Genomic DNA, 57,671 nt, shown 5'->3' on the forward strand with positions numbered 1-57,671 from the left:
GCGGCGTCACCGTCCCCGACTACGACCGGAGCACAGTGACTCCGGGCATCGTGCACTTCGGCGTCGGCGGCTTCCACCGGGCCCATATGGCCATGGTCCTTGATGACCTCATGAGCGCGGGACGAGCCGCGGACTGGGGGATCGTGGGAGCCGGCGTCCTGCCTCACGATGTGCGCATGCGAGACGCACTGGCCGGACAGGATCACCTCTACTCGCTGACACTCAGACACCCGGACGGCACCCGCGAACGACGGGTGATCGGATCGATCATCGACTACCGCTACGGACCCGACGATCCGCAGGGACTCATCGACCTCCTCGGCGAGGCGAGGATCCGCATCGTCTCGCTCACCGTCACCGAGGGCGGATACAACGTCAACCCGGTGACCGGGGAGTTCATCTCCGAGGATCCGATGATCGTCGCCGATGTGGCCGCATTGGCTGAGGGGGTGCTGCCGAGCACCGTCTTCGGATATGTGATCGAGGCTCTGCGCCGCCGCCGAGATGCTGGTGTGCCCCCATTCACCGTGCAGTCGTGTGACAACATCTCGGAGAACGGGAATGTGGCGAAGAAGATGTTCTGTGCCTTCGCCCGGCTCGTCGACCCTGAGCTCGCCGACTGGATCGACGAGCATGTGGCCTTCCCGAACGCGATGGTCGATCGCATCACCCCGGCCACCACCGATGACGACCGGGCCGACCTGCGTGGTGAAGTCGGGATCGAGGACGCCTGGCCCGTGGTCGCCGAACCCTTCTTCCAATGGGTGATCGAGGAGCGGTTCACCTCCGGCAGGCCCCCGTACGAACTGGCCGGTGTCCAGGTCGTCGACGATGTCAGGCCCTACGAGCATATGAAGCTGCGTCTGCTCAACTCCGGGCATCAGGGGCTGGCCTACTTCGGTCTCCTCGCGGGCTACACCTATGCACACGAGGCGATGGAGAACCCGGATATCGCCGTCTACCTGCGCAGATACATGGATGAGGAGGGCACACCGAGCCTTGAACCGCTGCCGGGCATCGACCTCGACGGATACAAGGACTCTCTCATCGAACGCTTCAGCAATCCCGAGATACGCGACACCTTGGCTCGCCTCGGCGCCGAATCCTCCGACCGCATTCCGAAATGGCTGGTCCCCGTCATCGGTGACAATCTTGCCTCAGGTGCACCGGTCGAGGTCTCGGCCGCGATCTGCGCTTCGTGGGCTCGCTACGCCGAGGGCAGCGATGAACAGGGGGCGGCGTTCACCATCGTCGATCGCTATGCCGATGAGCTGCAGCAGGTCGCCTCGTCCCAGGCGGCAGACATCCTGGCCTTCGTCCGGCAGGAGCAGTTCTTCGGTACTTTGGCTGACGAGTCCCGCTTCACCGAGCACTACCTGGCGGCTCTGGACTCCCTGCACGAACGAGGCGCGAAGGAGACCGTCAGGCGACTCGCCGCCCACGAGAGGCTCTGAGGCGGCACCGAAGTCCGAAACAGCGCCGACGTCCGAAGCAGCGGTGGCACGCCCTGTGCGCGTTCAACCGTAGGTTCATCTTCGACGATTAGCATGGTGCTATGCGCTCCAGACTTGGCATCATCGCTGCAACCGCCGTGCTCGCCCTGACCGGTTGCTCCGGGGGAACGTCCGACCCACAACCGGAGAAGACCGGGGAAGCCGGAGCCCAGCAATCGGCCCAGAAGGCCGAACCTGAAAAGGCCGCCGAGCCCGCAGACATCGGCCCCGCTGACTTCGCCGACGAGGCGAAGGAGATCGTCGAATCGTTCTCCGACGATGAGCTGGCCGGGTCCCTCATCATCGGCACCTGGTCGGGCACCGACACCCAGACCGGGGTCAATCTGCTGAAGAACAACGACCTCGGCGGGGTCATCGTCATGGCCGACAATCTGCCCGAGAATCCGACTCCCGACCAGGTCAAGGGTGTCACCGAAGCAGTCAACGGCGCACGTTCGAAGGGACAGCCCGTGTCGATCGGCGTCGATCAGGAGGGCGGTCCGGTCTCGCGGCTCGGCACCGGCGCGCTGCCGTTCCCACCGCTGATGGCGCTCTCAGCCACCGAGGATCCCGAACTGACGCAGACCGCGACCAAGGTGCAGGGCCAGAACCTCACCGACCTGGGCTTCACCATCGATTTCGCCCCCGACGCCGATGTCACAACCGGTGAGAAGGACGTGGCCATCAACGTACGTTCGGCCGGTGACGATCACAAGGCCGCCGCCGAGGTGGTCGCCCAAGCCGCGACCGGATACCACCTCGGCGGTGTCGCCAGCTCCGCGAAGCACTTCCCCGGCCACGGTCGACTTCACGTCGACTCCCACGAAAGCCTGCCGGTGTCGAAGAAGAGCATCAAGGAACTCGAGGACACGGACCTGCTGCCGTTCAAGTCCGCCGTCAAGGCCGGCATCCCGATGGTGATGATGGGACACATCGGCCTGCCGGATGCGAAGACGACGCCGGCAACGCTGAATGAGAAGGCGTACAAGTCACTGCGGGACACGCTCGACTTCGACGGAGTCATTATCACCGACGCCCTCAACATGAAGGCCGTGGACCAGAACCAGAGCGGGAAGGAGACTGTCAAGGCACTGTCCGCCGGCGCGGATCTCGCGCTGATGCCACCGGATTCTGCCGCCGCACAGAAGGCGGTGGTCAAGGCCATGGAGGACGGTGACCTGAAGAAGTCCGATCTGCAGAAGAAGGCAGAGCGCGTGGTGGCGATGCAGCTGGCCACCGCCGAGACCCAGAAGACGGTGACCGGCGATTCCGGTGGGGACGACTCCGGGCCAACCGGTTCCGAGAATCCGCAGAAGGTCCTCACCGATGTGGCCGAGAAATCACTGACGGTCCTCAAGGGGGAGTGCGCATTCGAGGGCACCGACTCGATCTCCATCGTCGGCGGCAGCGAGAAGGAGAAGACCGAATTGACCAAGGCGGCCAAGGACGCGGGTCTCACAGTCGGCTCCGGTGGGACGAGCGTGAGCCTGAGCCCGGAGTCCTCCGCCGAGGTGGCAGTCGGCACCGCTGCACCGTGGACGATGCGCAATACCTCGGCACAGTCGGTCATCACGGCCTATGACAGCAATCCCAATGCGCTGAAGGCCGTGGCGAAATGGCTCAAGGGCGATCTCAGAGCCTCAGGCAAGCTGCCCGTCGACTACGACGGAAGCGATAAGGCCCCGGACTGCAGCTGAGGCAGCGCCCCCGACCGCAGCAGCGCCCCGGACAGCAGCAGCGCGGCAGGGCACGAAAAACCCCTCGTCCGGCTGGGACCATCAAGGCGGACGAGGGGTTTCTTCGTATAACCGGATCAGAGAACGCGAATGAAGGTGACGTCACCCATCCAGCTGTAGCTGCGCTTCGAGGTGCCTGACCCTGGTGAGCCGGCATCGTACATCTGTCCATCACCGGCGTAGATGCCGACGTGACCTGGGTGCCAGATGAGGTCACCGGGCTTGGCCTCCGACTGGGAGACGACCTGGCCTGCGGCCTTCTGTCCACCCGAGTTGCGAGGCAGATCGACACCGACCTTGCCGTAGACCCACTTGGTGTAACCGGAGCAGTCCCAGCCGCTCTGCGAGGTTCCGCCGTAGACATAGGGCGTGCCGGTTCCCTTCTCTGCCCAGCTCATGACCTGCTCCGCCTTGGAGCCGTCCATTGAGCCTGCATCGGAACCGGAGTCCTTGCTCTCGCCCTTGTCCTCGTCGCCGGAGTCCGAAGAACCGGTGTTGGCGGAGTCGTCCTCTGCGGGTTCTGGAGCCGGAGCAGCCTCGTCGGCTGGTTCGTCTTCGGCGGTCTCGACGGGTTCTGGCTTCGGCTTCGGCTTCGGTTTGGGAGCGGCCTCAGCAGTGATGTTCTCGACGTCGATGCCGATGGAGGCGCCCTGCTTCTTGTCCTTGTCCTGAGAAGACGAGCCTTCGCCCGCAGCGACGGTCGCCGACTGGTTCTTGAACTCGACCTGTGTCTGAGCTTCTGACTCCGCGGAGACTGAGGCCTTGTCGTCGGCCCCTTGCCCTGCTGCCGGAAGAACGGCTGCGGTGAGCAGGCCACCGCTGGCAGCGACAACGGCTGCACGGCGTCCGAAGACGGCGGAGTTGGCGTTCAGGATATCGGTCAGTTCGGTCAAGGGGGTCTTGACCTTGGCTTCTGCGGCTCGGCGGCCATGCTGCTTATTTGCCACGTTTTCCTCTCGTCACCTATTGGAAGAATCCCAACCGCCACTTTCGGTCCTTAGTGATTTCACATCGAGCGTGGCGTGCGGTTCTCGCTGTGAAGTCGGCACTCTCGCGACCGACCTTCACAACTGTAACCAATCAGTGACCTAATGTCACGTTTTCGTTACATTGGACGAGAAGTTTTCATGGAAGTGTGTAACAGTGCAGGTCAGAAGCCTTCTTAGCGTTGAAGTTTCTGTAACAGTCGCGCGTTTGCCTGGCGTTGCCCGGTGGTGATATGACCTATCTCTCGTCATCTTCCTCGCCTGTATGTAACAAATCGGCCTATGTAACAGACCGAAAATGACATTTCTGCGACGAAGGATGCCCACTCGAGAACGAGGGCAGAAGTTCGACTCAAGGGCAGGAGCTCGACTATGCGGGTGAGGCCGGTGGGTCCTCAGGCTCCAGTTGCGACCGGGCGGGCAGGATCGGATGACCAACCCGACCAGCTGGCTGGATAGAGGCTCGTCTCGACACCGAGGGTCGCCAGCGCCAAGGCATTGTGGCAGGCGCTGACGCCTGAACCGCAGTAGACGCCGACGGGCTGGTCGAGAGCGCCGAGGGCCGAGAAGCGCGATCGCAGGGACTCCTCGTCGAGGAACTTTCCGTCTGCGATGTTGTCGCTGGCGGGCGCGCTCGTGGCACCGGGAATGTGGCCGGCCTGTGAGTCGAGCGGCTCGGTCTCTCCGCGGAAACGTTCGCCGGCGCGGGCATCGAGCAGGACCCCTGTCCATGCTGCTGCCGCGTCGGCGTCGATGACGGGCATCGAATCAGGGGAGATCGTCACGGTGCTCGGCTGTACGGGGTCACCGGCTCCGGTGGCCAATTCGCCTCCGGCGGCAGCGAAGGCCTGCAGGCCGCCGTCGAGGACACGTGCCTTCATTCCCGCCCACTGCAGCAGCCACCAGGCGCGCGCGGCGCCCTGGCCCGAGTTGTCGTCATAGACGACGACGTCGGTGAGCTGGTCGATGCCCCAGGCCCGGACCTGGTCCTGGAATGCCTCGGCAGTCGGCAGCGGGTGTCGTCCCGCTGTGGGGTCAGTCTCGGAGTGTGCGGCGAGTTCGGTGTCCATGTCGACGTAGATGGCTCCAGGAATGTGCCCGGCGGTGAAGTCGTCACGGCCATCGGGCTTCTGCAGTGTCCAGCGGACGTCGAGCAGCCTCGGCGTGGATCCGTCATCGGAGAGGCGAGCGAGGAGTTCGTCGGCGGTGATGAGAACGTCGGAGCGGTTCATCGGGGATTCTCCTAGTGAGGTGAAGGGAGTTCAGCAGGGTTGGGGCGGATCAGCAGGGTTGAGTCAGGAGGACGACATGACGATCGCCCAGGCGGGTGAAGACCAGCGTCGCCTTGTCTCCGGCCGGCAACTTGAGCTGACGCCTGACCTGGTCAGGAACAATATCAGCTCCGCGCTTCTTGATCACGACCGACCCGATGCCGCGGCTGATGAGGGACTTGCGCAGGCTCGGGATCTTCGCCGGCAGCACATCGGTGACCTCATAGGCGGTGACCCCGGCCGAGGCCGGTCCGCTGGGTTCGACGTCGGTGGTCAGATAGGCGATCTTCGGGTGGACGCGGCGAGCCTGCAAGGGTCCGCACAGGGCGGTGACGAGTCCGGCGCGCACGATCGCGCCGTCAGGTTCGAGGAGGTACTGACCGGGCTCGCCGACGCCGTCCTCATCGTCGGTGGGAAGATCATCTTCGTGGACGAGGAGTGTGCGTTCGCCCATGACGAGGGCACTGCGCCCGGGACGCTGCCTGGCCTCGCCGAAGTAGAGGCAGACCTCGACGACTTCGCCGAGGTGGGAGACCCATTGCGCCTCGGCCTCGTCGGGGATGAGGCTGTGGTCGAGTGCCGGTCCGAGTTTGATGCCTGCGGCCTTCGCCGCGAGCGCCTTGTCGATGACCCAGGACAGAGAAGGAGAGAAGTCTTCGGGATCGAAGATGCGAGCGGTGGAGCCGCTCGTGGTCCCCTTCCCGACCGTGCGGCGGGCCGGGTCGAACCACAGGGCGTCGAATGCAGAGGTATCGATATCTTCGGCGCGGGCGTGCTCGATGCTGGCATTGGCCAGGTGGCGGAGGTTGAAGCTGGCGATGGCGGCAGTGACCTCGTCCGCGTCGACGGCGGTGACCTGGGCGCCCATCCCGGCGAAGGCGAAGGAGTCGGCGCCGATCCCACAGCCCAGATCCGCGATCGTGGGTGCGGAGTCTGCCGCCTCGGCATCGGTGTCCTGGCCGCCAGCGGTGTTCGTGTTGCCACCGGTGTCCTTGCCCTCGCCGAGGAGGCGGCGAGCGTGGTGGGCGGCCACCGGCAGCCGTGTGGCTTGGGCCAGACCGTCACGAGTGAACAGCATGTCCTCGGCGAACGGGCCGAGTTTCTTCACGGCGTCCTTGCGCAGCTGGGCCTGCGTGAGCAGGGCGGCGGTCACCTCGGCGGAATAGCCCTCCTTGCGCAGCGCCGATGATCGGGCGAGCTCATCGGCAGGCAGGTCCTCGATCCGGTCGAGCCGGTCGAGGACGGAGACGTCGAGGAGTTCGGTGAGTGTCTGCGGATCCATACTCTTCACCCTATCGTCCTGGCATCGGTCATCTGACTGCGCTGGCCAGTCGAGAGCCTGCGCTGCTCGGCCATCTGCCTCCGATGTTGCAGGAGTATAAGGAAACGGCGACAGAGGCGTTCGGTGATTGTGCCTGCTCATGAGTGCTGTAAGTTGTTGGCTGTGACGTTATTGACCGCACGCGACATTCGCGAAATCGCCGCCGACATCGGTCTGCGCCCGACTAAGCAGAAGGGGCAGAACTTCGTCATCGACCCCAATACCGTGCGCTCGATCGTCATGTCCGCGAAGCTTCAGGACCACAGCAGCGTCGTCGAGATCGGTCCCGGCCTGGGGTCGCTGACGCTGGGTCTGCTGGAAGCCGGCCACCATGTCACCGCTGTTGAGATCGACGATGTCCTGGCCGCCCGCCTGCCTGCCACGGTTGAGAAGTACGGGAAGAGAGCAGAGAAGCACGGTCAGAGCACAGCCGCTGCCGACGAGACCGCGAACTTCGAACTCGTCAATGCCGATGCTCTCAGAGTCACCGAGTTGCCCACGTCACCCGATGCTCTGGTCGCGAACCTGCCCTATAACGTTGCGGTCCCGGTGCTGCTGCACTTCCTCGAGATCTTCCCGAGCCTGGAGTCCGTGCTCGTCATGGTCCAACTCGAAGTCGCAGAACGACTCGCTGCCGGTCCCGGATCACGGACCTACGGTGTGCCCAGCGTCAAGGCCCAGTGGTACGGCGAGGTCACTCTGGCCGGACGCATCGGCAAGAATGTGTTCTGGCCGGCACCGAACATCGATTCCGGTCTCGTCCACATCGACGTGACCCGCACTCACCGCGACCCGGAGCAGCGTCGTCGCCTCTTCAGTGTCGTCGACGCAGCCTTCGCCCAGCGCCGCAAGACCCTGCGCGCCGCCCTGGCGACCTGGGCCGGCAGCCCCCAGCGAGCAGAGGAGCTGCTGCGCGCTGCAGGCATCGACCCCAAGACGCGCGGCGAAGCCCTCGGCGTCGCAGACTTCGAACGACTCGCCGCAGCGGGTGCCGCACAGGATGAGACTTCCACAACGGGAAGCGCACAATCATGAGCGCACAGCTGCACTCGTGCCCGAAGACCCTGACACCCGTGAAGGTGCAGGCACCGGGCAAGATCAACGTCCACCTCGGCGTGGGTGGGGTCGGCGATGACGGATACCACGAACTCGCGACGGTGTTCCAGGCCCTCAACCTCAATGAGACCGTGACCCTCGTCCCCGGCGGCAGCTCCTCGATCGTCGTCGGCGGTCGCTATGGTGACGCCGAGGTGCCCCAGGGCGAGTCGAACTTCGCCCGCAAGGCCATCAACCTCCTCATCGCAGCCCTCGAAGACGAACGCGACGTCGACGTCCTGCGCGAGCTCGACATCGTCATCGACAAACAGGTCCCCGTCGCCGGCGGCATGGGCGGGGGATCGGCCGACGCGGCCGCAGCACTGTGCGGTGCCGCCCACCTCGTCGGGGGAGTCGACGAGTCGATCCTCCACGACTGCGCGGTCGGAGTCGGCGCCGATGTCGCCTTCCTCCTCCATGGGGGAACGGCCATCGGCCACGGACGCGGGGAGAAACTCACCCCCGTCCTCACCCGCGGATCATTCCACTGGGTCATGGCCACCTCGGCGGGGCAGCTGTCGACACCGGCGATGTACTCACGATTCGACGAACTCACCCCGAATCCCGAACCAGCGGTCGTGCCCGCCGAGGTGCTCACGGCGCTCGCCGCCGGCGACCCGGACACCCTGGCCACAGCGGCCGCCAACGACCTCACCGATGCCGCGATATCGGCCATGCCCGAACTCGCCGAGGTGATGGAGGCCGGGCGTGCAGCCGGTGCCCTCCTGCCCCTGCTCAGCGGCTCAGGCCCGACGATCGGCTTCCTCGCCCGCGACGCCCATCACGCCCTTGACCTCGCGGTCCTGCTCCAGGCCACGCGCGGAGTCAAGGAAGCGCTGCGGACCACGGGACCTGCCCCCGGCGCCCACATCATCGAGCACTGATGGCCGAAGCGAAGGACAGCGGCAACCTCCACGAACGTCTTCTCAATTCGATCGGCACTGACATCGTCACCGGTGACCTGGAAGCGGGAACGGTCGTCCGGGCCGAGGAGCTGCGTGTGAGGTACGAAGTCTCGCTCTCGGTGGTGCGCGAAGTGGTGCGTGTTCTGGAGTCCCTGGGGATGGTCAAGCCGATCCGCCGCTTGGGGCTGGTGATTCTGTCCATGCGGGAATGGACCATACTCGACCCTCTGGTGGTGCGGTGGCGAATGGCCGCCACCCCGGCCCTCCAACTGCGTTCCCTGACCGAGCTGAGAGTCGCCATCGAACCTCAGGCAGCACACTTGGCCGCGGTCCATGCCTCAGCCGATGCGGCCGAGGAGATCATGGGATTGGCCGCCAGAATGCGCACCAGCGGACGCAAGGGCGATGTGGAGGCGGTGCTGGAAGTCGATATCGCCTATCATCGGGCAGTCCTGAGAGCCGGCGGCAACGAACTCTTCGCTTCCTTCGACTCGGTCGTCGCCGAGATCCTGCGCGGTCGAACGCATGCCGGGCTGATGCCGAAGTTCCCCCATCCAGAGGCGCTGCAATGGCACTTCGACGTCGCCGATGCCATCGGCAACGGGGACCCCGATCGAGCTCATGCTGCGATGACGAAGATGATGGATCGAGCCTTCGCCGAGATGGAAGATGCGTGGGCGGGCCAGCCGCGCCTCAAGACGGACTGACGAGTCTCCGGACAGGCGAGGCTGAACGACCCTCAGGACAGGCTGACGACCCTCCAGACAGGCTGGTCAGAACGCGCTGACGACACCGTAGAGGGCGAGGCTGAGGGCGAAGCCGACCAGACCGAGGATGGTCTGAGCCACGGTCCAGGTCTTCAGAGTGGTCTTCGTGTCCATGCCGAAGAACCGGGAGACCAGCCAGAAGCCCGAATCGTTGACGTGGCTGGCGACCACGGAGCCTGCGGCCAGAGACAGCACGATGGCGACGACCTGCAGACTCGAGAAGTCCGGGTTGCCGACGACGACCGGCTGCATGAGTGCCGCCGCAGTTGTGAGCGCGACCGTGGCTGAACCTTGGGCGATGCGCACGATCGCGGCGATGACGAATCCGGCCACGATGACCGGCAGACCCAGTGCCGCCAGGGAGTCGGCGATGGAATCTCCGATCCCGCTGGCTCGCAGCACACCGCCGAACATGCCGCCGGCTCCGGTGATGAGGATGATCGAGCAGACTGGGCCCAGCGCCGAGTCGACGATGTTCTCGACCATGCTGCTGCCCTTCTTCTTCCGCCACCCCAGCAGCCACATGGCCGCCAATACCGTGATGAGCAGGGCGATCGGAGTCTCACCGAGCATGCGCAGCGAAGTGACCAGAGTGGACTCGGCATCGACCCAGCCGGCCTCACCGGCGAAGTTGAGGCCGGTGTTGAGGAAGATGAGCACAAGCGGAAGGGCAAGCAGGACGAGAACCGTAGAGAGTTTGGGCAAGGACCTGAAGTCGGCGAACTCCTCGGCTGGATCGTGGGCCAGGAGCGAGGGAACCGAGACCTCGATTCGCTTGCCGATGAAGAGCCCGAACAGATACCCGCACAGATACCAGGCGGGGATGGCGATGATCAGACCGCAGATGAGGACGAGTCCGACGTTCGCGCCCAGAAGCCCGGACGCGGCCACGGGTCCGGGATGCGGAGGGACGAAGATGTGCATGGCCGAGAACGCGATCGCCGATGGCATGGCGTAGAGAAGCAGAGATCCGCCGAGGCGTTTGGCCACCGTGAAGATGATCGGCAGCATGACGACGAGACCGGCATCGAAGAAGATCGGGAAGCCGAACAGCAGCGAGGTCAGGCCCAAGGCCAACGGCGCACGCTTCTCTCCGAAAGCCTTGATGAGCGCATCCGTGAGCACCTGTGCCCCGCCCGAGAGTTCAAGCATCCTCCCGAGCATGGCCCCGAGCCCTACGAGGAGTGCGACGCTGGCCAGGGTGGACCCGAAGCCGTCGTACATGACGGGGACCAGATCCCCGGGGGCGATTCCCGCGGCCAGGGCGGTGACCACACTGACCACGACGAGCGCGATGAAGGCATGAAGCCTGAAGCGGATGATGAGGACGAGCAGTACGGCGATGGCCGCTGCGGCGATGCCGAGCAGCGCCGGGGCCGACAGCGTCCAGTTGAGTTCGATCTCAGTCACAATTTCCTCTTCCTTGAGGTTGGGTCGTGGTCAGGTGGCATCGGACAGTTCTCAGGTGGCATGGGGGAGACGCTCGGTGATGTATCGACTCACCTCGGCGGGGGAGAGATCGATGGGTGCGAGGAAATGTGCTTCCTCGACGGTGAGCGGTTCCAGCGTCTCCAGCTGGGAGTCGACAAGCGTCGGTGACATGAATTCGTGTGAACGGCGCGCGAGATGCTCGACGATGATCTCGCGGTCCCCGGTGAGATGGACGAAGAAGGTTGCTGGTGCCTGTGTCCTCAGATAGTCCCGATAGCTGCGTCGCAGCGCGGAACAGGCGACGATGGGAGGTGGATTCGAGGTCAGCTCACTGGCCACGGACTTCAGCCACGGCCACCGGTCCTCATCGTCGAGGGGGACTCCAGCACGCATCTTGGACTTGTTGTCCTGGCTGTGGAGATCGTCGGCGTCGACGAACGCGGCTCCGAGCTCGGCAGCCAAGCGTCGACCGATCAGTGTCTTCCCCGTGCCGGACACCCCCATGATGACAAGCGGGGGAAGATCCATCTCAGTTGGCCTCTCGTAAAAATATGATGACATTGCTAAACTGCACTCATTAAATCAGATTTATAGAAATCTAAATGAGACGGGTGAAACTGTCAACCGCTGCGAGAACCTGTCAGCTGCGAGAATTCGCCGTCACTGGACATTTCGCCGTCACTGACAGCCATGACTAGCAGCCACGAGGAAGAGGATTGGGTATGAGCGCGGAAGTGGGCGTGATCGGCACCGGAGTGATGGGCTCGAACCTCGCACGAAACCTCGCACGGAATCTGACCGGCCGGACCGGAGCGCGAGTCGCCATCTACGACCGCGATGTCGACCGAGCTCGAGCACTGGCGGCCGACCATCACGAAGCGGACTTCCTCGTCGCCTCATCGCCGGCGGATCTGGCCAGCAAGCTGTCGGGTCCACGCGTGGCAATCCTCATGGTCAATGCCGGCCCGGCCACGGACTCGGCGATCAGCGACCTGCTCCAGGTGTTCGAACCCGGAGACATCATCGTCGACGGCGGAAACTCGCTGTTCACCGACACCATCGCCCGTGGCGAGAACGCGGCCAAGGCCGGCATCGAGTTCGTCGGGGTCGGCATCTCCGGGGGAGAGGTCGGTGCGCTTGAGGGGCCATCGATGATGGTCGGCGGCACCGAATCCGCGTGGGCACGACTGCGGCCCATTCTCGAACCCATCGCCGCTCGTGCCGAACCTATCGCGGCTCGTGCCGAATCCGGCGACGGGCGAAGCGCACAGGCGGACCCGGAATCGTGCATCGCCCATGTGGGCACCGATGGGGCCGGCCACTTCGTCAAGATGATCCACAATGGGATCGAGTACGCCGACATGCAGCTCATTGCTGAGGCCTTCGCACTGCTGAGGAGCAGGCTCGGTCTCACCCCTCCTGAGATCGCAGAGGTCTTGAGAGAATGGAACCGAGGAGATCTCGAGTCCTATCTCATCGAAATCACCGCCGAGGTCCTCGACCACACCGATGCGGCCACAGGCGAGCCGTTCGTCGACATCATCGCCGATTCCGCCGGAGCCAAGGGGACCGGCGGCTGGACGGTGAAGACCGGACTCGACCTTGGCGTGCCTGTCGCCACCATTGCCGAGGCGGTCTCGGCCAGGTCACTGTCCGCGGCCTCCGTACTGCGATCATCCGGGACGACGTTGGACGGTCCTTCGACGCTCACCTCGGCGTTCGAGGAAGCCCGCGAATCGGCGCTCGACGCTGGCTCCGCCTCGGCGCCGGTCGACCGTGACACGGTCATCGAGACCGTGCGGCAAGCGCTGTTCACGGGAAAGATCCTCGCCTATGTGCAGGGCTTCCACGAGATCGCCGCGGGAGCGCGGGAGCACGGCTGGAACACGGAACTCGGAGAAGTGGCCCGGATCTGGAGGGCGGGCTGCATCATCCGCGCCAGATTCCTCGAACGGATCACGGAAGCCTTCGACGCCGATCCGAATCTGAGCTCACTGTTGGCCGCTCCGTACTTCCGGGATTCACTCAACGCCGGGCAGCAGGCTCTGCGGGATACGGTCGCCGATGCCGCCTCCTCGGGCGTGCCGATCCCGGCCCTGGCCTCGGCGCTGTCGTACTTCGACGGCATCCGCACCTCCCGGGCCTCAGCCGCGCTGGTGCAGGGGCAGCGGGACTTCTTCGGATCTCACACCTACGCGCGCACAGATCGGCCGGGAACCTTCCATACGCTGTGGTCGGGTGATCGCAGCGAGGTGCAGCTGTGATCACCGAGGTCCGTGCCGTTGGAACGTCTCTTCTGCGGCGACGTCTCTTCAGTTGAGCGGCAGTGGCCCAAACTCGTCGAACATGGCAATGTTGGTGACATGACTCTGCCACATGAAGATATCGATCCAGACGGCCTGCTCGAATACTCGGTGGTCTTCACCGACCGATCACTCAACCACATGTCGGGTCGGTTCGTGTCCGTCATGCAGGACATCAACCGCATCCTGCGCGAGGTCTACGACGCGCACAGCGTCGCCATCGTCCCCGGTGGTGGCAGCTATGCCATGGAATCAGTGGCCAGGCAGATCGCGACGGGCAAGAAGTGCCTTGTGGTCCGCAACGGACTGTTCTCCTTCCGCTGGTCGCAGATCCTCGACGCCGGATCCATCGCCAGCGAGACGACAGTGCTCAAGGCGTCCCCTCTCAGTGACGAGCACCAGTCGGCCTGGGCTCCTGCCCCCATCGCCGAGGTGGTCGCCGCCATCGAACGCGAGCGCCCGGCCGTCGTGTTCGCTCCGCACATCGAAACCGCCTCCGGCATGCTTCTGCCGGACGACTACGTGCGCCAGGTCAGCGACGCGGTTCACGGCGTGGGTGGTGTCTTCGTCCTCGACTGCATCGCCTCGGGTGCAGTCTGGGCCTCACAGGAGAAGCTGGGCGTCGACGTTCTCATCAGTGCGCCGCAGAAGGGCTGGAGCGGTTCGCCCTGCGCCGGCTACGTCATGCTCAGCGAAGCCGGCCGCGCCGCCGTCGACGAGTCCACCTCGACGAGCTTCGCCATGGACCTGAAGAAGTGGCTGTTCATCGCCGACGAATACGAAGCAGGCCGGGCGCCGTACCACGCGACCATGCCCACCGATTCGCTCGCGCACAATGCCGCTATCATGCTCGAGACGAAGGAACGCGGCTTCGACAAGCTCGCCGCCGCACAGTTCGAACTCGGCGACCGGGTCCGCAAGGTCTTCGCCGATCGCGGACTGCCTTCGGTTGCGGCACCGGAATTCGCTTCGCCCAGCGTGGTCGTCGTCCACACGGACAACCCGCAGCTGGCCACCGGCGCTCAGTTCAAGGAAGCCGGAGTCCAGATCGCTGCCGGCGTGCCCCTGCAGTGCGACGAGCTCGAGGACTTCTCCACCTTCCGGATCGGTCTCTTCGGCCTCGACAAACTCGGCGACATCGACGGATCGATCTCCCGCCTCGAAGCCGCCCTCGACTCGATCGGCGTGACGCCCCAGGGCTGACGCCTCAAGCTGAATCCTCAGGGACGGTGCCGCAGATCAGGTGCCCCCACACCAGGAGCGCTGAAACATCTCGTTGCAACGGGGTGTTTCAGCGCTCCTGGTGTGTCTTGAGGCGCGAATCGCTCCAGGTGTGCAGCGGGTCCACCAACGCGCAGGTCTCGCGAATACACTGTGACAATGACTCAGAGAGAGCAGCGTCAGCGACTAGGGGCGAATGACTTCGACCTCGAAGACGAATTGGTCGATGAGGCAACAGCGACCGTGATCACAGGGGCGAAGCGCCTGAACCGGAAGTGGCCGGAGCTCGTCGTCACCGGGTTCTTCGGCGGTGTCGACGTGGGCCTGGGCATCCTGGCGATGATTCTGGTCAAGCAGGCGACGGGGTCAGACGTGCTGGCCGGTCTTGCCTTCGGCATTGGTCTGCTGGCGCTGAAGCTTGCCCACTCAGAGCTGTTCACCGAAGAGTTTCTGCTGCCCATCAATGCCGTGATCGCGGGTCAGGCCAATGTTCTTCAGGTAGTCCGCCTGTGGGCGGTGACCTTGGTGACCAACCTCGTCGGGGGTCTCGCCTTTGCCGGGCTGATGGTTCTGGCGCTTCCTGACTACCACTCGACGATGATCGACACGGCCATGAAGTACATCGACCAACCATCCTTGGTGGTGATGATCGCGCTGTCGCTCTTGGCCGGTGCCACCGTCACCTTGTCCACCCGGATGTCACAGGGCACCTCGAACGACGTCGTCCTCGCCATCGTCAGCATGGCATCGGGTCTGCTGCTCATCGGCCTCGGCATGCTCCACGGTGCCCTCAACGCGATCGTCATCTTCGCGGCCATGGTGGCCGGGGCGGATATCTCGATGCTGGATCTGCTGAAATGGTTTGGAATCGTCATCCCGTTCAACATGCTCGGCGGGCTGCTGCTCATCACCCTGCCGCGGGTGGTTCGGACCTATCGTGTGCTTCGAGCATTGCGCAAGGGCACGGTTTCCCTCGAAGATCTCGAGACGCAGTCCAGCTAGGCGATGGCCGATGCAGACTCCTTCGTGCAGACGGTGCTGCTGATTGCCTGCCTCAGGCGGTGGAGCCGAGCGCGACGACGTTCTTCGCGAGGCGTTCGTTGTCTCCGTACATGAAATGGTTCTTCATGTTCTCCGAGAACCGGCTGGCATCGGTGGTCAGTCCGACCGCTTCGGCGACCTCACGGATGTGCATCGGAGTCGCGCCGCAGCACACGCCGATGTAGTTGACGCCCAGGTCATAGACGTCCTTCGCGAAGGCGCCGATCTCGTAGCGATTCGTCTGCAGCGGGTCGAGAGCTGTGGGGAAGGTGCGACCGTGCGGGGAAGCCACCTCGGCGCGGGGATCGGAGAGGTTGAAGAACGTGGGCTCATCCTCGGTCGTGCGGTAGGGGATGGGCAGGGCGCCGACGTGACAGGACACTGCCGCGCGAATCTCGTTCAGCCACGGCAGCATCGTCGCGGGTCCACGGAAGCAGTTGAGGCCGACGACGTCGACGCCCAGCTGTTCGAGCTTCTGTGCGGTCTCGACGATGCCGACGCCATCGGCCATCTCCTGGAAGGCCATGGGGGCGAGGGTGAGGACGACGGGCAGTCCGCTGGCCTTGGCGATTTCGGCTGCAGCAATGGCTTCGCCGGCGAAGTAGAAGGTCTCACCGATGATGAGGTCGGCGCCTTCATCCACGGCCCAGCCCACCATCTCGGTGAACATGGCACGGACCTCGGCCTGGCGATCGGTGTTCTCGGGATCCCAGATGTTGGAGTTCGAGATGTTTCCGGCCATGAAGTTGCCGGGCTTGGCATCGGCAACGCCACGGGCGATCTGCAGGGCGGAGCGGTTGAGGGGTTCGAGCAGATCCTCCTTGCCGATGACCCGCATCTTCTCGCGGTGTCCGTTGTAGGTGAAGGCCTCGACGATGTCCGAGCCGGCACGCTGGAAATCCACGTGAAGGGAGCGCAGAGCGTCGGGGAACTCGAGGGCGACCTCGGGCACGAACTCTCCGGCGGACAGGTAGCCGCGCTTTTCGAGTTCGAACAGGAATCCCTCGGCGCAGATCACTGGTCCGGCATCGAGGCGTTGGGTCAATGGGTTGGACTGAGTCATGAGTGCTCTCCGTACGGAAGGTAGAGGACAGGCGATTGAGCTCGCTCAGGCTGGTGGCCCGAACTCTACGCATATAACCATCTTTGGAAATGTTACCGACGTCACATCGACTTAATTCTGTCATATGACGCTCAGAATCACTCTCAGCGACTCCGAAGATTCGTTTCGGCGCGGGATTCGTTCCGGTGTGGGATATGCCTACGAAGAGGCCTTCTCCGAGTGTCTGCCGGGTTTCGGGCGCAATGACGCAAACGGTGCGAGCAGCAACCGGGTCACGGTCGAGGAGTACCAGCGCAGGGCTTTCTCGAACGGGGCCCACGACAGCACATATGTGGTCAGAAGTGCCACTGCGAGGCAGAGGACGAAGATCAGTGGAGCGCTGATCACGTCCTCGACATCACCGAGGAGAGGTTGGAGACCGCGGACGACGAACCCGTGGAGGACATAGACAGCCAGGCTGTTCCGGCCGATCTTCGCGATGATGGTGTCTTTGTCGCCGACCCACATGAGCAACGCCAATGTCATCAGCAGTGCGCCGATGTCGACGATGAGGCGGATGCCGACGCCCTCGGGGATGCTGACATCGAAGTGGGCGAAGTTGAGGCTGCCGTAGAACCACTTGTAGTAGACCTCATCGAGGTAGAAGTAGCCGATCGCGCCGAAAGCAGTCGCCGTGAAGAACAGCTTCTGCCAGATGCGCAGGCTGCCGGCCCAGTTGAGAATCTGCTTGCCGTAGAGCTTGCCGATGACGAAGAAGGGCCAGAAGATCATGGACCGTGACGCCGAGAGTTCCGTGTCGAGGATCGGCAGAATTCCACCGAAGAGCCCCACCACCACCGAGGTGACAAGGATCGTTCGTGGGAATCGTTCGATGAACGGCACGGTGATGATCCAGCACGCCATCGACAGCAGGAACCATGTGTACCAGAACGGGGTGAGGAAACTGTAGTCAGGATTGAGGTCGAAGACCCACATCCATCCCCACATCAGAGGCAGGACGGTGAACAGCAGGACTAGGAAGGTCAGGACGCGTTCGGGCAGCCTCGTCGACTTCGCTGTGATGCCGGCCAGGAAGACGAAGGCCGGCATGTGGAACGAATAGATGAGGTACATCGGCGCACGAAGGACATCGTCACCCCACGGTGATGTCCTGGCCAGCAGGTGGCCGAGGACGACAGTGAAGATGAGGATGCCTTTGGCGCGGTCCAGTCGGTGATCTCGTATGGGCACCACGCCACGATAGCGTGTCCGTGCCTCGAAGCAGAAAGATCTCATCGCGCCCTAAGACGGAATCCAGGGGCTGTTCAGCTTGCGCAGGCGACGCAGGTCGGCGCGTAGGGCCGAATCTCCAACCGCACCTCGGGGATGGGGTTTCCGCAGTTCGTGCAGATTCCGAAGGTGCCGCGCTCAAGCCTCTGCTCCGCCTCGGCGATGGCGATCAGGCGCTCCTCGGACTGGCGCAGCAAGGTGTCCGCCTGTGATCGTTCGAAGGCGAGAGTCGAACCTTCAGGGTCGTGCTCGTCGTCGCTGTTGTCACCCTCGCGTGCCGCCGAGAGATCTTTGATGTCCGAGGACAGTGTGGCGATGAGCCGCCTGGTCGCGGCATCTTCTGCATGCAGGAGCTCCCGCACTCGATCGGAATCGGCCATCAGCCCTCCTCGCCGTTCATCATCAGGCGTCCAGAGCCTCGTTGGCTTCGAGCCAGCGCTCCTCCAACTCGGTCATTTCGTCCTTGAGCTCCTGCAGGGAAGAGGTGAGCTTCTGCAGCCCTTCGAAGTCGGTCTGGTCGTGGTCGGCCATCTCATCGTGGGCACGGGCGATGCGCTTGCTCAGCTTGTCCATACGACGCTCGATCGAGGAGACTTCCTTCTTCGCCGCTCGGGCCTCGGCTCCGGAGAGAGCGTCTGCGCCCGAATCAGCAGACGAATTCGCACTGCCCGAGCCGGAGTTCCCTGCACCTCGACCGGTGACAGTTCCCTTCGATCCGCCGGATTTGGCGTCCTCAGCGCGCAGCTTCAGATATTCGTCGACGCCGCCGGGCACGTGCCGCAGACCGTGATCGAGGATCGCGTACTGCTGATCGGTGACGCGTTCGAGCAGGTACCTATCGTGGGAGACGACGATCAGGGTAGCCGGCCAGGAGTCGAGGAGGTCCTCCATCGCCGCCAACATATCGGAGTCGACGTCGTTGGTGGGCTCATCGAGGATGATGACATTGGGTTCGGACATGAGCAGCAGCAAGAGCTGCAGGCGGCGCTTCTGCCCTCCGGAGAGTTCCTTGACTCGGGCCGAGAGATGCTCTTTGGCAAAGCCGAGGCGCTCCAGCAGCTGTGCCGGTGTGTAGTCCTTGCCCTCGATGTTGAAGCTCGTCTTCGACTCCGACAGCACCTCGCGGACCTTCTGTCCGGCGATGGCGTCGAGTTCCTTGAACTGCTGGTCGAGGACACCTACCTTCACGGTCTTCCCGCGCTTGACTCTGCCCTCATCCGGTTCGAGTTCACCGGAGATGAGGCTGAGCAGGGTCGACTTGCCGGCACCGTTGGGCCCCAGGATTCCGGTGCGTTCGCCGGGGCCGATGCGCCAGGTGACATTGTCAAGGATCTGCTGATCCCCGAAGCTCAGTGACACATCGAGGAGGTCGACGACGTCCTTACCGAGTCGGGCCGTCGCCATCTTCTTCAGTTCGATCGGATTGCGCACCTCCGGGACATCGGCGATGAGCTGGTTTGCCGCCTCGATCCGGAACTTCGGCTTCGAAGTCCGGGCTGGAGCACCTCGGCGCAGCCATGCCAGTTCTTTGCGCATGAGGTTCTGGCGCTTCTGTTCGGTTGCGGCAGCGATTCGGTCGCGTTCGACGCGTTGGAGGACATAGGCGGCGTATCCGCCTTCGAAGGGTTCGACGATCTGGTCGTGGACTTCCCACGTCTTGTTGCAGACCTCGTCGAGGAACCACCGGTCGTGAGTCACCAGCAGCAGAGCACCGGAGTTCTTCGACCAGCGGTTCCTGATGTGCTTGGCCAGCCACGAGATGCCGTCGACGTCGAGGTGGTTGGTGGGCTCATCGAGGATGAGCAGGTCCCAGTCTTCGATGAGCAGTGCCGCCAGAGCCACTCGTCGGCGCTGGCCTCCGGAGAGGCTGCCGACTGTGGCGTTCCAGTCCAGGTCGGCGATGAGACCGGCGATGATGTCGCGGGCTTTGGCGTCGCGGGCCCATTCGTGGTCGTCCATGTCGCCGACGACGGAATAGCCGACGGTCGCTTCGGAGTCCATGGTGTCGCGCTGGCTGAGCATGCCCAGGCGCATTCCGCCGCGGTAGGTCACGCGGCCGGAATCGGGTTCGATGGTGCCGGCGAGCATGCCCAACAGGCTGGACTTGCCGTCGCCGTTGCGGCCGACGATGCCGATCATGTCTCCGGCGTCGACACCGAGCGTAACCGAGTCGAAGACGATGCGGGTGGGGTATTCGAGGTGCAGGGCTTCAGCCCCGAGAAGATGTGCCATATCGCCTTCTAGTTTAGTGCACAAGGGGGCCGGGGCCAGCATGGGCGGGCAGTCGGGGGACCGGGGACGGAGTCGGTGCCCGGGATGGTCGAGCGCCGGGTGAGGCAGAGCGAACATGAAGTTATGTTGCGTTTTCATATCGGTGTCGACGATTCAGATGCTAGTGGACCCTGTTATCGGTCTGAGGTGAATTAGACTGACGGAAAATTCATTGAAATATGAGTGATCATCCAGTGGTTTCACAAATTCGGCGGAGGACTCTGTGCCTCGATCGACACCATTGTTGGTCGTGAGAAACTTGAGAAAAGAGTAAACGTGAAGAAGCTCGTATCTGCGGTGTCGATTGCCGCCGCATCTGCCCTCGTGCTCTCTGCCTGTGGCTCGGGAGACAGCGGCGACTCAAAGGCTGAGGACTTCCTTGGCTGCATGGTCTCGGACTCCGGTGGCTGGGACGACCAGTCGTTCAACCAGTCCGGCAAGGAGGGCCTGGAGAACGCGGTGAAGAACCTCGGTATCGAGGAGAAGGACGCGGAGTCTCAGGGCGACGCGGACTTCAAGCCCAACGTCGACAACATGGTCCAGGCCGGCTGCAACCTCACCTTCGGTGTCGGGTTCCTGCTCGAGGACGCGATCCAAGAGGCTGCTGAGGCCAATACTGACCTCAACTTCGCTCTCATCGACTCCACCTTCTCCGATGCTGACGGCAATCCAGTCACCATCGACAACGCCAAGCCTGTTGTCTTCAACACGGCTGAGGCCGCCTACCTCGCCGGCTATGTGGCTGCGGCTTCGTCGGAGTCCGGCAAGGTCGGCACCTTCGGCGGCATTCAGATCCCCTCGGTCACCATCTTCATGGACGGGTTCGCTGACGGTGTCAAGAAATTCAACGAAGAGAACAAGAAGGACGTCAAGCTCCTCGGCTGGAACAAGGAGAAGCAGGACGGCTCGTTCTCCGGTGACTTCGAGAACCAAGGGCAGGGCCAGGCGCTGACCAAGCAGCTCATCTCTCAGGGCGCCGACGTCGTCATGCCCGTCGCCGGTCCTGTCGGACTGGGTGCAGCCGCGGCTGCGAAGGAAGCCAAGGACGTCAAACTCATCTGGGTCGACTCCGACGGATACGAATCCACGGAATACGGTGACATCATCCTCACCTCGGTGGTCAAGCAGATCGCCAACGCGGTCGAGGACACCGTCGCCGAAGCCCAGAAGGACAAGTTCAGCTCCGAGCCCTACGTCGGCACGCTGGAGAACGAAGGCGTCGGACTTGCTCCCTACCACGACTTCGAGGACAAGGTTCCCGAGGACGTGAAGAAGAAGGTCGAAGAGCTCAAGAAGCAGATCATCGACGGATCGCTGACCGTGGAATCCGAGAGCACACCCAAATAAGCGAATAGGTTAAACTGCAGGGCCGAGTGGTTTCGGCCCTGCAGTTTTCGAATTTGTGAGGAGTACCGGAAGCAGTGAAACTCGAGCTTCGCGGGATGACGAAGGTGTTCGGATCGTTCGTGGCCAACGACCACATCGATCTCACCATCGAACCGGGCGAGATCCACGCCCTGTTGGGTGAGAACGGCGCCGGAAAATCCACCATGATGAACGTCCTCTATGGACTCTACGACGCCGACGGGGGAGAGATCCTCCTCGACGACAAGCCTGTGACCTTCGCCGGTCCGGGTGATGCTGTGGCTGCCGGGATCGGCATGGTCCACCAGCACTTCATGCTTGTGCCCGTGTTCACCGTCGCCGAGTCGGTGGCGTTGGGCTATGAGCCGACGAAGTCCATGGGACTCATCGACCTCGCCGAGGCGCGGAAGAAGGTCCGGGAGATCTCTTCCCGCTTCAACTTCAACATCGACCCCGACGCCCTCATCGAGGACCTCCCGGTCGGTGCCCAGCAGCGTGTGGAGATCATCAAGGCTCTGTCGCGCAACGCGAAGATCCTCATCCTCGATGAGCCCACCGCGGTGCTCACCCCGCAGGAGACCGATGAGCTCATCTCGATCATGCGCCAGCTCAAGGAGCAGGGCACCTCGATCGTGTTCATCACCCACAAACTGCGTGAGGTCCGGGCGATCGCGGACTCCATCACCGTCATCCGCCGCGGCAAGATCACAGGCGTTGCCTCCCCTGATTCCACCGAGGCGGAGCTGGCCAGCCAGATGGTCGGCCGTCACGTATCCCTGACGACAGAGAAGGATGCCGCCGATCCCGGTGACGCCACCTTCCAGGTCCGCAGTCTGACCGTCGTCGACAAGGCCGAGAACGTCGTCGTCGACGATGTCAGCTTCGACGTCCGCCGTGGTGAGATCCTCGCCGTCGCCGGCGTCCAGGGCAATGGTCAGACGGAGTTGGCCGAAACGATCATCGGGTTGACAGATCCCAGATTGGGTTCGATCACCCTCGATGGGAAGGACCTCGTCGGCAAGTCCGTCAAGGACCGTCTGGGTTCTGGCATCGGCTTCGTTCCTGAGGATCGGTCCACCGACGGCATCATCGCCGAGTTCACGATCCGCGAGAACATGATCCTCGACGTCTACGACCGTCCTCCCTACGCCAAGGGCCTCAACCTCAAGTCCGCGGTCATCAATGACGAGGCGAAGAAGAAGGTCGAGGAGTTCGACATCCGCCTCGGCAGCGTCGTCGACCCGATCGCGACGCTGTCGGGAGGCAACCAGCAGAAGGTCGTCCTCTCCCGTGAGCTCGGCCGCGACCTGCGCCTCTTCATCGCCAGCCAGCCCACCCGTGGCCTCGACGTCGGTTCGATCGAATTCGTCCACAAACGTGTCATCGCCGAACGCGATGCCGGCACACCATGCCTCATCGTCTCGACGGAACTCGATGAGGTCTACGGACTCGCCGATCGGATCGCGGTCATGTACTCGGGTCGCATCGTCGGCATCGTCGGTGCCGAGACCTCACGTGAAGCCCTGGGCCTGATGATGGCAGGCGTCCCTGCAGACGAAGCCCTCGCCGCCACCGCGGCACCTGAGAAGAGCGACGCCGCCACCGCGGCACCTGAAGAGAACTCAGCCACCACCTCGGCGGAGGAGACGAAATGACAACTGACATCTCCCCGGCGGCACCATCGCCGGCTCCACCACCGAGCGCCGAAGCGGAACCGGGCAAGGAACCGAATCTGCTGCAGGACGTCCTGTCCGGTTCCTGGTTGGTCTCGGTGCTGGCCATCGTGGTCGCTCTCCTCCTCGGCGGAGTCCTCATCGCCGTGTCGAACGCGGAAGTCGTCGAAGCGGCGATGAACATCTTCGCCGCCCCCGGGGTCTTCTTCTCGACCCTGTTCTCCACTGTCGGGGAAGCCTATTCGGCGCTGTTTCGCGGCGCGATCTTCGACTGGGATGCCCGCACCACAGAACGTGCGATCCGCCCCCTGACCGAATCCCTGGTCAGCGGCACCCCGCTCATCCTCACAGGCCTCGGCATCGCCCTGGCCTTCCGCTCGGGACTATTCAACATCGGCGGTCAGGGCCAGGTCATCCTCGGCGCCACCATCGCCGGTTACCTCGGCTATGCCCTCCACCTGCCACCCGTCGTGCATATGCTCATCGCAGCCATCGGCGGCATGATCGGCGGTGCGATCTGGGCCGGCATCGCGGGTGTGCTCAAGGCACGCACCGGAGCCAACGAGGTGATCGTGACGATCATGCTCAACTCCATCGCCGGCTACCTGTTGGGCTACCTGCTCAAGCAGAGCTGGTTCACCCACACCAACTCGGCGAACCCGCAGTCGCGGATGCTTGACGATTCGTCACAGATGTTCCTGCTGCTGCCGCCACCCTTCCGTCTGCATGTCGGATTCATCATCGCCATCCTGGCAACGATCTTCGTGTGGTGGCTGCTCGAACGCTCAACGATCGGCTTCGAGTTCAAGGCCGTCGGTGCCAACCCGCACGCGGCGCGAACCGCAGGTATCTCCGTGTCGAAGGTGACGATCCTCGTGATGATCGTCGCCGGCGCACTCGCCGGACTCGGCGGAGCGGCTCAGGTACTCGGCACGGAATTCAAACTCACCGGCGGAATCAGCGGGTCGATCGGCTTCGACGCCATCACCGTGGCCCTGCTGGGACGGTCCAAACCCTTGGGGACGTTCCTGGCAGGTCTCCTGTTCGGCGCATTCAAGGCCGGCGGCTACCTCATGCAGTCCCAGACCGGGACGCCGATCGACATCGTTCTCGTCGTGCAGTCCGTCATCGTCCTGCTCATCGCGGCACCACCACTCGTGAGGTCGATCTTCCGGTTGCCCACACCGGTGCTCAAGCGGAAGGAGGCCTGACATGAGCGCTCAGAACACCGCCGCTGCGACACCGGCAGCGAAGTCCTCGGCACAGTCCAAGGCACTGACCCCGATCGCGTGGAAGTTCCCGATCACCTACTCGATCCTGGCCCTCGTCTCGCTCATCTTCTTCGGCCTCATCGGCCGTGACGGAGAGACGACATTCCGGATCGCGACCGGCGGAGACCTCTTCGCCATTCCCGATGTCGTCGTGTCCTCGACCGTAGCCGGACTGGTCCTCTCGCTCATCCTCGTGGTCATGGCCGCAGCCTCGATCTACCTCGCCCTGAAGCGGATCACCCTGGCCGGATGGTTCCCGATGGTCTTCGGCATCCTCTTCGTCGTGTCCTTCCTGGCCTGGGCAGGCGGCGGCAGCGGCGGCGTGATCCCCCTGACCACGCTGCTGGCTGGCGCCCTGGCACTGTCCGTGCCGCTGATCTTCGGCGCCATGTGCGGGCTCGTCGGCGAACGCTCCGGCATCATCAACATCGCCATCGAAGGTCAGCTGCTGGCCGGTGCCTTCCTCGCCGCGGTCGTCGCCTCAGTGGTCAAGAACCCCTATGCGGGTCTGCTTGCAGCCCCGATCGCCGGCGCGCTGGTGGCTGTGGTCCTCACATTCTTCGCGGTGAAGTACTGGGTCAACCAGATCATCATCGGCGTCGTACTCAACGTCCTCGTCGTCGGTGTCACCAGCTTCCTCTACTCGACGGTCCTCACACAGAACCCGGGCCTGTGGAACTCCCGGCAGCAGCTGCCTAACCTGCCGATCCCGCTGCTGTCGGACATCCCCATCCTGGGGCGGGTGCTCTTCGACCAGAACATCCTCGTCTACATCATGTACGTCGTCGTCATCGCCCTCCAGATCTTCGTGTTCCGCTCGAAGTGGGGGCTGCGGATGCGGGCCGTGGGCGAACACCCGAAGGCAGCCGACACAGTGGGCATCAAGGTCAACTTCACCCGCGTGCGCAATACCCTCATGGCCGGTGCCATCGCAGGCCTAGGCGGTGCCTTCTTCACCGTCGGATCGGGCCTGGCATTCGGCAAAGAGATGTCGGCCGGACAGGGATACATCGCCCTTGCGGCGATGATCCTGGGCAAGTGGAACCCGAAGGGTGCCCTGCTTGCTGCCCTGCTGTTCGGCTTCTCCAAGAGCTTGGGCAACACTCTGCAGTCCATCGGAACTCCGGTGGCCAACGAGCTGCTGCTCATGCTTCCCTACATCGTCACGGTTCTCGCCGTCGCCGGTTTCGTCGGCCGGGTTCGCCCACCGGCGGCCGAAGGCGTGCCGTACGTGAAATAGTCCAACCCTAAGAGAGAGGTATCCCCTATGACTTCTGCAGATGTCGAAGCCTCTGAACACGTGTGGAGCGTGGAACCCACCCCCGTTTCGGTCGACGACCTGAGCGAGGGCACCTGGTCGCTGCTGCGAGATGAGGCGATGAGAGCGATGCGCTGCGCATACGTTCCGTATTCGTCCTATCCCGTGGGCGCGGCCGCACTCGTCGATGACGGTCGAATCGTCAGCGGCGCCAATATCGAGAATGCCTCGTTCGGGGTGACGCTGTGTGCAGAATGCTCACTCGTCTCCGATCTGTTCATGTCCGGCGGAGGCCGGATCGTGGCATTCGACTGCGTCGATGGTGCGGGGGCGACCTTGGCCCCGTGCGGACGCTGCCGGCAGCTCCTGTTCGAACACGGCGGCACCGAGATGATGCTCAACATGCCCAGCGGCAGGGCTCCCATGTCAGTTGTGCTGCCCGATGCCTTCGGACCAGATCATCTGAGCGGTGATGCGCCGGGCGCAGGCTCCGCCAAGCACTGACCCCGATATCGCCGAGGTGGCCCCGCGATCCCAGCGCCACCTCGGCGATCAATGGTGACCACCAGAACGGTCACCCCAGTGGCCGGCACTTCGGCCACCCCAGTGGCCGGGTCGTCGGCCACACTCGAAGAACGAAGGACTGACACTGTGAGCGTAGAGGCATTCGATGCCGTCGACGTCATCGCCGCCAAGCGCGATGGCCGCACCCTGAGCAGAGAGCAGATCGACTGGGTGATCGATGCCTACACCCGCGGTGTCGTCGCCGATGAGCAGATGGCCGCGCTGGCCATGACGATCTTCATCAACGACATGGAACCTCGCGAGATCGCGGACTGGACGCAGGCGATGATCGCCTCGGGCGAGCGGATGGATTTCTCATCCCTGTCACGCCCGACCTCGGACAAGCATTCGACAGGGGGTGTCGGGGACAAGATCACCCTGCCTCTCGCTCCACTCGTCGCCGTCTTCGACGTCGCCGTCCCACAGCTCTCGGGTCGCGGTTTGGGCCACACCGGGGGCACCCTGGACAAGCTCGAGTCCATTCCCGGCTGGCAGGCGGGTCTGAGCAATGAGGCCATCCTCGACCAGCTCGAGGACCTCGGCGCGGTCATCTGCGCCGCAGGCTCCGGCTTAGCTCCTGCGGACAAGAAGCTCTATGCACTGCGCGACACCACCGCAACGGTCGACTGCATTCCACTTATCGCCTCCTCGATCATGTCGAAGAAGATCGCGGAGGGCACCGAGGGCCTCGTCCTCGACGTCAAGGTGGGATCCGGAGCCTTCATGAAAGACCTGGCCAAGGCACAGAAGCTGGCACGGACCATGGTCGATCTGGGTCAGGCGGCCGGGGTCAGGACCTCGGCGCTGCTGACCGACATGTCCACACCCCTGGGGCTCACAGTCGGCAACGCCCTCGAGGTCCGTGAGTCCGTCGAGGTCCTCGCCGGCGGCGGACCCTCCGACGTCGTGGACCTGACTGTGGCCCTGGCCGAGGAGATGCTGCGTCTGGCCGGTAAGACCGACGTCGATGTGCGCGCTGCACTGGGTGACGGTCGGGCGATGGACATGTGGAAGAAGATGATCCGGGCCCAGAACGGTGACCCCGACGCCGCGCTGCCCGTCGCCGAGCACACCGAAGTCATCACGGCGCCTGCGTCCGGCGTCCTCAGTCGGCTCGATGCACTGTCCGTGGGAGTCGCCTCCTGGCGCCTGGGTGCCGGACGAGCACGCAAGGAGGACCCGGTCCAGGACGTGGCCGGCATCGAACTCCACGCCAAACCCGGAGATGCAGTGCGCGCGGGCCAGCCGCTGATGACCCTGCACACGGCGACCCCGGAACGCTTCGCCCGAGCGATCGAATCTCTCGAGGATGCCGTCGAGATCGGAGGCGACCTCAGCGCGGTCTCCGAGACGATCGTGCTCGAGAAGATCACCTGAGCCGCCGTCACGCGCATTGCATCACCGTAGTACCAACTCATGCAGTACGAATCACACCGCACCATCCACCTTGGAGGACAACCACATGACCAGCAGAGCCGAAGTCGCAGCGATCATCGACCACACGCTGCTCAAGCCCGAAGCCACGCCTGCAGATGTGGAAGCACTCGTGTCGGAGGCGAAGGACCTCGGTGTGCTCGCGATCTGCGTCTCCCCGTCGATGCTTCCCGTCACCGATTCCGGCGACCTCGTCGTCGCCACGGTCGTCGGTTTCCCCAGCGGTCAGGTCAAGCCAGAGATCAAGGCCGCCGAGGCTGCCCAAGCCGTTTCCGAGGGTGCCGACGAAGTCGACATGGTCATCAACATCGGTCAGGCCATCGCTGGTGACTTCCATGCGCTGGAGGCCGATATCCGCGGAGTCGTCGATGCCAGCGGAAAGGCCCTGGTCAAAGTCATCATCGAGTCCGCGGCGCTCAGCGACGAGCAGATCGTCGAGGCCTGCCGCCGCGCCGAAGCTGCAGGGGCAGGCTTCGTCAAGACCTCCACCGGCTTCCACCCCGCAGGCGGAGCCAGCGCACACGCGGTCTCGCTCATGCGCGAAACCGTGGGCGATCGCCTCGGCGTCAAGGCCTCAGGCGCGATCCGCACCGTCGAAGCCGCAGAAGAGATGATCGCCGCGGGAGCCTCGCGTCTCGGGCTGTCGGGATCCGCTGGGATCCTCGGAGGACTCAGCGACTGAGCGTTTCCAAGGCGGCTCCTGCCCGCGCGCTTTCTACAGTCGAAGTCAGATTGAGTTGGTTGCAACCAACTCAATCTGACTTCGACTGTATGTGTCCGGGCTGCGGCTGCTGTTCCCCGCTCGCTGCGCCTACACTCAGAGCCCGAAGAAGTCCTGCCACGCCATCAGACGGATGGAGACGCTCACCACCGGTGGTGAGCCGAGTGGCACTTTGTTCACCGACGTTCCGGCCATTGATCATTCCGAAGGCGGAGGGCCTCTGGAGGTGGCGGATGCGGCTGCGTCCGTAGAGCTCGATTTTGCTCGCTCCTGAACAGTGTTCAATAATTGGTTCATGGTCAACTACTTGTCACTCGCCGAGCGTGTGCTCTCCGGCACCCCGGCCACCGCCTCCGATGCCCGCGCGATCCTGTCGTCCCCGAATGAGGATCTGCTCGACATCGTCGCAGCCGCAGCCCGGCTGCGACGCGAGCACTTCGGCAAGCGCATCAAGGTCAACTACCTCGTCAACCTCAAGTCCGGGCTGTGTCCGGAGGACTGCAGCTACTGCTCGCAGCGCCTAGGCTCCGAAGCGGAGATCCTCAAGTATTCCTGGCTGCCCAAGGAGGAGGCCAAGCGCCAGGCGGAGTTCGGCCTGGCTGGAGGTGCCTCGCGCGTCTGTCTCGTCGCCTCCGGCCGCGGTCCGTCGAACCGGGATGTCGAGCGCGTCTCGGGAATGGTCGAGGAGATCAAATCTGCCACTCCCGACGTCGAGGTCTGCGCTTGTCTCGGATTCCTCAAGGATGGCCAGGCGCAGCGCCTCAAAGAGGCCGGGGTCGATGCTTATAACCACAACCTCAACACCGCTGAGTCCCTCTACGCCGACATCTGCTCGACGCACACCTTTGCCGACCGGGTCGACACCGTCGACAGGGCTCGCGGCGCCGGGCTCTCCCCGTGCTCGGGACTCCTCGTCGGTTTGGGCGAGACGAACGACCAGATCATCGAGGCGATCGAATCGCTCAAGGCCGTCGACTCCGACTCGATCCCGGTCAACTTCCTCATCCCCTTCGACGGCACCCCGTTAGAGGGCACCAACACGTTGACCCCGCAGCACTGCGTGAGGATTCTGTGCGCTGTGCGCTTCCTGTGCCCGGATCGCGAACTGCGCATCGCCGGCGGCCGCGAATTGCACCTGCGTTCGCTGCAGTCGCTGTCGCTGAATGTGGCCAATTCGCTGTTCCTCGGCGACTACCTCACTTCGGAGGGTCAGGCTGCCGAAGAGGATCTCGACATGATCGTCGACGGCGGGTTCGAGATCGTCGGCACCGAGAGTGCCCAGCAGCTGCGTGACGAGCTCAAGGCCCACCGGGCAGCCCATCAGGCTGCCTTCGACGGCGAAGCACCCGGCCATGCGAACGGCGAAGGTGCGTCCGCTGCCGGCACCGGCGCATCGTACGAGACTGCACCGGCACCAGTCGCAGCTGGCACACTGCCGTGCGGCAAACCGCTGGCGCCTGTCGGTTACGAGGCTGGCAACTCGGGCGTGACGATTCCGACGATCCGTCGCCGCGGTGCTGGCACAGAGGTCTCTCCCAATGCCTGAGTCGGCACGGTCAGGCCCCCAGAGCACGCTGGAGAGGGATGCCGGTCTCCTGTGGCACCCCTATGGTCCGCTCGATTCTGGGGCGCATTTTTCAGTTACAGGTGCGGCCGGTCCCTACGTGGAACTGTGTGATGCGTCCGGCACGACACATCGGCTCCTGGACGGAATGAGCTCGTGGTGGGCGGTTGTCCACGGCTACAGACACCCGGTCATGGACGCGGCACTGACAGCCCAAGTTCGCTCGTTCTCGCATGTCATGTTCGGCGGTCTGACTCACGGGCCGGCCGTCGACCTGGCCGAGCGTCTCGTCGCGGTCACACCGGCCGGACTTGACCATGTCTACCTGGCCGACTCGGGCTCAGTCTCGGTCGAGGTCGCGCTCAAGCTCGCCATCCAGTACCAACGGGCTCGCGGACGCGACCGAGGACGTTTCCTCGCCCTCGACGGCGCCTATCACGGTGACACGAGCGGAGCGATGAGCGTATGTGATCCGGTTGGCGGGATGCACGCCGATTTTGCCGGACTGCTGGCCTCTCAGCTGTTCCTGCCACGCCCTCCGCTGCCCGAGGCTTCCACCACCGAAGTCGAGGCATGGGTGGCCCGGGCCGAGAACCTCGTCGACGCGCATGGGTCCGAACTCGCCGGTATCATCGTCGAGCCCCTCTTTCAGGGCGCTGGCGGTATGCGCCCCTATCATCCGGCCGCCTTGCGGGCGCTCCGGCGGCTCGCCACCGAGATCGACGCTGTGCTCATCGCCGATGAGATCGCCACCGGCTTCGGCCGCACCGGCGCCGATTTCGCCTGCCGGTCGGCCGGCATCACCCCGGATGTCATGTGCCTGGGCAAAGCGCTGACCGGCGGCTATCTTACGCTGGCAGCCCTCATGTGCAGCGGCCCGATAGCCGAGGTCATCACCGCCTCCTCTCACCGGGCGCTCATGCACGGACCGACCTTCATGGCCAATCCGCTGGCCTGCGCGGCAGCCACCGCCTCGGTCGGGCTGCTCTTCGCCGATGACACGAGCGGCTGGGAACCGGCCATCGCCCGCATCTCTCCGGCTCTCGAATCCGGTCTCGCCCCGGCGCGACAGCTGGCGCACGTCACCGAGGCGCGTGTGACCGGTGGCATCGGCGTCATCGAACTCGACCGCCCGGTCGATGTCGGACTCACCACGCGCATCGCCGCAGAGCATGGCGTGTGGCTGCGGCCCTTCCGGCAGCACATCTACACGATGCCGCCCTACATTTCGACGCCGGAGACGATGGAGACGATCACAGCAGCGATGGTCGCAACCGCCGCGGCGCACTCCGAAGGAGAGCTGCAGTGAATGCCATTGCCTCCCGCCTTGCCGCTGCAGCCGAACGCCGCAGGTCCGCCGATCTGGACCGCAATGATCTGGCGCTCAACGGACTTGACCTCGCCTCCAACGACTACCTGGGCCTCTCGCAGCATCCGATCGTGCGTGCGGCGGCGATCGAGGCGATCGAACGCTATGGCACCTCAGCCAGGGCCTCGCGACTCGTCACCGGAACCACACCCGCCCATCATCGGTTGGAAGCCGCGCTGGCCGAACGGCTGTGCCACCCGGCATGTGTGACGTTCTCCAGCGGATATCTGGCCAACATCGCCGCGGTCACGACCTTGGCCGGGCCGGACACACTCATCGTCTCCGACGCCCATAATCACGCCTCACTTATCGACGCCTGTCGCCTGACGAAGGCCTCGCTGACCGTCGTTGCCCACAACGATCCGAGCGCCGTCGAAACCGCCTTGGCCGATCGTGAGCAGGCAGAGGCACTCGTGATCGTCGAATCGATCTACTCCGTCCTCGGCGACGCAGCCGATCTGCCGCGACTGCTTCAACTCTGCGCCCGCTACGATGCTCTGCTGCTCGTTGACGAGGCTCACGGGATCGGCGTGGCCGGTGTCGAGGCACACAGCGGAATGGGCGCCGCCGCAGGCCTGAGCGAACACCGTGACCGGCTCGTCGTCACTGCGACCCTGTCGAAGTCGCTCGGCTCCCAGGGAGGAGCGCTGCTGGGTTCCGAGCTCATCCGCGATGCCGCCGTCAACACTGCCCGCTCCTTCATCTTCGACACCGGGCTCGCCCCGGCCAATGCGGCAGCTGCCCATGCAGCGCTTGGCCTCATCACTCGCGACAAGGTGGCATCGATGGAAGTTGCGCGCGCCCAACTCGCAACTGCGCTTGACGTGCCGATTCCTGCCGGCGCTGTGCTCTCAGTGCCGATGCCGACTCCGGAATCCGGAGTGCGAGCCCGCGCTCTGCTGCGTAGGGAGGGGATCCTTGTCGGCTGCTTCCGCCCGCCATCCGTCCCTGATGGGATCACGCGGGTGCGGCCGACCGCGCGTGCTGGTCTGAGCTCCGATGATCTGGCCCATGCCTGTGAGCGGATCCGGTCGATCACCGACGCCTGCGGTTCGACGGCAGCACAGTGATTCCGCGCTTCCTGCTCGTCACGGGAACGGACACCGGTGTCGGCAAGACTATCGCTGCTGCGGCGCTGGCCGCGACGCTGACAGCCGCCGGGCGGCGGGTCGTCATGTGCAAGCCGATCCAGACGGGGCACATCGGCTCTGACGACCCTCAGCGTGAGCAGCTTGAAGCCGACTACAGCGATGTCGTCACCGAATCCGACGCTCAGATCATTGCCCGGCTGACCGGAATCCATACGTTCACGAATATCACACTGCGTCTGCCGATGGCTCCGCTTCCGGCTGCCCGCGTGGAGTCGGCCGGATCTGTGTCTTCTGCTGCCGGCGCAGTTTCGATCCTGCCCAGCGCAGCCGAGCATGCAGAGCTCATCCGCACAGTTGCCGAACGCACCAGTGCTGACCACGTCCTCATCGAAGGCTCAGGGGGAGTGCTCGTCGACTTCGGAGGCCATACCGCCGCCGACATCGTCGCCTGCCTATCGGCCGACAGAGACTCCATCGGTGCCGTCATCGTCGCCCGCTCGCGCCTGGGCACCCTCAACCACACCGCTCTGACCGCCGAAGCGCTCAGGAGTCGGCAGATTCCGGTCACCGGCATCATCATCGGCTCGTGGCCCGAGCCTGCGCCGATGGTCGACCGTGACAATCGCTCTGCGCTGTCCGCTATCGCCACCATCCTCGGCGCGGTTCCTGTCGGAGCCGGTCACTGCCTCGGGCGCGGCGAGTTCACTGCACAAGCACCCGGTTGGCTCCATCTGCCTCAGTGAGAAAGATATGACTGCGCTGCTTCACACGTGTATCAGGCAGGTTCGAGCCACCTTCTGAATTGGCGCTGGTCGTCATTGCACTCAACCTCGCAGGAGCCGCGGCAGTCCTGACTGGGGAGGGGCTGCCGCTTCCAAGCCACTGGAGATGCGCCCAATCCTCGAGGCACTCACCATGATCAGAATTTGTGCCAACATCCGGGTCAGGTATCGGATCAGAGACCGAAGAAGGCCTTGAGCTCGGTGCTGATAGAGGTCAGACGCTCCGTCAGGGCCGGTGTGAGGGAGGCACTCGCCGAGGTGACCGGCAGCCGCATCCCTGCACTGACCGCGGCCCGGGTGTCGGCGTGGATCGAGGCCTCCAGCTCGGAGGGTTCGGCGACGACCTCGAGGTAGCACTTGAGCTTCGGCTCCGTGCCCGAAGGCCGGATGATGACTCGGGAGTTCGACTCCGAGAGCAGCAGGATCCCGTCGGTGGGAGGAATGTCTCCGTAACCGGCTGAGAGGTCGTGGATTTCGACGACGGGAGACCCGGCCAGGGACACCGGCGGATTCTCCCGCAGCTTCGCCATGGCCGTAGCGATGAGAGAGACATCGTCGAGGCGAAAGCTCAGCGGGGCGGTGGCGAAGAAGCCGTCGCGCTTCCGGATCCGATCGAGTTCTGCCTCGATGCTCGACCCGTGTTCCTTCAGCCTCGAGACCAGCGCTGCGAAGGTTACGGCCGCGGAGATTCCATCCTTGTCGCGCACCGCAGACGGGTCGACGCAGTAGCCCAGCGCCTCCTCGTAGCCGAAGACGAGGCCGTCGACGCGGGAGATCCACTTGAACCCGGTGAGCGTGTTCGCCGCCGCGAAGCCATGACTGGCGGCAGCTGAGGCCAGCCCTCGAGAGGACACAATCGAGTTCGCAAACACCAGAGCAGGTGATTCCGCACCCCCGCCAACGACGTCCGATGCCTCGGTTTCGACCGAATCCGAGGCGCCGGGCGAGGATCCGAGCTGTGCCGCATGATGCGTCCCGGCAGCCAGCCGGACCGCGGCATCCTCGCCCAGCAGCAGACCCACCTCGTCGCCGGACAGCTGCCGGTACCCGGACGCAGTCGAGGCATCCGGAATGGCCGCGGAGAACCGGTCGGCATCGGGGTCGTTGGCGATGACGAGTTCGGCACCGACCTCGCGGGCCAGCGCATAGGATTCGTCGAGGGCCCCCGCCTCCTCGGGGTTGGGGAACGAGACCGTCGGGAAGTCCGGATCCGGAGCCTGCTGCGAGGGCACCGGGTGCACATCGGTGAAACCGGTGCGTGTCAGAGCCGCCTCGGCGACGGAGGCTCCGACACCGTGGAGCGAGGTGAGTACGATAGACAGCTCTGACTCTGCTCTCACCCCCAGAGCATCGATGCGAGCCAGGTAGGTCTCGACGATTGAGTCATCGAGGTGTTCCCAACCGGACTCGGCACGCGGGACCGAGGCCACAGATTCGACTGCCGCGATCTGCTCAGCGATGAGAGCATCAGCGGGACTGACGATCTGAGCACCGGCACCAGCCTGGGCGGCGGACGGATTGGTCTCGATCGCCAGCAGCGGACGCTGGCCCAGGTAGACCTTGTAGCCATTGTCAGTAGGCGGATTGTGGCTGGCGGTGACCATGACACCGGCATCGGCCTGCAGGTGGGACAGGGCGAAGGCGAGCAGCGGAGTGGGCAGCTGATCGGGCAGTTGGATGGCGGTACCGCCGGCCGCCGTGACGACGGCGGCTGTGTCGGTCGCGAAGTCTGAGGACTTGTAGCGAGCATCGCATCCGATGACGACAGTGAATCCCTCGCCCACGGTGTTCAGGAGGAAACGGGAGAGACCTGCTGCGGCGCGGATGACGACGGCGCGGTTCATCCGGTTCGGTCCGGCCGCGATCTCTCCACGCAGGCCCGCGGTGCCGAAGGTCAGGGGGCCGGCGAAGCGATCTTCGAGGTCGGCCAGAGCCGTTTCGTCACCGGTCGTCGCGGCGGTGAGGATTGTGCGCAGGGTGGTTGCTGTCTGCTGGTCGGGGTCGTCGGCGATCCATGCCTCGACGACGTCGGCATCGAATCCGTTGCTGAAGCGATCGGCTACTCGGGTCATGTCTGTCCTTGTCCGGTGTTGTCGGCGAGAGGGATGCGGTTGGGCGGGCGAGTGATGCCGGTGCGTCTTCGGGCAGCAGCTGCTCAGAGTGTCCGGGCTCGCTCAGAGCTTCGAGACGATGTCGGCGAGCAGCTGTGAGATCCGCGGTGCGGCTGCGACTCCGGCCTCGATGACCTCGGCATGGGAGAGCGGGGTCTCCTGGATGCCGGCGGCCAGGTTCGTGACCAGAGAGATGCCCATGAGTTCCAGACCGGCCTGACGTGCGGCGATGGCCTCCAACGAGGTCGACATTCCAACGAGGTCGGCGCCGAGGACTCCGGCCATGCGCACCTCGGCGGGAGTTTCGTAGTGCGGTCCCCGGAACTGTGCGTAGACGCCCTCGTCGAGGCTGGGGTCGATCTCTTTCGCGATGGCACGCATGCGCGGGGAGTACAGATCGGTGAGGTCGACGAAGTTCGCACCTTCGATGGGGGAGGTGCCGGTGAGGTTGAGGTGGTCGGAGATGAGGACCGGGGTGCCGGCGGCCCAATTGCGATTGAGCCCTCCACAGCCGTTGGTGAGCACCAGGTTCTCACAGCCGGCGGCAGCGGCGGTGCGGACCCCGTGGGCGACGGCGCGCACGCCCTTGCCCTCGTAGTAGTGGGTGCGGGAACCGAGGACGAGAGCGTGCTTGCCGCTGGCTTCGATCCGGATCGTGCGCAGGGTGGCGCCGTGCCCTTCGACGGCGGGCGCGTGGAAGCCGGGGACGTCCGCGGCCGAGATCTCGCTGATCGTCTCGCCGAGGAGCTCCGCTGCTCCGCCCCATCCCGAACCGAGAACGAGAGCAATGTCATGGGCCTCGATGCCGGCTTTGGAGTTGATGGTCGTGGCTGCGGCGCGGGCGGCGGCGGTAGGATCGCTTAAGTCAGTCATGACGCCAAGATTATCAAGTTCTCGACCCGTTCAAGGAGCGCACACAATGCCGATCAGAGATCTGACCGATGGTGACGACCTGCGGTTGAACGAGGTGTTCGCCGACGCCGATACGCCGGCCGCTCATATGGCCAGGTCCCTGTTCCGCCCGTCCTCGGATTCACCCCTGCTGCGATCCGTCATCGCCGAGGTGGTGCCCGAGGTGCCCGTCGGCGCGGCCGCGATCGCGCAGTCCCCGCTCCACCCCTACCGGGCGTGGGTCCACGTCGAGGTCGCGAGCGAGGAACAGGGCCACGGTCAGGGACGAGAACTCTTCGAAGCAGTGTGTGCCGAGACCGTCGGGACTGCCCTGGAAGGACTTGACCTGCGCACACGTGTACAGGCCGGGAGCCCAGGTGCGGGATTCGCACAGGCCCTCGGCTTCGCACCGCTGACGACGACACGGGTGATCAAGGTCGCCGCCGGTGCGCTGCCGCCCAGCGGAGGTGGACGTGCCGAAGACCTCGAGATCGTGGCCACCGGATCAGTCAAGCTCACGAAGGCCTTCCTCGCGTGGTACACCGCTGTGAACAAGGACGACGCTGTCGGTCCGCTAACGATCGGTCAGGTCAACAACGCGTTCCTCTCCGAAGCTGCCGGTGCCCACGGTGCCGCTCTGCTGGGCGGTGACGCCGGCTCGTCCGACGACTCTGGACTCAGCGCCTTCGCCGTCTCCTACGCTCGCGAGGCCGACCAGACTGGTGTCGAGATCACGGATGCCATGCCGGCACCAGGCGATGACGAAGAGGCCCCCACCGAACTCATCATCGGGTCGATGTTCGAAACCCGCGAGGAAGCCGCCGACACGACGAGCGAGCTGTTCAGGGCAGCGATCGCTGACGCCGAGCTTCTCCTCGCCCGACTCTCCGTCGATGCCGACGTCGTCCTCGAAGTCACAAGTGGCATGCCGGTGGTCTCCGCCCTGGCAGACCGTCTCCTCGAAGCCGGCCAGGCGAGCGAACTCTACCGCTACGAAACACTCACGGGTCCTCCTGCCGACCCTCGCTGAGTCGAGACTGCTGCCGGGAGAATTTGAGAGAAAGTAGGACACCCGTGCCTTCAGCTGACAGTGGGAGCAGAGAGACGATCACCCCTGACACTCACACAGAGAACGTGGGCCTGCGCAGGGGACTGACGGCCCGGCACATCCGCTTCATGGCTTTGGGTTCGGCCATCGGCACGGGGCTGTTCATGGGGTCCTCGGAGTCGATCCAGGCCGCAGGCCCGTCCGTGCTGGTGGCCTACATCATCGGCGGTGCCGCCGTCTTCATGGTGATGCGTGCGCTGGGCGAAATGCTGGTCCGCCACCCCGTCTCGGGATCCTTCGGCCAGTTCGCCTCGCACTATCTCCACCCATTCGCCGGTTTTCTCGTCGGCTGGACCTTCGTCTTCGAGATGATCCTTGTCGCCGTCTTCGACGCCACCGCCATCGGCGTGTACATGGGCTTCTGGTTCTCTGGAGTACCGCGCTGGACCTGGGTACTGGCCGTTGTGCTCTTCATCGCCGCGATCAACATGATCGGCGTCAAGGTCTTCGGCGAGCTGGAGTTCTGGTTCGCACTCATCAAAATCGTTGCGATCATCGCCCTCATCGGCGCCGGCGTGGCCATCATCATCTTCGGCTTCGGCATCGCTGACCACAATCAGATGGGTCCGCGTGCGTTGGTCGACCACGGGGGTGCGTTTCCGCACGGACTCTGGGGTTTCCTCTCATCATTCACGATCGTGATGTTCGCCTTCGGCGGCATCGAAATCATCGGAGTCACCGCCGGCGAGGCGCAGAACCCGAAGAAGGTGCTGCCGGCCGCCATCAACTCGGTGCCGGTGCGCATCCTGCTCTTCTACGTGCTCACCCTCGGCGTGATCATGTGCATCCTGCCCTGGAACCAGATCACCTCGGATATCAGTCCCTTCGTCGCGATCTTCGACTCCGTCGGCTTCAACGCGGCAGCCGCCATCCTCCAGGTTGTGCTCATCACGGCGGCGCTCTCGGCCATCAACGCCGATATCTTCGGTGCTGGTCGGATGCTCCACGGTCTGGCAGAACAGGGGCAGGCGCCGCGTTCCTTTGCCCACACCACTCGCAACGGAGTGCCGGTGATGACGGTGATCACGATGATCGTGGCACTGCTCGTCGGCGTGCTCCTCAACTACCTCTACCCCGACCAGGCCCTGTTCCTGCTCGGCGCATTGGCGACGTTTGCGACAGTCTTGGTGTGGCTGGTCATCCTCGCGGCTCATATTCGGATGAAACGGGTGCTGGCGCAGGAGAACCGACTGCGCAGTGAGTTCCCGATGCCGTTGTGGCCAGTGGGGTCCTGGGGCACGGTGGCATTCATCCTCTTCGTCATCGTCATGGTCGGAATCGTTCCTGATTCCCGTCCGGCACTGTGGGTAGGTCTTCTCTGGGTCGGCGCGCTGTGGCTGTGCTACTTCGCCTTCGTCCGGGGTGAGGGTCGCCGACACTACCAGCTCATCGACCACACCGAGCCACTGCCTGCAGGCAGGCACAAGGAGAGTACTGACTGATCGTCAGCTCGAATCGAGATCGGTCAGACGACTTCCACCGTGAGATCAGCGGTTCTCTCAGCTGAGAAGAGCCTCACTGCCTGAGTTCGCTGCTCGGTGACGAACCATGCTGTCCCCGGATCCCCGTCGAGTGGCGGCAGCCGAAGCAGACCCAGATTGCTGAGGTCCTGCCTACTGTGGGCACCGAGGATCAGCATCGGCCCCAGGCCCTGTGCCTTGGCTAACGCGGAACCGTAGCCGGGAGTGAACCGCACCGGCATCGTCACGACGTGCAGGCCACCATCGAGGAGATCGAAGGCGTCCGGTTTCGTCTCCAGATGCGCATCGTCATGGACAGTGAGCGCTTCCCTGCTGGCTGTTGCTGCAGAGGAGCACGTCTGCTGAAGCATGGCCGCGGTCGCACTCTTGCCAGACTGCGGTGATCCTCTGACACTGAGAACCTCTCCGTCACGGACCGGATTCCACACGACGAGCGTCCCGAAGGGGTCGATTCCCAGCGGGATCCCCGTGCTCGCCGGATCCAGTCGCGCGGCCACGTGTCCCGGGGCCTCCGTGCGTCCCGGTGCCGCCATGTGTCCTGGTGCCGCCGTGAGTCCGCGCCAGCGTGGTCCGAAGCTTTCGCGCCCGTCATCGGCGTCGTCCGCCCGGGCGATATTCTGACGGTGCGGCACCAACTGCACGTCGGCGCCGTCACCGCCGGCCTCCTGTGCACTGGGGCCGACGAGCACTGCCCTGTATTCGGGCCATGTTCCGACGAACCGCTGCCGAGACAGTCCGACGCTGAGTCCATCACCTCCTGTACCGGGCGGGAAGATCAACTGTGATGTGAAGGCCGCGCTTGTGCTCGTAGACGTGCGGCATCCGGCCAACAGGAACGTCAACCCCAACCCAGATCCGTGTTTGAGCAGCCGTTCCGTCTCGGCGGCCATCTGGTGGTCCATGGAGTCGATGAACTCATTCCAGTTGCTGCAGACAATGATCGTGGCCGGCAGGTCTGCGCCGGTGGGACCGTCTCCTCCTGCAGGAGTACGGTGCAGATGGTCGAGGATCGTGTGGAACCGCCATCCGGTGTCCATTCCGCAGGTGACTTCGGCTCTGCCCATAGACGCTGCGATGCGTCCCAGCGCCACGATGCGGTGAGTCGCAGCGGCACTGGATGCCATTCGTCGCATGACTGACGTGATGACATCAGGATCGGTGCCGACGATGATGGTCGAGCCATCGACAGCAGGAGAATATGACCAGGTGCTCTGCTTCTGGTGGCTGGGAATGTCCACGATCCCGGTCACCGTGGTGCCCGTCACCCCTGGATCATTCTCTTCTGAGCCACCCTCACCAGACAACGATGAGAGCAGCACAGGGACATTCTCAGGATCGGGCAGTGGTGGGAGAACCACAGGAGGAAGTGGATGAGGCGATAGCTGTGATTGCTCGCAGGCCTCACGATGGGCCTGGTGGAGATTGCCGACGCGGATTCCGTTGACGCTGTGTTGGGTGGGAAGACCTCGGCCGGGCTCCCACGGTCGGAGACGAGGCCGATGACGCACCTCGGCGGCGGCAGAAGTGGAGGTGGGGACCGCGACCCGGAACTCAACGACCGACGAACCCGAGTCGAGGCACGCCGCTCCCGGTCTGTCCGGCGGCAGATGTGCGGCATCGTTGACACCGATGACGTCGAAGGAGTCCGCATCCTCGCGCACGCGCAGGCACACCCTGATGTTGATATTGGCCTTCATCTGTCCGGTGACGACGCCGAGCGGGCGCTGCGTGGCGAGGATCAGATGCACTCCCAAGGACCGGCCCAGCGCTGTCAGGTGCTCCAGCAGATCAGCTGCCTTCGGATGGGTCGCCATGAGTGCGTGGAATTCGTCGATGACGACGACCAGCCTCGGCGGGGGATCGTCGAGTTCGAGGACATCGGAGCATCCGTGATCGGCCACGAGCCGTTCGCGTCGGGTGATCTCGGCACGGATGGAGACCAATGCGCGGAAGGCCGCTGCCGAATCGAAATCATCGAGGACGCTGTCCGTGTGCGGCAGATCCTCCAACGGGGCAAATGTCGCCCCACCCTTGAAATCGATGAGGACGAACGTCAGCCGCCGAGGTGGGTGTTCCAGGGCCATTGCAAGCAGCCAGGTCTGGAGCAGAATGGATTTCCCGCTGCCGGTTGTGCCCGCCACGAGGGCGTGGGGACCGTCGTTGAAGAGGTCGAGGGTGACGTCCCCGTCTTGTCCGCGTCCGATCGTCACCGGCCCGGGAGGAGTTCGTGCCCAGCGGTGGCGAATGGCTTGTCGCCCGTCATCGTAGAGGTCGCCGAGGCCGTGGTTCGGCAGCCTCTCGGCCCCGGTTCTGCTCACCTGTCGTTGGTCGAGGGTGAGGTACCGGCCGGGTGGCATGAGTGCGGCGATGAGCGTTCTGCCCGGCACTGGGCCGTCTGCTGCCGATGAGTCGTCGGTGCGTGCCTGGGCCAGACTGCCCAGGGACAGCGAGATCGATGCGGTGGGCGCAGGTGCGTGCAGCTGCAGCGTCGTCGGATTCTGGTCGGATAACCGCACGCCGATCGTCGACTCGCTGTGGTCCTCGTGGCGGCTTCCCTGCAGCTCCGGCAGTCGGAGCAGTTCAGGAGAGGGGCGCCAGTCGTAGGTGGAGTCGGCCAACCAGGACAGGGCCATGCGACGCAGCTGTTCGTGATCGCCTGTGACAGTCACCGAGGTTGTGCGCGGGTCGATGCGAAGCGGCACGTCGTCGATGATGACCGCTCCATCGAAATGGTTGGTGCCCTCGCGGAGTTCATCGGCAATGGTGATGGGGCTGCGAGCAGATCCGAAGCCGAGGCACAGACCCGAACTGGTCTGCAGCCAGAGTCTGTGTTCGGCGACCAGGGTGGCCAAGCTCTGCCGTGCTGTCTCGACCGCTGCTCGTCGGTCGATGACACATCGGGCGCAATCGCGGACGTACCGACGTTTCTCCATGATGTAGGCGACGTATCCGGAGATGGGTGCGGAGACGCTGAAGAGGAGGAACCACCACATTCCGGTGACGAGCGCGAGCACTCCACCGATGGCGATGGGGATGAGGAATGCCCACCATTGGGGAGGTTTCGCGGGGCGAGGGTCGTCGATGGCTGCGGGCGCCACGTGTGTGGGCTCCCGCCTGGGGCTGGTGGGAGCTCGAGGAAGGGGAGGTCGTGAGTGGGCTTCACCGGCCTGGTTTCTGGCAGGGTAGGTCGGTGCGAAGATCGTGGTGCCCAACGACGAGAACGTCTGTTCTCTGGCAGGACCCAGCTCCAGTCGCGCCGGCTGGCGGGACATGCAGGGGTCGATGATGGTCAGACAGTCGGGATGGCTGATGCGGCTGAGCAGAGGGGAGCGGGGGTCGATGCCGATCGTGAACCCCGAATCGGGCCCCGCGAGCACTGAGACGGAAGCAGATCCGGATCCGCGACAGAGAGGGAGCACTCCGAGAACTGTGACAGGGTTCAGCGACTGCCACCGCCCCCAAGCCATCGATCTCACCATGGTCTCCGGGTTCTCTCGTGTGCCGGAGTCCCTCGGCAGTCGGTTGCCTGCGACGAGGTCGGCCGAGGTCAGGATAGGACCGAAGACGGTGCGAAATACCTCGAGGACTGGCAGCTCAGAGTCTGCCTCGATCACATCGGTGCGAATGTTCGCATTGGCGTCGATGCGATGAATGAGGCCGCGCGTGTTCATGCTCTCAGGATCACGAGCTGTGCCGCACCGGGCAAGGAGTTCTCACGCTCCTGTGGACAAGAAGCCTGTGTCCACAGGCTATTCGAGCAGAAGTGAGGGAGACATCAACAGGAGAACACGTCGGAGTCGTTGGATTGGAGCCTCACGAAATGCGCAGCGAACCACGAGCGTATGCGGTGGCCTGAAGCTCGATGAGGTCGGGGACGAAACGTGACAGCAGCGCGGGCGTGTAGTCGGCACGCAGTCGGATCACGACCGAATGCTGTCCGTCCGCATCGGCACTGAGCTCCACATTGTGCAGTCCCTGCGGGGTCGGCACCGCGGCGACATAGCGACTGGCAGCTCGTTTCGCAGCAGGTGGTGAGAACACGAGCCCGGGCTCACTGCCGGGAGCCGGTTCGAACGAGTCGGAGGCGGCCAGCGCCGCAGAATCCGCCACGCTCTGCAATTCTCGTCTGGTCATGTGCAGATCCGTCAGCGCTGCGATGAGGAAGGCCAGCAGCAGGGCGATGACGACGAAGCCGATCGCCAGTGGAGTGATCGACCCTTCATCGGCGTGGCCCCGATGCTGCTTTGGCATCATCTCAGGCCTCACCTGCGGTGGCGACGACATCCGTGTGGGTGGCACGAAGAGTGATGTGCGGCGAATGCTTGGTGCCGAAGAGGAGCGGGAACCCGGGCAGAGACACCTTCGTCTCGACCCGTGCGGTGATGAGGGAACCTGCCTGTCCACAGGGTCCAGAGCATGAGTAGTCGATGGTGATGGGGACACCAGTGAGTCCGAAATCGGTGAAATGCATGTCGGCAACTTGATGGGCCCTGCGTTCGGAGGGGTCGGCATCGCGGGCGGCGATCCGGGAGGCCGAGATCGCCGTCGACGTGGTGGCATAGCTGGCGGCCTGCAGCTGGGAGATCGCGAGCATGAGATAGACGACGGGGATGAGCAGCACGATCGAGGCGAAGATGAATTCGATGACGGCCGTGCCCGCATCGGGGTGGTCCTCCGGCATCTGCGCGTCAGTCTCAGTCACTGTCGACGTCCTCAACGATGGACCGTCCGCTCAGATCCCACACCTCGGCGGGACCCCACAGGCCGAGGACGGGCAACGGCGTCCGCACTCGGACCTCGACGATGTCGACTTGACCGCGTTTCCCCGTTGTGACGGTGATCGACTGAGCATAGCGCTCGCCCACAGATACGGTGATGAGCTCGGAAGCCAGGCGTTTGCCGTCTGCCATTGACTGATCGGCGAGGCTGGCTTGGCGGGCACCGGCGATGGCCGAATCGATGACGGTGTTGCGGACGTGGATGACCAGACCGATCTGCAGGGTTCCAGCCAACACGAGCGCCAGGAGCGAACCGATGAGGGCGAACTCGGCGATCGCGGAACCGGAATCAGCCCGAGCTTCGCAGTCCTGGTGACTCACCCGGCGCCCCGAACCTTGTTCATCGCGTCCTGGAACATCGAGGTGAAGGCTTCGCCGGCCAATGCCCACAAAGCGACGACCAAACCAGCTGTCATCAGCGTGATGAGGACCCAGCCGGGAACGTCACCGCGGTCCGGTCGGTCATCTCGGCGCTCGCCTCGGCGGTCTGGGTCGTCAGTTGAGAGGCCGAGGACGAACACAGCGAATCGGTTCATCAGGTGGTGGAACATGGTGTCTCCTTCTGCAGTGCAATCGGTTGGCGGGCTCATCAGATGGTGAGGCGATCAGACGGTGGCAGGACCGGGCTGAGAGTGCGCGTCGGCTCAGGTCATGGGCTCAGATCGAGGACGGTGAGTGAGGGAAAGACGGCGAAGATGACGGTCACCGGGAGCACGAAGACGACCACAGGCACCAACATTCCAATCTCCTTCTTCCCCGACAGTTCGAGCAGACGACGGCGTGACTGTTCCCGCACATCGGCAGCTTGGGCGCGGAGGACCTCCGCCAGCGGGGTTCCGCGGGTCATCGACACGGCCAGACCGTCCACGAACTGCACGATCTCGGGGATGGCGATCCTGGTGGCCATCGAGTCGAGCGCATCGACGAGCGGTGTCCCGGTTCGCGTCGTCGCCAGGGCTGTGCGCAGTTCATCGATGAGGTCTCCCGAACAGGTGCGGCACACCCGTTCGAGTGCTTCGACGATTCCCTCACCAGCGGTGATGGACAGAGCAAGGAGTTCGGCGACGGTGGGGAATTCTGCGAGGACACGCGACTCGTGACGAGCGATGGCTTGGCTCAGACGCCAGTCGTTGGTGATGTGTCCGGCGATGCCGCCGCTGATGATGAGAACGAGGGTGACAACGGGGGAGAAGCCGCGTTGTGCCGAGAGCAGGCCGGCCACGCATCCCGCGGCGATCATGCCTGCCAGAATGCTCAGAACCTGGCTGATGCGGAAGCGCTCCAGGGATGCACCCCCGCCGAGACGGTTGATCCGCAGGTTCAATGTGGCGTCGGTGGTGATCCGGGATGTCACCCACATGGTGGTGCCGAACGTGGCGGACTTGAGCAGTCCCAGCAGCCCGTCCTTGCGGGGAGTCGGCGGAGCGTAGATGTCGACCAGTGATTCCTGATCACGCAGATACGGTGCGATGCGAGATGACAGCGTTGGTCGGCGCAGAGGCGGCAGGGAGAGGACGAAGACGCAGAGTGCGAGCCCGTTGAAAGCCCCGAGAGCAAGGATTGTGAGCGGATCGGTCAGCGCGCTCACAGCACCTCACTGCCTTCGGCCGAGCGGCGGAACGACGAGGAGGACAGGGAAGATCCTTCAATGACACGCGGTTCTTGCGGGAGCCTGCCGATCCGCTTCATCGCCTGATATGCCAGCAGCGAGACAACGAATCCGGAGGCCAGGAGAAGCAGACCGGTCTGGGAGTTGTAGGCAGCCGCTGTCTCCGGCCTGGTCGACAGGAACGCGAGCACCACCCAGGGAGCGGCCACCGCCAGCCGAGCACCGTTGACCGTCCACTGCTGCCGGGCGGAGAGTTCATTGCGGGTGCGGGCATCGTCGCGGACGAACTGGGCGAGGGCTCGCAGCATCGTGCCGAGGTCACTTCCGCCGACCTGCCTGGTCACGCTGAGTGCGACGACGATCCGGTCGGCCACAGGGTCGGCGCTGACCTGGCGGAAGCGTTCAAGGGCGATGGCGAAAGAGCCGCTGGCCCGGTACTCCTCTGCGAAGACCTCGAACAGCGGTCGCAGAGGTTCAGGCCCCCGGTGGGCCAGCGAACTCAGAGCCTCGGGCAGTGACAGGCCGGCGCGCACACCGGAATTGAGATGGTCAAGGGTCTCGGGCCACAGTTCGCGGCGCATCACCTGTTTGCTCCGAGCCCGATGTTGAAGCAGTCTGTGCGGCAGCCACGAGGCGAAGAGACCGAAGCACAAAGCGATCGCCCAGGAGCCGGTGAGGACAGTGGCGACGACGCTGACGATGATGAAGACGGCGATCGAGATGAGGATCAGGTGGCTCGGGTGCAGCCGTGGGAAGCCGGCCCCGGTGAGCATGTCGTCGAGTTCGCGTACCCATCGTCGCTGCACCCGTCTCGTCGACTGTTTCTGCCACAGCGACATCCACAGTAGGAAGAGACCGGCGCCGAAGCACGCGCCGATGAGAAGACTGAATTGGGAATAGCTCATGCGGCTTCCAGAATGGAATGGAGATCCTTGCCGATGGCGGCGAATCGTTCGCCGAGGTGGCCGAACCCCTGTCCACGAACCAGCTGTCCCTGAGGCGAATGGAAGATCGTGTCGAGTTCGACGACGTCGCCTTCGACGCCACCGGGGACGGCGCAGATCTCACTGACGAGGCGGGTCCCGTTCGCGTCACGTCGCAGGTGGACGACGACGTCGATGCTCACTGCCACGGTGGGGACGACGAAGGAGGAGGAGATGTTGGCTCCGGCCAGAAGCGGCAGAGTGCAGATCTTCGTGATCGCGGCGCGGGCGGAGTTCGCGTGGATCGTTCCCATGCCGGGCAGGCCCGAATTCAAGGCCACGAGCAGGTCGAGGCTCTCGGCCTCACGGACCTCCCCGACGATCATGCGGGTCGGTCGCATGCGCAGAGCTTCCTTGACCAGAGAGCGCAGGGTGACCTCGCCGGTGCCCTCAAGAGACGGCTGGCGACACTGCATCGGAACCCAGTCGCGGCTGGGCAGGTTGAGTTCGAAGACCTCTTCACAGGAGATGATGCGCTCTCTGGCGGAAATGGAACCGGCCAGAGCATTGAGCATGGTGGTCTTGCCGGCCTGGGTTGCCCCGGAGACTAAGATATTCGCACCGCTGGCTACTGCCGCATCAAGGAATCTGGCGGCCGCTGGTGTCAGGGATCCCTGGGCGACGAGGCCGGCGAGGTTGCGCGGGCGCTGAATGAATTTGCGAATGTTGACCGCAGGAAAGGAACGGGTGATATCGGGCAGGACGACATGGAGTCGGGAGCCGTCGGGAAGCATGGCATCGACGAATGGCTGTGACAGGTCGACCCGTCGGCCTGAGGTGCGCAGCATTCTCTCGATGAGATCATCGAGTTCACCTGCGGTCAGTTTCGTCGTCGTCAGCTGATGGAGCCCGTCGATGGCGATGAAGACTTCGCTGGGGCTGTTGACCCAGATCTCTTCGACCCGGGGATCATCGAAATAGTCTTGCAGCGCACCGAAGCCCGAAAGCTGGTTGTCGATGGAGCGAAACGTGGCTTCCTTGTCTTCCAAGGGCGGAAGATCCGCGACCAGGCTGCGCTCGTCGTACTCAGAGATGACAGTGCGAATGACCTCTCGCGAGCGTTGCATATCGGCGCGAGGGTCCACGTCGAGGTCTCTGATCCTCTTATGAACTTCGCTCTTGATGACCTCGGTGGCTTCCACATTGAACCCCTGGCGTCCAGAATACGAATCATGTTTCTAACAGCTGGATTTGTTTTTAACCTATATGTAGTCGAATCAAGAATCCAGTGATTTCTCGAATCTGTGGATAACTCTCTTCGTGGCGGGAAAATGTCATAACTGTAGTTTCAGCGCGTAGACTCCGAGTCGACTCGTCACTGCATCCGCATTGCACATTCCCGTAATCGGGTATAGATTCTCATCACTGTTGCAGGGCTTTCCGCTCAAGCCTCGCGCTCTACGGACCGCGTCACCGGCGGGATGACTTGATCTCCTGCCGGTGGCGCTCAACTGTTCCGGTGCCCACCCGATCCCGGCGCCGGTCGTCGCTGGGGATCAGGGGCGAGGATTCAAGCCTGAGGGCCGCGATGCACTAGGCTTGACTCATTATGGCCACTGATTATTCTGCTGAAATCGCCAACCTCCGTCAGACCTACAAGGCGATCCTGGATGTGTCTGATCTGGACAACCTTCGCTCCGAGGTCGCCGAGATGACGGAGCAGGCATCGGCGCCGTCCTTCTGGGACGATCCGGACTCGGCGCAGAAGATCTCGGCCACGCTCTCGCACAAGCAGGGAACCCTGGAGAAGCTCGAGAAGTTCGGTGAACGCATCGACGATGCCGAGCTGCTCATCGAGATGTCCGAGGACGAGGGCGATGAGGACTCGAAGGTCGAAGCCGAGCGTGACCTCAAGAAGCTTCACGACCAGTTGGCCGAGCTCGAGATCTCGACGCTGCTCAACCACGAATACGACGAGCGTTCGGCCGTCGTGACTGTGCGATCCGGCGCCGGCGGCGACGACGCCACCGACTGGGCGCAGATGCTCATCCGCATGTACATCCGCTGGGGCGAGAACCGCGGGTACAACGTGCAGCAGCTGGACACCTCCTACGCTGAGGGCGCGGGCATCAAGTCCGCCACGATCCAGGTCAACGCCCCCTACGCTTACGGAACACTTTCTGTGGAAGCCGGCACCCACCGTCTCGTGCGTATCAGTCCCTTCGACAACCAGGGGCGTCGCCAGACTTCCTTCGCCGCCGTCGAGGTTGTGCCGCTCATCGAATCCACCGACCACGTCGAAATCGATGAGAACGATCTGCGCATCGACGTCTACCGGTCTTCGGGCCCCGGCGGTCAGTCCGTGAATACAACCGACTCGGCCGTGCGCATCACGCACGAGCCCACCGGCGTCGTCGTGAGCATGCAGAACGAGAAGTCTCAGATCCAGAACCGTGAAGCCGCGATGCGGGTGCTGCAGTCACGCCTCCTTGACCTCAAGCGTAAGGAAGAAGCGGCGCAGAAGAAGGAACTGGCCGGTGACATCAAGGCCAGCTGGGGTGACCAGATGCGCTCCTACGTCACCCACCCGTACCAGATGGTCAAGGACCTGCGCACAGGCTACGAGGTCAACAACCCCTCGAACGTCTTCGACGGTGACCTCGACGGCCTCATCGAAGCCGGAATCCGCTGGCGCAAGGAGCAGGAGATGGCCGAAGAGGCTTCCTGACCTCTGGCCGCAGCAAGCTGGCCCTCAGCCACAACAGGCGGGTTTCAGTGACAATTGCGTGACTGACAGCGTTGAGTGTGGGCTTGCGTTCGTTTTTCTCGAGGAATTCGAACGCAAGCCCACACTCAACTGCCGTCGAAAGCTGTCGGCGATAGCTCCGCCTCCAGCGGGGCCAGCGAAAGTGCCTCCTCCAGCGGAGCCGGCGACCGCCTCGGCGGCTGTGAACTTCCTCCGATGCGCAACACACGCCCTTGAGCCTCCCAGAACATGACGGAGCTGTTACGTACAGTGGAAGCGGCCGAGCCATCCGCGACATGATTGAAGACCCTCTTGATCAAATTCGACTCAGTTTCGAAGTCCTACGACGCGCGCTCCCGCAGAGCACTCGACGACATCTCGTTCGAGGCCGAGCGTGGAGAATTCGTGTTCCTCGTCGGGGCTTCGGGCTCGGGTAAGTCCACGGTCATCCGCCTCATCCTGCGCGAAGAGGTCCCTAGCACCGGGCGCATCCACATCGCCGGAAAATCGGTCGTGAAGATGCCCAGCTGGAAGGTGCCCTACCTGCGGCGGGGGATCGGCACAGTATTCCAGGACTTCCGCCTGCTGCCGAACAAGACCGTCTTCGCCAACGTCGCCTTCGCCCTCCAGGTCATCGGCAAATCCCGGGCGTCCATGTCGACCCTGGTCCCCGATGTGCTCGAGACCGTCGGACTGGCCGGCAAAGAGAAGCGCTACCCCAACGAACTCTCCGGCGGTGAGCAGCAGCGCGTGGCCATTGCCCGTGCCGTCGTCAACAAGCCGGGTATCCTGCTCGCCGATGAGCCCACAGGCAACCTCGACCCGACCACAAGCGCCGACATCATGTCGGTACTTGAGAAGATCAACCGCAACGGAACCACAGTGCTCATGGCCACTCACGATGGAGAGATCGTCAACCGGATGCGAAAACGAGTCATCGAACTCTCCGAGGGGATCATCGTCCGCGACGTCGAAGAGGGCACCTACGGAGTCGCCTCATGAGAGCCGGATTCATCCTCTCCGAGGTCTGGTCAGGGCTGCGCAAGAACGTGTCCATGGTCCTGTCCGTGGTGCTCGTGACCTTTGTGTCCCTGCTCTTCGTCGGCGCCGCGATCCTGCTGCAGATGCAGGTGGGCCAGATGAAGGACTATTGGTACGACCGCGTCCAGGTCTCCGTCTTCCTGTGCCCACCCGACTCCGAAGCCACCAACTGCGTCGAAGGCGAAGCCACCGATACGCAGAAGAAGAACATCGAAGACCAGCTGAGCAGCTCAGAGCTTGCCCCCTACGTCGACGAGGTCTACTTCGAAGACAAGGGTGAGGCCTTCGAGCACTTCCAGGACCAGTTCAAGGGCACCAGCCTCGAAGGCACCGTTCCCGAAGACGAGATGAACGAGTCGTTCAGGGTCAAACTCAAGGACGCCGAGAAGTACGACATCATCAAGGAATCGTTCTCCTCGACCCAGGGCGTCGAAGAGGTCGTTGACCAGAATCAGCTGCTCGACCGTCTCTTCAGTGTCCTCAACATCGCCACCGTCGTCGCGGTTGCGATCGCCGGGATCATGCTGCTGTGTGCCATGCTGCTCATCGCCACGACCATCCGGCTCTCCGCATTCTCCCGCCGGCGCGAAACGGGAATCATGCGCCTGGTGGGTGCGTCGAACACCTTTATCCAACTCCCGTTCCTGCTTGAGGGCGTCATCGCCTCGGCGATCGGTGCGACCCTGTCCGCCGGTGCACTGGGGCTCCTCGTCCACTTCGGTGTCAGCGGCTGGCTGGAGGGGCAGGCCACGGGCTTCAGCCTGATCTCCGGGGTCAATGTCCTCATTGTGGCCCCGATTCTCATCGCCATCGGTGTGATCATGGCCGGCGCATCGTCCCTGATCACCCTGAATAAGTACACGAAGGTCTGAGATGAAGCGCAGGCTCGGTTTGGTTCTCACAGCGGCAGTGCTGGCCGTCGTCTTGCCCGTCACCTCGGCGGGGGCCAATCCCCGCGATGACAAGAGCAAGGTCGATGACCGGGTCAAAGAACTCCAGCAGGAGTTCGAGGGCCTCGACGAGGACCTGGCCCGAGTCATCGCCGAACGCGACGCGGCGGAAGAGAAGCTGCCCGACGCTGAGGCCGCGTCGAAGAAGGCCGACGATGCTCTGAGTGAGGCCATCGAGAAGGATGACGCCATGGCCGCTCGGCTCACCTCGGCGGAGAATGCACAGTCGGATCTCAAGACCTCGATCAAGGATGGCGCGGAGGAGATCGACAAACACAAGACCTCGGCCGCGCGCATCGGGCGTCAGGCGTACCAGAATTCGGGCATCACCTCTGACCTGGCGATGCTGCTGCAGATGGCCGAGGGGACAAGCGCCGACGGTGGAATCGGGCGCGTGGACTCCGCCGTCCGGTCACAGCAGCGCACGATCGACAACCTCTCCGAGCAGCGAGCGGTCAACAAGAACAACGAAGAGCGCCTCTCGGGTGTCACCGATGAGATCTCGGACCTGAAGGACGAAGCCGCCGAGGCGGTGCTGGCCAAAGAGGCCGCACAGATCGATGCGAAGAAGAAGTCCGACAGCCTGGCCGACATCATCTCCGCGAAGGACGATGCGGAGAAGACGATCTCTGATAACAAAGCCACGACCGAGGAGCAGCTGAAGAAGGAACAGGACGAGCAGGACCGGCTGGCGAAGAAGGTTCGCGAGTGGGAGAAGGAGCAGGAGAAGAAGGGCAAGTTCGTCTATGGAGACGGCGAGCTGGCCAATCCGGCCAAGGGCTATCCCATCACCTCGCCCTTCGGCTATCGGATCCACCCGATCACCGGGGCCAAGAAGCTGCACTCGGGCACCGACTTCGGCGTCCCCTGCGGCACCCCGATCAGGGCTGCCGGCGACGGCATCGTCGTAACCTCGGGATGGACAGGCGGCTACGGCAACCGTGTCGTGATCTCCCACGGAAAGATCAAGGGCGACTCCATCGCCTCGACGTACAACCACAACACGGACCTCAAGGTCCACGATGGGCAGAAGGTGAAGAAGGGCCAGGTCATCTCGGATTCGGGGACGACCGGCGCATCCACCGGCTGCCACCTGCACTTCGAGGTCATGAAGAACGGCGGATACGTCGATCCGATGCCCTACATCTCCTGAGTGTGTTCAGCATCCGGTCCGTTGGGCGCTGACCTCGCCGAGGCGGCCCCTGGGTGGCCGTCAGCGTGGCCTTTCGTACGCGATACCATTGAGCTAGAGTAGTTGGTCTGCGTGTCTACGCGATTGAGCAGTCCGATGGGGCTGATAATCGTGGCCGGGCACGGTGAACCGAGACACAGGAAGGAGGCCGGACATGCCGAAGGAAACTGGCAAGAAAGTCATTGCGAGGAACCGCAAGGCGCGCCACGACTATCTCATCGAAGATACGTGGGAGGCCGGTCTCGTGCTGAGCGGAACCGAAGTGAAGTCACTGCGAGAGGGCAGGGCGTCGCTGACCGACGGGTTCGCGCTGATCTTCCAGAATGAAGCGTGGCTTGAGGGTGTCTACATTCCCGAATACGCACAGGGGACATGGACGAACCACACTGCTCGCCGACGCCGGAAACTGCTGCTGCACCGCGAGGAGATTCTCCGGCTGTCGCAGAAGGTCAAGGAGTCGGGGCGCACCCTCATTCCGCTGGAGCTGTACTTCGACGGATCGCGCGTCAAGGTCGAGATCGCGTTGGCCAAGGGCAAGCGTGAATGGGACAAGCGTCAGGCCCTGCGTGAGGCGCAGGACAAGCGCGAGGCAGAGCGGGCGATCAAGTCCAAGCAGTTCCTCTGAATCTGCTCCGCTGACACCAACGATCTGACTGATTTCCCGTCCGCGGGAATGCAATTGGGTCGTGTGGTGTTGTGGGAGTATGCTGGTTATTCTGGTCGGCGCATGAGCCTGTTTGTGCAGGTGGATGCGCTGGGCAGATTTGGTAACAGAATATGGGGATGATCGGTTTCGACGTCGGACACTGCGACGGGAGAAGCGGGCCGAGAATGTAGAGTCATCTCGTTAATGTCCTCTGCAAAACAATAGGTGCTAAGTCTAATAACCGCACCGATTTCGCCCTCGCTGCCTGATTAGGCCGAGCTGCGAATCCGTCAGTCTAGAGTTGCTTCCACTCTAGGTCCTGGCGTCGCTTAGGGAGCCACTGCTTCAGATATTCGTTGAGGGTATCTGAGGGACTTTTACTCAACTCCGTTCGTTGGTCCACATGTTCGTGTGAGGGCCAGAACCTAAGAAACTACTTCACGAACTGCGCCCGGAGAAGTCCTGACAATCTGCCGACGGACGCGGGTTCGATTCCCGCCATCTCCACAGATAGTCAAGCCCCGCTGGCCCAGTGATTCACTGGGCGAGCGGGGCTTTTCTTGTGTCCGGAATCTGCCGCTGCCCAAATCTTGCCCACACTTCATTTCAGCGGGACGCCGCCCGAGCCGCGTCCAGGGCGCGCTGTTCCAAGGTTGGCTCGTGCGTCATCGATACCGCACGTCCAAGTCAGGGGCAGCCAAATCCTGGCAGGTCGGCGGCTAAGATTGAATCAGTCATCAACTCAGTCAGGACCAAACGGATGCAGGTGCAAGATATGGCGACCGTCCAGCGTGAGCGATTCCTCTCAAAGACGGAATGGAAGTTCATCGGCTTCCTCGCACTCGCATTTGTGTTGACCCCGATCTTCTACGGTCTGCCCTTGCTTAGCCCCTTGTTTGCTTTGGGCACGAGCGTCCGCTCGCATAAGGCAAAGATGGTGTGGCTCTGGGTGATCTCATCGGTTCTGGTTCTGATGTCGATCGCACCGTTCATCCTAAGGATGGCTGGCCTGAGCAACTTCATCGTCGAATGACATTGTGAGGCACCAGGCTTCGATCGAGCCTCGGCGCGTATCCTCCTTTTGTTGGAAGTCGAAGCAAACAGCCCCTGAGCCTGAATGGCCGGGGCTGTTTGCGTTCATCAACTTGCGCTCAGATTCTCGCGTGTCATCTCCGGTAACTCTCCCGTGTCCGCTCGCATGCTTCGTGCATGATAGTTCGCCACCTCACCGCCGAGGCAGCGCGTCCGCCGATCCCGTCGCCCACGGCCAGACGCCACGTGACAGACATCTCGGGTGTTCTCACACCATGGTGCGCACCCATGTGGAGCAGATCATCGTTTGCAATCAGTCCGGTCCAAGAAATGTCACACTGCAGTGCGGCACTGACGTGTTCGACTGCTGCCTGCATCGCCAGCGCTGTGTCTTTTGCGGTCATCAAGGCTGAAAGGAAGTGCCCCAAACCAGCAGTCATGAATGTTCGATCTTCCGTGAGATGTCCGTGAGTAGTCCATCTTAGGAGAGCTGCGCGACTTCCATTGCTGACGGCGAGCCTACGAGTTCACGCGAATAACTTCCTCCTGATACGGCGCAATGACCGCGCCCGAGATCCGCAGATCGAGGACCAGGAACTTCCGTTCGGCGACCGGTGTCGCCTTCCACTCGTTGACCACCTCGAGGTCGGCCAGCGAATGGACGGCAACACCGTGCCCTCCTGCCGCACTGCCCAGCGCCGCGAAGTCGATCTCATCGATGAGCATCGGTGCCTTATTCAATCCCTTGAGTCCGTACAGATTCACCTCGGCACCATAGGCGGCATCATTGAACACGACGGCCATGCCGCGGCCTCCGGCTGAACGGATTGCGGTGTCGAGGTCTGACAGGGCCATGGCGCCGCCCCCGTCGCCGGTGGTGAGAACGATCGTCGAATCCTGATTGGCGCGTGCCGCACCTGCAACGCTGTGCCAGCCGAGACCGATCGACTGGAACGCAGTGCCGACCATCGCCAGACGATCGGGTGCGCTGGGCTCCCAGAACATGTTCGCCCACGCGATGAAGTGACCGCCGTCGGAGACGACGACTCGGTCCTCGGGCATCAGCTCACCGAGGCGTGCCGCCGCAGCACGTGGATCCAGGCGACCATCCTCGGCGAATTCCGTACCCATTTCGTAGGCCCGGTCGGCAGCCGTATCCACGGTCTCGCGCCACCCGCTCGCTACCGCACCCGAGGCCTCCAGTCGTGTGACCAGCTCGCCCGCAGCAAGCTTCACATCGCCGCGGATGAAACCCCCGACCCGGGCATTCGTGGCCCGATCATCGGTGTCGATCTGCCAGACCGCAGTCGATGGGTGGAACAGCTCGCCGAAGCGCATCGTGAACTGGTTGAGCGAAGCCCCGAAGACGACGGCGAGGTCAGCCTCACGGATTCGCTCCATGGCCTCAGGGGCACCGAACCCTCCGGCCACGCCGAGGTCATGGTCGGCGTCTGGGAAGACATTGCGGCCAAGAGCGGTCGTCGTAGTCAACGCCCCTGTGGCTTCTGCCAGGGCGCCGAGCTCGGCCTCTGCACCGGCCAACCACGCTCCTCGGCCGGCCAGCAGGATCGGTCGTTCCGCCTCGGCGAGGGCAGCCGTCAGACGATCGAGCGAGGTCTGTGAGAACTCGGACGAGGGTGCCAGGGGAGTGGGTCGTCCGGGTCCTGGAACCGAGGGAACCTCCCCGATGTCGAGGGTTGCGACATCGTAGGGGATCGCGAGGACGACGGGCACTCGGTACGTCAGCGCGTGCTCGATTGCGGTGACTGTCGCGGCCGCCGCATCGACGCGTCCGACGGTATAGGTGCGCACACCCACCGCCGAGGCCATAGCGATCTGGTCGACGTCCCAGGGACGCGGCCCGGACGTGGGTTCGTCACCGACGACAAGGACGAGGGGAACATTGGCCTGCGCAGCCTCGGCCAGCGCAGTGAGGGTGTTCGTGAACCCGGCGCCGTAGGTGGTGGTGGCCGCAGCGATTCTACCGGAGGTGCGGAAGTGCGCATCGGCGGCGACGACGGCGCCGGCTTCGTGTCGAACGGCAGTGTAGGTCGCCGAGGTGGAGGTCAGCAGAGCATCGAGGAAGTAGGCGTTGCCGTTGCCCATGAGTCCGAAGACTTCATCGATGTGGTGGGCCAGAGTGTGGGCGACGTGTGCCGAAGTGTGAGCCATCAGGGGCCTTTCGCGGATGAGAGATATGGAAGAGAACGATCCATATGTGTCTCACACGCGATTTCCGCGGCTTCGCGCTCCTTTTTCGAGCGCCGGCTGTTCGGCAGCAACCGGATTCGACGTTGGCACCGGCCTGACCATTCGAATATAGATCACGGCAGGCCGGTCGGCAAAGTTCTGCTGGTCCACATGGACCTGCTGCACCGAGAAACGGGCCGAACGTCGAAAAACGCACGCGCGCATGAGAGATTCGACGCAGCGTGCGTTTCTCGATGGCAGCTCCGCAGCGCAGCCAGCTGTGGGGTTGCTGGTGGCTGGGTGCCTGCTACCGGTTCAGGCGTTCCTTCCATGCGGCCATGACCTCCGGTGGTGTCGGCTTCGATGCCAGGGAGCCGATGACGTAGCCGAGCAGTGAGGCGATGAGACCCAGGTAGATGGCCTCGTTCGAGTAGATTCCCATGGTGATCATGATGACGATCGTGGTGAGTGAACCCAGGATCATGCCCGCCATGACGCCGATGATGTTGCCGCGTTTGAAGATCAGCCCACCGAGGATCGGGATGAACAGTCCCGCTACCAGCAGGTTGTAGGCGACCGTCAGTGCCTCGACGACACTGGGCATGATCATCGCAAGGATGAGGGTGACGACGCCGAGTCCGATGAGGTAGATGCGAGAATCACGGATCTCGTCTCCGGTCTCGCGGACCAGGGACTTCACCAGCGTCGACTTCCTCGCCCCGCCGGAGCTGAGAGGAGAATCGTCGCCGTGCACCGAATCGGCGTCACCGGCCGATTCGGCAGTCACCGGAACGATGTCCTTGCGAGCAAGCAGGGGTTCGACGATGTCCTGACGGCACACCGTCGCAGCCGCCATGAGCGAGCCCGACGCCGTTGACATCATGGCTGCCAGTGCCGCGGCGAGGACGAGTCCGCCCAGCAGCGGCGACATCGCAGCGTCGACGACGGCGACGAACACATCGTCTTGGACTTCGATGCCGGGAACGATCTTCGTGGCGGCCATGCCGATGAGCGCACCGGCCACAGCGTAGAGCAGGCAGTAGATGCCTGCGGAGAGCCCACCCCACCTGGCCACGCCCGGGCTGCGCGCGGTGAACACTCGCTGCCAGATGTCCTGGCCGATGAGCAGTCCCAGTGTGTAGATGAGGATGTAGCCCAGTATCGCCTGCCAGCCGATGCCGACCGGACTGGTCTGCTCGGCAGGCATCGAGGCGAACAGTTCGGTGATGCCACCGGACTTGTTCAGCACGATCGGCAGCATGATGAGGAAGATGCCGATGGTCTGGATGAAGAACTGCACGAAGTCGGTCAGCGTGATCGACCACATTCCGCCGAGCATCGAATAGAGGATGACGATTCCGCCGCCGATGAGCACCGACCAGAACTTATTGATGTCGAAGAGCGCGTGGAAGATCGTCGCATAGGCGACCGTCGACGTCGTCGAGATCATCAGCCCGTAGGCGGTCATGATCGCGCCCGAGACCAGGCGGGAGCCTTTTCCGTACCGCAGCTCCAGCATCTGCGAGACCGTGTAGATCTCCAGCTTCTGGATCCTCGGAGCGAAGAACAGCGAGAGCGCGATGATGCCCAGGCCGATGCTGAAGACGAGCCACATCCCCGACAGCCCCGAGGTGTAGCCGAGGCCGACGCCGCCGATCGTCGAGGCCCCGCCGAGAACGACGGCGGACATCGTGCCCGTGTACAGCCA

General features: G+C 63.7%; 48 protein-coding genes and 1 other RNA gene (2 of these 49 cut by a window edge). 28 read left to right on the forward strand and 21 right to left on the reverse strand.

Annotation, left to right across the window (positions count from 1 at the left end):
* Both JFC13_RS09625 and JFC13_RS09630 read left to right on the forward strand, forming a co-directional pair.
* A protein-coding gene (locus tag JFC13_RS09625) for a mannitol dehydrogenase family protein (protein WP_232488449.1) crosses the window boundary here: on the forward strand, positions 1-1,454 show its 3' portion. Its footprint begins 97 nt before the window's first position; only the last 1,454 of its 1,551 coding nucleotides appear in the window; its start codon lies beyond the left edge, outside the window; its stop codon occupies positions 1,452-1,454.
* 101 nt (positions 1,455-1,555) lie between these two features.
* A complete protein-coding gene (locus JFC13_RS09630) occupies positions 1,556-3,190 on the forward strand; it encodes a glycoside hydrolase family 3 N-terminal domain-containing protein (protein ID WP_198396874.1) in 1,635 nt (544 codons plus the stop codon).
* A gap of 116 nt (positions 3,191-3,306) precedes the next feature.
* On the opposite strand, the gene JFC13_RS09635 is transcribed toward JFC13_RS09630, so the two are convergent.
* The 3 genes from JFC13_RS09635 to JFC13_RS09645 form a co-directional block, all read right to left on the reverse strand.
* Entirely contained in the window at positions 3,307-4,176 is an 870-nt protein-coding gene (locus tag JFC13_RS09635; RefSeq protein WP_198396875.1) for a C40 family peptidase, read from the reverse strand.
* A 434-nt stretch (positions 4,177-4,610) separates the two neighbouring features.
* Positions 4,611-5,447: a sulfurtransferase gene (locus JFC13_RS09640; RefSeq protein ID WP_198396876.1), complete on the reverse strand. Its 837-nt coding sequence runs from the start codon at positions 5,445-5,447 to the stop codon at positions 4,611-4,613.
* A gap of 49 nt (positions 5,448-5,496) precedes the next feature.
* On the reverse strand, positions 5,497-6,768 hold the full coding sequence (locus JFC13_RS09645) for a class I SAM-dependent methyltransferase (protein ID WP_198396877.1): 1,272 nt from the start codon (positions 6,766-6,768) through the stop codon (positions 5,497-5,499).
* 162 nt (positions 6,769-6,930) lie between these two features.
* Here JFC13_RS09645 and rsmA point away from each other — a divergent pair, with 162 nt between their 5' ends.
* The 3 genes from rsmA to JFC13_RS09660 are packed head-to-tail and all read left to right on the forward strand — an operon-like array spanning position 6,931 to position 9,514.
* The gene (rsmA, locus tag JFC13_RS09650; RefSeq protein WP_198396878.1) at positions 6,931-7,842 is read left to right on the forward strand and encodes a 16S rRNA (adenine(1518)-N(6)/adenine(1519)-N(6))-dimethyltransferase RsmA; all 912 of its coding nucleotides are present in this window, start codon (positions 6,931-6,933) and stop codon (positions 7,840-7,842) included.
* The gene (locus JFC13_RS09655; protein WP_198396879.1) at positions 7,839-8,786 is read left to right on the forward strand and encodes a 4-(cytidine 5'-diphospho)-2-C-methyl-D-erythritol kinase; all 948 of its coding nucleotides are present in this window, start codon (positions 7,839-7,841) and stop codon (positions 8,784-8,786) included. Before rsmA ends, JFC13_RS09655 begins: the two co-directional genes overlap by 4 nt.
* Positions 8,786-9,514, forward strand: a complete 729-nt coding sequence (locus tag JFC13_RS09660) for a FadR/GntR family transcriptional regulator (RefSeq protein WP_198396880.1) — start codon at positions 8,786-8,788, stop codon at positions 9,512-9,514. Before JFC13_RS09655 ends, JFC13_RS09660 begins: the two co-directional genes overlap by 1 nt.
* A 66-nt stretch (positions 9,515-9,580) precedes the next feature.
* On the opposite strand, the gene JFC13_RS09665 is transcribed toward JFC13_RS09660, so the two are convergent.
* Positions 9,581-10,984 carry a GntP family permease gene (locus tag JFC13_RS09665; RefSeq protein ID WP_198396881.1) on the reverse strand — a complete coding sequence of 468 codons (1,404 nt, stop codon included), beginning with the start codon at positions 10,982-10,984 and terminating at the stop codon, positions 9,581-9,583.
* 51 nt (positions 10,985-11,035) lie between these two features.
* Positions 11,036-11,533, reverse strand: coding sequence for a gluconokinase (locus tag JFC13_RS09670; RefSeq protein ID WP_198396882.1), 498 nt, complete (start codon positions 11,531-11,533; stop codon positions 11,036-11,038).
* Between the two features lie 194 nt (positions 11,534-11,727).
* On the opposite strand from JFC13_RS09670, the gene gndA reads away from it, so the two are divergent.
* The 3 genes from gndA (at position 11,728) to JFC13_RS09685 (ending at position 15,531) form a co-directional block, all read left to right on the forward strand.
* Positions 11,728-13,269: an NADP-dependent phosphogluconate dehydrogenase gene (gndA, locus tag JFC13_RS09675; protein ID WP_198396883.1), complete on the forward strand. Its 1,542-nt coding sequence runs from the start codon at positions 11,728-11,730 to the stop codon at positions 13,267-13,269.
* 99 nt (positions 13,270-13,368) lie between these two features.
* On the forward strand, positions 13,369-14,511 hold the full coding sequence (locus JFC13_RS09680; protein WP_198396884.1) for an alanine--glyoxylate aminotransferase family protein: 1,143 nt from the start codon (positions 13,369-13,371) through the stop codon (positions 14,509-14,511).
* A gap of 177 nt (positions 14,512-14,688) precedes the next feature.
* On the forward strand, positions 14,689-15,531 hold the full coding sequence (locus JFC13_RS09685; protein ID WP_198396885.1) for a formate/nitrite transporter family protein: 843 nt from the start codon (positions 14,689-14,691) through the stop codon (positions 15,529-15,531).
* Between the two features lie 52 nt (positions 15,532-15,583).
* On the opposite strand, the gene JFC13_RS09690 is transcribed toward JFC13_RS09685, so the two are convergent.
* The 4 genes from JFC13_RS09690 to JFC13_RS09705 all read right to left on the reverse strand — a co-directional run bounded on the left by JFC13_RS09690 (position 15,584) and on the right by JFC13_RS09705 (position 20,134).
* Positions 15,584-16,633 (reverse strand): homocysteine S-methyltransferase family protein, encoded by a 1,050-nt coding sequence (locus tag JFC13_RS09690; protein WP_198396886.1) that lies wholly within the window; start codon positions 16,631-16,633, stop codon positions 15,584-15,586.
* A gap of 198 nt (positions 16,634-16,831) precedes the next feature.
* The gene (locus JFC13_RS09695; RefSeq protein ID WP_198396887.1) at positions 16,832-17,863 is read right to left on the reverse strand and encodes an acyltransferase family protein; all 1,032 of its coding nucleotides are present in this window, start codon (positions 17,861-17,863) and stop codon (positions 16,832-16,834) included.
* A 74-nt stretch (positions 17,864-17,937) separates the two neighbouring features.
* Entirely contained in the window at positions 17,938-18,282 is a 345-nt protein-coding gene (locus JFC13_RS09700) for a TraR/DksA family transcriptional regulator (protein ID WP_198396888.1), read from the reverse strand.
* A gap of 22 nt (positions 18,283-18,304) precedes the next feature.
* Positions 18,305-20,134 (reverse strand): ABC-F family ATP-binding cassette domain-containing protein, encoded by a 1,830-nt coding sequence (locus JFC13_RS09705; RefSeq protein ID WP_198396889.1) that lies wholly within the window; start codon positions 20,132-20,134, stop codon positions 18,305-18,307.
* Between the two features lie 315 nt (positions 20,135-20,449).
* Here JFC13_RS09705 and JFC13_RS09710 point away from each other — a divergent pair, with 315 nt between their 5' ends.
* The 11 genes from JFC13_RS09710 (at position 20,450) to bioD (ending at position 33,226) form a co-directional block, all read left to right on the forward strand.
* Entirely contained in the window at positions 20,450-21,520 is a 1,071-nt protein-coding gene (locus JFC13_RS09710; protein WP_198396890.1) for a BMP family lipoprotein, read from the forward strand.
* Between the two features lie 74 nt (positions 21,521-21,594).
* Entirely contained in the window at positions 21,595-23,193 is a 1,599-nt protein-coding gene (locus JFC13_RS09715) for an ABC transporter ATP-binding protein (RefSeq protein ID WP_198396891.1), read from the forward strand.
* The gene (locus tag JFC13_RS09720; protein WP_198396892.1) at positions 23,190-24,422 is read left to right on the forward strand and encodes an ABC transporter permease; all 1,233 of its coding nucleotides are present in this window, start codon (positions 23,190-23,192) and stop codon (positions 24,420-24,422) included. Before JFC13_RS09715 ends, JFC13_RS09720 begins: the two co-directional genes overlap by 4 nt.
* 1 nt (position 24,423) lies before the next feature.
* Positions 24,424-25,722, forward strand: a complete 1,299-nt coding sequence (locus tag JFC13_RS09725; RefSeq protein WP_198396893.1) for an ABC transporter permease — start codon at positions 24,424-24,426, stop codon at positions 25,720-25,722.
* Between the two features lie 27 nt (positions 25,723-25,749).
* Entirely contained in the window at positions 25,750-26,244 is a 495-nt protein-coding gene (locus tag JFC13_RS09730; RefSeq protein ID WP_198396894.1) for a cytidine deaminase, read from the forward strand.
* A 147-nt stretch (positions 26,245-26,391) separates the two neighbouring features.
* Positions 26,392-27,681 (forward strand): thymidine phosphorylase, encoded by a 1,290-nt coding sequence (locus JFC13_RS09735; RefSeq protein ID WP_198396895.1) that lies wholly within the window; start codon positions 26,392-26,394, stop codon positions 27,679-27,681.
* 85 nt (positions 27,682-27,766) lie between these two features.
* Positions 27,767-28,420 (forward strand): deoxyribose-phosphate aldolase, encoded by a 654-nt coding sequence (gene deoC, locus JFC13_RS09740; RefSeq protein WP_198396896.1) that lies wholly within the window; start codon positions 27,767-27,769, stop codon positions 28,418-28,420.
* Between the two features lie 334 nt (positions 28,421-28,754).
* Complete coding sequence (gene bioB, locus JFC13_RS09745; protein ID WP_198396897.1) at positions 28,755-30,005, forward strand: biotin synthase BioB; 1,251 nt, start codon at positions 28,755-28,757, stop codon at positions 30,003-30,005.
* A complete protein-coding gene (bioA, locus tag JFC13_RS09750; protein WP_198396898.1) occupies positions 29,998-31,332 on the forward strand; it encodes an adenosylmethionine--8-amino-7-oxononanoate transaminase in 1,335 nt (444 codons plus the stop codon). The genes bioB and bioA overlap by 8 nt, the downstream gene beginning before the upstream one ends.
* Positions 31,329-32,462, forward strand: a complete 1,134-nt coding sequence (locus JFC13_RS09755) for an 8-amino-7-oxononanoate synthase (RefSeq protein WP_198396899.1) — start codon at positions 31,329-31,331, stop codon at positions 32,460-32,462. Before bioA ends, JFC13_RS09755 begins: the two co-directional genes overlap by 4 nt.
* Entirely contained in the window at positions 32,459-33,226 is a 768-nt protein-coding gene (gene bioD, locus JFC13_RS09760; protein ID WP_198396900.1) for a dethiobiotin synthase, read from the forward strand. Before JFC13_RS09755 ends, bioD begins: the two co-directional genes overlap by 4 nt.
* A gap of 212 nt (positions 33,227-33,438) precedes the next feature.
* Here bioD and JFC13_RS09765 read toward each other — a convergent pair whose 3' ends face one another.
* A complete protein-coding gene (locus JFC13_RS09765; protein WP_198396901.1) occupies positions 33,439-35,337 on the reverse strand; it encodes a phospho-sugar mutase in 1,899 nt (632 codons plus the stop codon).
* Positions 35,338-35,439: 102 nt separating this feature from the next.
* Positions 35,440-36,249, reverse strand: a complete 810-nt coding sequence (locus JFC13_RS09770; protein WP_092106854.1) for a purine-nucleoside phosphorylase — start codon at positions 36,247-36,249, stop codon at positions 35,440-35,442.
* A gap of 46 nt (positions 36,250-36,295) precedes the next feature.
* On the opposite strand from JFC13_RS09770, the gene JFC13_RS09775 reads away from it, so the two are divergent.
* Together JFC13_RS09775 and JFC13_RS09780 are read left to right on the forward strand one after the other, a co-directional pair.
* A complete protein-coding gene (locus JFC13_RS09775; protein WP_198396902.1) occupies positions 36,296-37,297 on the forward strand; it encodes a GNAT family N-acetyltransferase in 1,002 nt (333 codons plus the stop codon).
* Positions 37,298-37,443: 146 nt separating this feature from the next.
* Positions 37,444-38,817, forward strand: coding sequence for an amino acid permease (locus JFC13_RS09780; RefSeq protein WP_198397103.1), 1,374 nt, complete (start codon positions 37,444-37,446; stop codon positions 38,815-38,817).
* A 23-nt stretch (positions 38,818-38,840) separates the two neighbouring features.
* On the opposite strand, the gene JFC13_RS09785 is transcribed toward JFC13_RS09780, so the two are convergent.
* The 8 genes from JFC13_RS09785 to JFC13_RS09820 all read right to left on the reverse strand — a co-directional run bounded on the left by JFC13_RS09785 (position 38,841) and on the right by JFC13_RS09820 (position 47,368).
* Positions 38,841-42,527: an FtsK/SpoIIIE domain-containing protein gene (locus JFC13_RS09785; RefSeq protein WP_198396903.1), complete on the reverse strand. Its 3,687-nt coding sequence runs from the start codon at positions 42,525-42,527 to the stop codon at positions 38,841-38,843.
* Positions 42,528-42,669: 142 nt separating this feature from the next.
* Positions 42,670-43,110 carry a pilus assembly protein TadG-related protein gene (locus tag JFC13_RS09790; RefSeq protein ID WP_198396904.1) on the reverse strand — a complete coding sequence of 147 codons (441 nt, stop codon included), beginning with the start codon at positions 43,108-43,110 and terminating at the stop codon, positions 42,670-42,672.
* Between the two features lies 1 nt (position 43,111).
* Positions 43,112-43,558: a hypothetical protein gene (locus JFC13_RS09795; protein WP_235351086.1), complete on the reverse strand. Its 447-nt coding sequence runs from the start codon at positions 43,556-43,558 to the stop codon at positions 43,112-43,114.
* Positions 43,551-43,955, reverse strand: a complete 405-nt coding sequence (locus JFC13_RS09800; RefSeq protein WP_198396905.1) for a TadE family protein — start codon at positions 43,953-43,955, stop codon at positions 43,551-43,553. Before JFC13_RS09800 ends, JFC13_RS09795 begins: the two co-directional genes overlap by 8 nt.
* Positions 43,952-44,185, reverse strand: coding sequence for a hypothetical protein (locus tag JFC13_RS09805; RefSeq protein WP_232488450.1), 234 nt, complete (start codon positions 44,183-44,185; stop codon positions 43,952-43,954). The genes JFC13_RS09800 and JFC13_RS09805 overlap by 4 nt, the downstream gene beginning before the upstream one ends.
* A gap of 98 nt (positions 44,186-44,283) precedes the next feature.
* Positions 44,284-45,222: a type II secretion system F family protein gene (locus tag JFC13_RS09810; RefSeq protein ID WP_198396906.1), complete on the reverse strand. Its 939-nt coding sequence runs from the start codon at positions 45,220-45,222 to the stop codon at positions 44,284-44,286.
* Entirely contained in the window at positions 45,219-46,148 is a 930-nt protein-coding gene (locus JFC13_RS09815) for a type II secretion system F family protein (RefSeq protein ID WP_198396907.1), read from the reverse strand. The genes JFC13_RS09810 and JFC13_RS09815 overlap by 4 nt, the downstream gene beginning before the upstream one ends.
* Positions 46,145-47,368, reverse strand: a complete 1,224-nt coding sequence (locus JFC13_RS09820; protein ID WP_198396908.1) for a CpaF family protein — start codon at positions 47,366-47,368, stop codon at positions 46,145-46,147. The genes JFC13_RS09815 and JFC13_RS09820 overlap by 4 nt, the downstream gene beginning before the upstream one ends.
* Positions 47,369-47,775: 407 nt before the next feature.
* Here JFC13_RS09820 and prfB point away from each other — a divergent pair, with 407 nt between their 5' ends.
* The 7 genes from prfB to JFC13_RS09855 all read left to right on the forward strand — a co-directional run bounded on the left by prfB (position 47,776) and on the right by JFC13_RS09855 (position 53,774).
* On the forward strand, positions 47,776-48,894 hold the full coding sequence (prfB, locus tag JFC13_RS09825) for a peptide chain release factor 2 (RefSeq protein WP_198396909.1): 1,119 nt from the start codon (positions 47,776-47,778) through the stop codon (positions 48,892-48,894).
* A gap of 330 nt (positions 48,895-49,224) precedes the next feature.
* Positions 49,225-49,914, forward strand: a complete 690-nt coding sequence (ftsE, locus tag JFC13_RS09830) for a cell division ATP-binding protein FtsE (protein WP_198396910.1) — start codon at positions 49,225-49,227, stop codon at positions 49,912-49,914.
* Positions 49,911-50,825 (forward strand): permease-like cell division protein FtsX, encoded by a 915-nt coding sequence (gene ftsX / locus JFC13_RS09835; protein ID WP_198396911.1) that lies wholly within the window; start codon positions 49,911-49,913, stop codon positions 50,823-50,825. The genes ftsE and ftsX overlap by 4 nt, the downstream gene beginning before the upstream one ends.
* 1 nt (position 50,826) lies before the next feature.
* A complete protein-coding gene (locus tag JFC13_RS09840) occupies positions 50,827-52,056 on the forward strand; it encodes a M23 family metallopeptidase (RefSeq protein WP_198396912.1) in 1,230 nt (409 codons plus the stop codon).
* Between the two features lie 193 nt (positions 52,057-52,249).
* Complete coding sequence (smpB, locus tag JFC13_RS09845; RefSeq protein ID WP_198396913.1) at positions 52,250-52,720, forward strand: SsrA-binding protein SmpB; 471 nt, start codon at positions 52,250-52,252, stop codon at positions 52,718-52,720.
* 154 nt (positions 52,721-52,874) lie between these two features.
* Positions 52,875-53,251, forward strand: a transfer-messenger RNA (tmRNA) gene (gene ssrA, locus JFC13_RS09850).
* Between the two features lie 265 nt (positions 53,252-53,516).
* Complete coding sequence (locus JFC13_RS09855; protein ID WP_198396914.1) at positions 53,517-53,774, forward strand: hypothetical protein; 258 nt, start codon at positions 53,517-53,519, stop codon at positions 53,772-53,774.
* A 518-nt stretch (positions 53,775-54,292) separates the two neighbouring features.
* Here JFC13_RS09855 and JFC13_RS09860 read toward each other — a convergent pair.
* The gene (locus tag JFC13_RS09860; protein WP_198396915.1) at positions 54,293-55,945 is read right to left on the reverse strand and encodes a thiamine pyrophosphate-binding protein; all 1,653 of its coding nucleotides are present in this window, start codon (positions 55,943-55,945) and stop codon (positions 54,293-54,295) included.
* Between the two features lie 325 nt (positions 55,946-56,270).
* Positions 56,271-57,671: the 3' portion of a sodium:solute symporter gene (locus JFC13_RS09865; RefSeq protein WP_198396916.1), read on the reverse strand. It continues 117 nt past the right edge of the window; the window shows 1,401 of its 1,518 coding nt (coding positions 118-1,518); the start codon falls outside the window, past its right edge; its stop codon occupies positions 56,271-56,273.

The organism is Brevibacterium antiquum, assembly GCF_016107655.1.
Taxonomy (GTDB): domain Bacteria; phylum Actinomycetota; class Actinomycetes; order Actinomycetales; family Brevibacteriaceae; genus Brevibacterium; species Brevibacterium antiquum.

What these genes read in the sequence shown, in the direction of transcription:
- JFC13_RS09655 (WP_198396879.1), top strand. Translation starts at nt 7,839, where the DNA reads ATGAGCGCACAGCTGCACTCGTGCCCGAAGACCCTGACACCCGTGAAG.
- JFC13_RS09670 (WP_198396882.1), bottom strand. Translation starts at nt 11,533, where the DNA reads ATGGATCTTCCCCCGCTTGTCATCATGGGGGTGTCCGGCACGGGGAAG.
- bioB (WP_198396897.1), top strand. Translation starts at nt 28,755, where the DNA reads ATGGTCAACTACTTGTCACTCGCCGAGCGTGTGCTCTCCGGCACCCCG.
- JFC13_RS09775 (WP_198396902.1), top strand. Translation starts at nt 36,296, where the DNA reads ATGCCGATCAGAGATCTGACCGATGGTGACGACCTGCGGTTGAACGAG.
- JFC13_RS09815 (WP_198396907.1), bottom strand. Translation starts at nt 46,148, where the DNA reads ATGAGCTATTCCCAATTCAGTCTTCTCATCGGCGCGTGCTTCGGCGCC.
- JFC13_RS09705 (WP_198396889.1), bottom strand. Translation starts at nt 20,134, where the DNA reads ATGGCACATCTTCTCGGGGCTGAAGCCCTGCACCTCGAATACCCCACC.
- JFC13_RS09780 (WP_198397103.1), top strand. Translation starts at nt 37,444, where the DNA reads ATGGCTTTGGGTTCGGCCATCGGCACGGGGCTGTTCATGGGGTCCTCG.
- JFC13_RS09860 (WP_198396915.1), bottom strand. Translation starts at nt 55,945, where the DNA reads ATGGCTCACACTTCGGCACACGTCGCCCACACTCTGGCCCACCACATC.
- JFC13_RS09770 (WP_092106854.1), bottom strand. Translation starts at nt 36,249, where the DNA reads ATGACTGACTTAAGCGATCCTACCGCCGCCGCCCGCGCCGCAGCCACG.
- gndA (WP_198396883.1), top strand. Translation starts at nt 11,728, where the DNA reads ATGAGCGCGGAAGTGGGCGTGATCGGCACCGGAGTGATGGGCTCGAAC.
- JFC13_RS09645 (WP_198396877.1), bottom strand. Translation starts at nt 6,768, where the DNA reads ATGGATCCGCAGACACTCACCGAACTCCTCGACGTCTCCGTCCTCGAC.
- JFC13_RS09730 (WP_198396894.1), top strand. Translation starts at nt 25,750, where the DNA reads ATGACTTCTGCAGATGTCGAAGCCTCTGAACACGTGTGGAGCGTGGAA.
- ftsX (WP_198396911.1), top strand. Translation starts at nt 49,911, where the DNA reads ATGAGAGCCGGATTCATCCTCTCCGAGGTCTGGTCAGGGCTGCGCAAG.
- JFC13_RS09680 (WP_198396884.1), top strand. Translation starts at nt 13,369, where the DNA reads ATGACTCTGCCACATGAAGATATCGATCCAGACGGCCTGCTCGAATAC.
- prfB (WP_198396909.1), top strand. Translation starts at nt 47,776, where the DNA reads ATGGCCACTGATTATTCTGCTGAAATCGCCAACCTCCGTCAGACCTAC.
- JFC13_RS09855 (WP_198396914.1), top strand. Translation starts at nt 53,517, where the DNA reads ATGGCGACCGTCCAGCGTGAGCGATTCCTCTCAAAGACGGAATGGAAG.
- JFC13_RS09685 (WP_198396885.1), top strand. Translation starts at nt 14,689, where the DNA reads ATGACTCAGAGAGAGCAGCGTCAGCGACTAGGGGCGAATGACTTCGAC.
- JFC13_RS09630 (WP_198396874.1), top strand. Translation starts at nt 1,556, where the DNA reads ATGCGCTCCAGACTTGGCATCATCGCTGCAACCGCCGTGCTCGCCCTG.
- JFC13_RS09700 (WP_198396888.1), bottom strand. Translation starts at nt 18,282, where the DNA reads ATGGCCGATTCCGATCGAGTGCGGGAGCTCCTGCATGCAGAAGATGCC.
- bioA (WP_198396898.1), top strand. Translation starts at nt 29,998, where the DNA reads ATGCCTGAGTCGGCACGGTCAGGCCCCCAGAGCACGCTGGAGAGGGAT.
- JFC13_RS09640 (WP_198396876.1), bottom strand. Translation starts at nt 5,447, where the DNA reads ATGAACCGCTCCGACGTTCTCATCACCGCCGACGAACTCCTCGCTCGC.
- deoC (WP_198396896.1), top strand. Translation starts at nt 27,767, where the DNA reads ATGACCAGCAGAGCCGAAGTCGCAGCGATCATCGACCACACGCTGCTC.
- JFC13_RS09720 (WP_198396892.1), top strand. Translation starts at nt 23,190, where the DNA reads ATGACAACTGACATCTCCCCGGCGGCACCATCGCCGGCTCCACCACCG.
- JFC13_RS09790 (WP_198396904.1), bottom strand. Translation starts at nt 43,110, where the DNA reads ATGATGCCAAAGCAGCATCGGGGCCACGCCGATGAAGGGTCGATCACT.
- JFC13_RS09785 (WP_198396903.1), bottom strand. Translation starts at nt 42,527, where the DNA reads ATGAACACGCGCGGCCTCATTCATCGCATCGACGCCAATGCGAACATT.
- JFC13_RS09805 (WP_232488450.1), bottom strand. Translation starts at nt 44,185, where the DNA reads ATGTTCCACCACCTGATGAACCGATTCGCTGTGTTCGTCCTCGGCCTC.
- JFC13_RS09690 (WP_198396886.1), bottom strand. Translation starts at nt 16,633, where the DNA reads ATGACTCAGTCCAACCCATTGACCCAACGCCTCGATGCCGGACCAGTG.
- JFC13_RS09725 (WP_198396893.1), top strand. Translation starts at nt 24,424, where the DNA reads ATGAGCGCTCAGAACACCGCCGCTGCGACACCGGCAGCGAAGTCCTCG.
- JFC13_RS09840 (WP_198396912.1), top strand. Translation starts at nt 50,827, where the DNA reads ATGAAGCGCAGGCTCGGTTTGGTTCTCACAGCGGCAGTGCTGGCCGTC.
- JFC13_RS09765 (WP_198396901.1), bottom strand. Translation starts at nt 35,337, where the DNA reads ATGACCCGAGTAGCCGATCGCTTCAGCAACGGATTCGATGCCGACGTC.
- smpB (WP_198396913.1), top strand. Translation starts at nt 52,250, where the DNA reads ATGCCGAAGGAAACTGGCAAGAAAGTCATTGCGAGGAACCGCAAGGCG.
- JFC13_RS09660 (WP_198396880.1), top strand. Translation starts at nt 8,786, where the DNA reads ATGGCCGAAGCGAAGGACAGCGGCAACCTCCACGAACGTCTTCTCAAT.